The organism is Amphibacillus marinus (assembly GCF_900110345.1).
Classification (GTDB): Bacteria; Bacillota; Bacilli; order Bacillales; family Amphibacillaceae; genus Amphibacillus_D; species Amphibacillus_D marinus.
This window is the reverse complement of the sequence record NZ_FODJ01000009.1, coordinates 57,672-115,342: the sequence shown is the minus strand read 5'-3', so window position 1 is coordinate 115,342 and position 57,671 is coordinate 57,672. Positions and strand designations below refer to the sequence as shown.

Annotated in this window: 49 protein-coding genes and 1 riboswitch (1 of these 50 only partly in view); of the genes, 14 read left to right on the top strand and 35 right to left on the bottom strand. The window is 38.1% G+C overall.

Going from position 1 to position 57,671, the window contains the following annotated elements:
- From BM000_RS12270 to BM000_RS12185, 18 genes are all read right to left on the bottom strand, one after another.
- Nucleotides 1-115, bottom strand: the beginning of a protein-coding gene (locus BM000_RS12270; RefSeq protein WP_177178297.1) for a phosphocholine cytidylyltransferase family protein. Its footprint begins 578 nt before the window's first position; the window shows 115 of its 693 coding nt (coding positions 1-115); its start codon is at nucleotides 113-115; its stop codon lies off the left edge, out of view.
- Between the two features lie 29 nt (nucleotides 116-144).
- A complete protein-coding gene (locus tag BM000_RS12265; RefSeq protein WP_091498841.1) occupies nucleotides 145-1,197 on the bottom strand; it encodes a pyridoxal-phosphate-dependent aminotransferase family protein in 1,053 nt (350 codons plus the stop codon).
- A 5-nt stretch (nucleotides 1,198-1,202) separates the two neighbouring features.
- Nucleotides 1,203-1,964, bottom strand: a complete 762-nt coding sequence (locus BM000_RS12260; RefSeq protein WP_091498839.1) for a LicD family protein — start codon at nucleotides 1,962-1,964, stop codon at nucleotides 1,203-1,205.
- Nucleotides 1,939-4,464, bottom strand: a complete 2,526-nt coding sequence (locus BM000_RS12255) for a YheC/YheD family protein (RefSeq protein WP_091498836.1) — start codon at nucleotides 4,462-4,464, stop codon at nucleotides 1,939-1,941. The genes BM000_RS12260 and BM000_RS12255 overlap by 26 nt, the downstream gene beginning before the upstream one ends.
- Before the next feature lie 208 nt (nucleotides 4,465-4,672).
- Nucleotides 4,673-5,482, bottom strand: coding sequence for a flagellin N-terminal helical domain-containing protein (locus BM000_RS12250; protein WP_091498833.1), 810 nt, complete (start codon nucleotides 5,480-5,482; stop codon nucleotides 4,673-4,675).
- A gap of 152 nt (nucleotides 5,483-5,634) precedes the next feature.
- A complete protein-coding gene (gene csrA / locus BM000_RS12245) occupies nucleotides 5,635-5,847 on the bottom strand; it encodes a carbon storage regulator CsrA (RefSeq protein WP_091498830.1) in 213 nt (70 codons plus the stop codon).
- A 1-nt stretch (nucleotide 5,848) separates the two neighbouring features.
- Nucleotides 5,849-6,295 carry a flagellar assembly protein FliW gene (fliW, locus tag BM000_RS12240; protein ID WP_091498827.1) on the bottom strand — a complete coding sequence of 149 codons (447 nt, stop codon included), beginning with the start codon at nucleotides 6,293-6,295 and terminating at the stop codon, nucleotides 5,849-5,851.
- 12 nt (nucleotides 6,296-6,307) lie between these two features.
- Nucleotides 6,308-6,898 (bottom strand): DUF6470 family protein, encoded by a 591-nt coding sequence (locus BM000_RS12235; RefSeq protein WP_091498826.1) that lies wholly within the window; start codon nucleotides 6,896-6,898, stop codon nucleotides 6,308-6,310.
- A 58-nt stretch (nucleotides 6,899-6,956) separates the two neighbouring features.
- The gene (gene flgL / locus BM000_RS12230) at nucleotides 6,957-7,874 is read right to left on the bottom strand and encodes a flagellar hook-associated protein FlgL (protein WP_091498823.1); all 918 of its coding nucleotides are present in this window, start codon (nucleotides 7,872-7,874) and stop codon (nucleotides 6,957-6,959) included.
- A 10-nt stretch (nucleotides 7,875-7,884) separates the two neighbouring features.
- Nucleotides 7,885-9,450 carry a flagellar hook-associated protein FlgK gene (flgK, locus tag BM000_RS12225; protein ID WP_091498820.1) on the bottom strand — a complete coding sequence of 522 codons (1,566 nt, stop codon included), beginning with the start codon at nucleotides 9,448-9,450 and terminating at the stop codon, nucleotides 7,885-7,887.
- 11 nt (nucleotides 9,451-9,461) lie between these two features.
- Nucleotides 9,462-9,959, bottom strand: a complete 498-nt coding sequence (locus BM000_RS12220; protein WP_091498817.1) for a flagellar protein FlgN — start codon at nucleotides 9,957-9,959, stop codon at nucleotides 9,462-9,464.
- 31 nt (nucleotides 9,960-9,990) lie between these two features.
- Complete coding sequence (flgM, locus tag BM000_RS12215) at nucleotides 9,991-10,254, bottom strand: flagellar biosynthesis anti-sigma factor FlgM (RefSeq protein ID WP_091498815.1); 264 nt, start codon at nucleotides 10,252-10,254, stop codon at nucleotides 9,991-9,993.
- Between the two features lie 70 nt (nucleotides 10,255-10,324).
- On the bottom strand, nucleotides 10,325-10,756 hold the full coding sequence (locus tag BM000_RS12210) for a TIGR03826 family flagellar region protein (protein ID WP_091498812.1): 432 nt from the start codon (nucleotides 10,754-10,756) through the stop codon (nucleotides 10,325-10,327).
- A gap of 85 nt (nucleotides 10,757-10,841) precedes the next feature.
- Nucleotides 10,842-11,516: a ComF family protein gene (locus BM000_RS12205; protein WP_177178296.1), complete on the bottom strand. Its 675-nt coding sequence runs from the start codon at nucleotides 11,514-11,516 to the stop codon at nucleotides 10,842-10,844.
- 14 nt (nucleotides 11,517-11,530) lie between these two features.
- A complete protein-coding gene (locus tag BM000_RS12200; protein ID WP_091498809.1) occupies nucleotides 11,531-12,868 on the bottom strand; it encodes an ATP-dependent helicase ComFA in 1,338 nt (445 codons plus the stop codon).
- Between the two features lie 261 nt (nucleotides 12,869-13,129).
- Complete coding sequence (locus tag BM000_RS12195) at nucleotides 13,130-13,972, bottom strand: DegV family protein (protein ID WP_091498807.1); 843 nt, start codon at nucleotides 13,970-13,972, stop codon at nucleotides 13,130-13,132.
- Between the two features lie 431 nt (nucleotides 13,973-14,403).
- Nucleotides 14,404-15,078 carry a response regulator gene (locus BM000_RS12190; protein WP_091498804.1) on the bottom strand — a complete coding sequence of 225 codons (675 nt, stop codon included), beginning with the start codon at nucleotides 15,076-15,078 and terminating at the stop codon, nucleotides 14,404-14,406.
- Nucleotides 15,079-15,343: 265 nt separating this feature from the next.
- The gene (locus BM000_RS12185; RefSeq protein WP_091498980.1) at nucleotides 15,344-16,477 is read right to left on the bottom strand and encodes a sensor histidine kinase; all 1,134 of its coding nucleotides are present in this window, start codon (nucleotides 16,475-16,477) and stop codon (nucleotides 15,344-15,346) included.
- Between the two features lie 323 nt (nucleotides 16,478-16,800).
- Between BM000_RS12185 and BM000_RS12180 the strand changes: the two genes are divergently transcribed.
- Complete coding sequence (locus tag BM000_RS12180; RefSeq protein WP_091498802.1) at nucleotides 16,801-17,436, top strand: YigZ family protein; 636 nt, start codon at nucleotides 16,801-16,803, stop codon at nucleotides 17,434-17,436.
- Here the strand turns inward: BM000_RS12180 and BM000_RS12175 are convergent.
- Nucleotides 17,433-17,924 (bottom strand): VanZ family protein, encoded by a 492-nt coding sequence (locus BM000_RS12175; protein ID WP_091498799.1) that lies wholly within the window; start codon nucleotides 17,922-17,924, stop codon nucleotides 17,433-17,435. The genes BM000_RS12180 and BM000_RS12175 overlap by 4 nt on opposite strands.
- 112 nt (nucleotides 17,925-18,036) lie before the next feature.
- On the opposite strand from BM000_RS12175, the gene BM000_RS12170 reads away from it, so the two are divergent.
- Both BM000_RS12170 and BM000_RS12165 read left to right on the top strand, forming a co-directional pair.
- The gene (locus BM000_RS12170; RefSeq protein ID WP_091498798.1) at nucleotides 18,037-18,606 is read left to right on the top strand and encodes a class D sortase; all 570 of its coding nucleotides are present in this window, start codon (nucleotides 18,037-18,039) and stop codon (nucleotides 18,604-18,606) included.
- 19 nt (nucleotides 18,607-18,625) lie between these two features.
- The gene (locus BM000_RS12165) at nucleotides 18,626-20,644 is read left to right on the top strand and encodes a penicillin-binding transpeptidase domain-containing protein (protein WP_091498795.1); all 2,019 of its coding nucleotides are present in this window, start codon (nucleotides 18,626-18,628) and stop codon (nucleotides 20,642-20,644) included.
- Between the two features lie 162 nt (nucleotides 20,645-20,806).
- Here the strand turns inward: BM000_RS12165 and BM000_RS12160 are convergent, their stop codons facing one another.
- Together BM000_RS12160 and BM000_RS12155 are read right to left on the bottom strand one after the other, a co-directional pair.
- Nucleotides 20,807-21,541, bottom strand: a complete 735-nt coding sequence (locus BM000_RS12160; RefSeq protein ID WP_091498792.1) for a SurA N-terminal domain-containing protein — start codon at nucleotides 21,539-21,541, stop codon at nucleotides 20,807-20,809.
- Between the two features lie 351 nt (nucleotides 21,542-21,892).
- Nucleotides 21,893-22,075 carry a cold-shock protein gene (locus BM000_RS12155; RefSeq protein WP_091498790.1) on the bottom strand — a complete coding sequence of 61 codons (183 nt, stop codon included), beginning with the start codon at nucleotides 22,073-22,075 and terminating at the stop codon, nucleotides 21,893-21,895.
- 514 nt (nucleotides 22,076-22,589) lie between these two features.
- On the opposite strand from BM000_RS12155, the gene BM000_RS12150 reads away from it, so the two are divergent.
- Nucleotides 22,590-23,519 carry an aldo/keto reductase gene (locus BM000_RS12150; RefSeq protein WP_091498787.1) on the top strand — a complete coding sequence of 310 codons (930 nt, stop codon included), beginning with the start codon at nucleotides 22,590-22,592 and terminating at the stop codon, nucleotides 23,517-23,519.
- 72 nt (nucleotides 23,520-23,591) lie between these two features.
- On the opposite strand, the gene glpK is transcribed toward BM000_RS12150, so the two are convergent.
- Nucleotides 23,592-25,085 (bottom strand): glycerol kinase GlpK, encoded by a 1,494-nt coding sequence (gene glpK, locus BM000_RS12145; RefSeq protein ID WP_091498785.1) that lies wholly within the window; start codon nucleotides 25,083-25,085, stop codon nucleotides 23,592-23,594.
- Between the two features lie 929 nt (nucleotides 25,086-26,014).
- On the opposite strand from glpK, the gene ppc reads away from it, so the two are divergent.
- The 3 genes from ppc to BM000_RS12130 all read left to right on the top strand — a co-directional run bounded on the left by ppc (nucleotide 26,015) and on the right by BM000_RS12130 (nucleotide 31,197).
- Entirely contained in the window at nucleotides 26,015-28,768 is a 2,754-nt protein-coding gene (ppc, locus tag BM000_RS12140) for a phosphoenolpyruvate carboxylase (protein ID WP_091498782.1), read from the top strand.
- Nucleotides 28,769-28,924: 156 nt separating this feature from the next.
- On the top strand, nucleotides 28,925-29,116 hold the full coding sequence (locus tag BM000_RS17205) for a Spo0E family sporulation regulatory protein-aspartic acid phosphatase (protein WP_091498780.1): 192 nt from the start codon (nucleotides 28,925-28,927) through the stop codon (nucleotides 29,114-29,116).
- A gap of 215 nt (nucleotides 29,117-29,331) precedes the next feature.
- Nucleotides 29,332-31,197, top strand: coding sequence for a PTS fructose transporter subunit IIABC (locus tag BM000_RS12130; RefSeq protein WP_091498777.1), 1,866 nt, complete (start codon nucleotides 29,332-29,334; stop codon nucleotides 31,195-31,197).
- A 196-nt stretch (nucleotides 31,198-31,393) separates the two neighbouring features.
- Here BM000_RS12130 and BM000_RS12125 read toward each other — a convergent pair whose 3' ends face one another.
- From BM000_RS12125 to BM000_RS12115, 3 genes are all read right to left on the bottom strand, one after another.
- The gene (locus tag BM000_RS12125; protein ID WP_091498775.1) at nucleotides 31,394-33,934 is read right to left on the bottom strand and encodes a PEP/pyruvate-binding domain-containing protein; all 2,541 of its coding nucleotides are present in this window, start codon (nucleotides 33,932-33,934) and stop codon (nucleotides 31,394-31,396) included.
- 135 nt (nucleotides 33,935-34,069) lie between these two features.
- Nucleotides 34,070-35,806 carry a phospho-sugar mutase gene (locus BM000_RS12120; RefSeq protein WP_091498772.1) on the bottom strand — a complete coding sequence of 579 codons (1,737 nt, stop codon included), beginning with the start codon at nucleotides 35,804-35,806 and terminating at the stop codon, nucleotides 34,070-34,072.
- 415 nt (nucleotides 35,807-36,221) lie between these two features.
- The gene (locus BM000_RS12115) at nucleotides 36,222-37,067 is read right to left on the bottom strand and encodes an AraC family transcriptional regulator (protein ID WP_091498769.1); all 846 of its coding nucleotides are present in this window, start codon (nucleotides 37,065-37,067) and stop codon (nucleotides 36,222-36,224) included.
- Nucleotides 37,068-37,339: 272 nt separating this feature from the next.
- Here BM000_RS12115 and BM000_RS12110 point away from each other — a divergent pair, with 272 nt between their 5' ends.
- Nucleotides 37,340-38,296, top strand: a complete 957-nt coding sequence (locus BM000_RS12110; protein ID WP_091498766.1) for a ribose-phosphate diphosphokinase — start codon at nucleotides 37,340-37,342, stop codon at nucleotides 38,294-38,296.
- Nucleotides 38,297-38,383: 87 nt separating this feature from the next.
- Here BM000_RS12110 and BM000_RS12105 read toward each other — a convergent pair whose 3' ends face one another.
- The 6 genes from BM000_RS12105 to BM000_RS12080 form a co-directional block, all read right to left on the bottom strand.
- Nucleotides 38,384-38,650: an AbrB/MazE/SpoVT family DNA-binding domain-containing protein gene (locus BM000_RS12105; RefSeq protein ID WP_091498763.1), complete on the bottom strand. Its 267-nt coding sequence runs from the start codon at nucleotides 38,648-38,650 to the stop codon at nucleotides 38,384-38,386.
- A 774-nt stretch (nucleotides 38,651-39,424) separates the two neighbouring features.
- On the bottom strand, nucleotides 39,425-40,282 hold the full coding sequence (locus tag BM000_RS12100) for an aldose epimerase family protein (protein WP_091498760.1): 858 nt from the start codon (nucleotides 40,280-40,282) through the stop codon (nucleotides 39,425-39,427).
- A gap of 321 nt (nucleotides 40,283-40,603) precedes the next feature.
- Nucleotides 40,604-41,722, bottom strand: a complete 1,119-nt coding sequence (locus BM000_RS12095) for a 5-methyltetrahydropteroyltriglutamate--homocysteine S-methyltransferase (RefSeq protein WP_091498756.1) — start codon at nucleotides 41,720-41,722, stop codon at nucleotides 40,604-40,606.
- 16 nt (nucleotides 41,723-41,738) lie between these two features.
- Complete coding sequence (locus tag BM000_RS12090) at nucleotides 41,739-42,845, bottom strand: methionine biosynthesis PLP-dependent protein (protein WP_091498754.1); 1,107 nt, start codon at nucleotides 42,843-42,845, stop codon at nucleotides 41,739-41,741.
- Nucleotides 42,846-42,967: 122 nt separating this feature from the next.
- Nucleotides 42,968-43,072, bottom strand: a riboswitch (SAM riboswitch).
- A 138-nt stretch (nucleotides 43,073-43,210) separates the two neighbouring features.
- Nucleotides 43,211-43,915 carry a GTP pyrophosphokinase gene (locus BM000_RS12085; protein ID WP_245751662.1) on the bottom strand — a complete coding sequence of 235 codons (705 nt, stop codon included), beginning with the start codon at nucleotides 43,913-43,915 and terminating at the stop codon, nucleotides 43,211-43,213.
- A 144-nt stretch (nucleotides 43,916-44,059) separates the two neighbouring features.
- Nucleotides 44,060-44,332, bottom strand: a complete 273-nt coding sequence (locus BM000_RS12080; protein ID WP_091498749.1) for a hypothetical protein — start codon at nucleotides 44,330-44,332, stop codon at nucleotides 44,060-44,062.
- 220 nt (nucleotides 44,333-44,552) lie between these two features.
- Between BM000_RS12080 and pfkA the strand changes: the two genes are divergently transcribed.
- A complete protein-coding gene (gene pfkA, locus BM000_RS12075; RefSeq protein WP_091498977.1) occupies nucleotides 44,553-45,509 on the top strand; it encodes a 6-phosphofructokinase in 957 nt (318 codons plus the stop codon).
- 64 nt (nucleotides 45,510-45,573) lie between these two features.
- Here the strand turns inward: pfkA and BM000_RS12070 are convergent, their stop codons facing one another.
- A complete protein-coding gene (locus BM000_RS12070; RefSeq protein ID WP_091498746.1) occupies nucleotides 45,574-48,147 on the bottom strand; it encodes an EAL domain-containing protein in 2,574 nt (857 codons plus the stop codon).
- A gap of 221 nt (nucleotides 48,148-48,368) precedes the next feature.
- Nucleotides 48,369-49,985: a glutathione ABC transporter substrate-binding protein gene (locus tag BM000_RS12065; RefSeq protein WP_091498743.1), complete on the bottom strand. Its 1,617-nt coding sequence runs from the start codon at nucleotides 49,983-49,985 to the stop codon at nucleotides 48,369-48,371.
- A 496-nt stretch (nucleotides 49,986-50,481) separates the two neighbouring features.
- On the opposite strand from BM000_RS12065, the gene nikC reads away from it, so the two are divergent.
- From nikC to BM000_RS12045, 4 genes are read left to right on the top strand one after another with little or no spacing between them, the layout of a single operon-like run.
- On the top strand, nucleotides 50,482-51,378 hold the full coding sequence (gene nikC, locus BM000_RS12060) for a nickel transporter permease (protein WP_091498741.1): 897 nt from the start codon (nucleotides 50,482-50,484) through the stop codon (nucleotides 51,376-51,378).
- Between the two features lie 17 nt (nucleotides 51,379-51,395).
- The gene (locus BM000_RS12055) at nucleotides 51,396-52,337 is read left to right on the top strand and encodes an ABC transporter permease (protein WP_091498738.1); all 942 of its coding nucleotides are present in this window, start codon (nucleotides 51,396-51,398) and stop codon (nucleotides 52,335-52,337) included.
- Between the two features lie 31 nt (nucleotides 52,338-52,368).
- Entirely contained in the window at nucleotides 52,369-53,403 is a 1,035-nt protein-coding gene (locus BM000_RS12050; RefSeq protein ID WP_091498735.1) for an ABC transporter ATP-binding protein, read from the top strand.
- A complete protein-coding gene (locus BM000_RS12045) occupies nucleotides 53,396-54,412 on the top strand; it encodes an ABC transporter ATP-binding protein (protein WP_091498733.1) in 1,017 nt (338 codons plus the stop codon). Before BM000_RS12050 ends, BM000_RS12045 begins: the two co-directional genes overlap by 8 nt.
- Before the next feature lie 54 nt (nucleotides 54,413-54,466).
- On the opposite strand, the gene BM000_RS12040 is transcribed toward BM000_RS12045, so the two are convergent.
- Nucleotides 54,467-55,459 (bottom strand): Gfo/Idh/MocA family protein, encoded by a 993-nt coding sequence (locus BM000_RS12040; RefSeq protein ID WP_091498730.1) that lies wholly within the window; start codon nucleotides 55,457-55,459, stop codon nucleotides 54,467-54,469.
- 649 nt (nucleotides 55,460-56,108) lie between these two features.
- Here BM000_RS12040 and BM000_RS12035 point away from each other — a divergent pair.
- The gene (locus tag BM000_RS12035) at nucleotides 56,109-57,002 is read left to right on the top strand and encodes an ATP-grasp domain-containing protein (RefSeq protein ID WP_091498727.1); all 894 of its coding nucleotides are present in this window, start codon (nucleotides 56,109-56,111) and stop codon (nucleotides 57,000-57,002) included.
- A gap of 190 nt (nucleotides 57,003-57,192) precedes the next feature.
- On the opposite strand, the gene BM000_RS12030 is transcribed toward BM000_RS12035, so the two are convergent.
- Nucleotides 57,193-57,456, bottom strand: coding sequence for a hypothetical protein (locus BM000_RS12030; RefSeq protein ID WP_177178295.1), 264 nt, complete (start codon nucleotides 57,454-57,456; stop codon nucleotides 57,193-57,195).
- Nucleotides 57,457-57,671 lie beyond the last annotated feature (215 nt).

Genomic DNA, 57,671 nt, shown 5'->3' with positions numbered 1-57,671 from the left:
TTTCAAGAAAGAGCTTAATAGTATTACGTATTAATGAATCTTTACCAATCTTTAAAGTGCTCTTTGGAATTTCATTAATATCATTACTAATTCTTGTACCGCAACCTGCTGCCATTATAATTACCCTCATATTTTCTCCAACTTTCAAATTTTGTTCAATATACTAAGTAAGCGATCAATTTCTTCATAAGTAATAGAACCAACATGACCTATTCGCAAAAGTTTATGTTGCAACTCTCCACCGATAGGATTAACCATTATTTGATACTTTTCTTTTAGTGTTTCATATATTTTTTCAGCATTATCTTTTGGACAGATAACTGGTGTCATAATATTTGATAATGGATATTCGGGTATGCTATACCTGTCTAAATCAAGCTTATCTCTAAAGAAAACAGCTCGATCTCTAATCTCATTCAAGTAGTTTTCAAGGCTTATTTTATCTATATATTCTAAGCGTTTATGTGCTTGCAAAATAGTTGATACCGCTGGTGTATAAGGTGTTTGACCTCTTTCAACATCAACAAAATATTTTGACAAATTAAAGTAAAAAGATTTGTTAGCAACACCCTCCATCCTAGTATGCGTCTTTTGATTTACAATTACAAATGAAAGTCCAGGAGCAACAGCTAGACCTTTGTTCGAACTTAGGATGGTTACATCTATTGAATATTTATCCATTTCAAATGGATCAGCTAGATATGAGCTTATCGCATCTACCACAAGAATTAGATTATTTTTCTTACAGAAATTTGATAGAAGTTGAATAGAATATAATTGCCCTGTAGATGTTTCGTGTATATTTACGAGCAATCCAGTAAAATATTTGTTTTGGAATTGTTCTAAATGTCCCTGTGAAAGTGTCTCTCCATAAGGAAGATTTAGCTCTTCAAACGGGATATTGTGCACAGCACATATCTCAGCAAATCTTGCACCAAAGCCACCACCGTTAACAATGAGCAACTTATCTGTATGGTCAAACACATTTATAACAGCAGCTTCCATTGCCCCCGTCCCAGAGCTTGTTAGAATAGCTAGTTTTGAATCACTCACAGTTCCTATTGTTTTTTTGAGAAGTCTATCCAAATCAATTGTAATATTACTAAATTCTGGCGTACGAAAATATGGCACCTGCTGGGACGATAATTCAAGGATATTTTTATCCATCTCTACTGGCCCAACTGTAAATAATGTCATTTTACCTATCCTTTCCAGATGCACTTGGTGAAATGCTTGGCTCGATCCTGTTCGTTGGGAAGGACCATATAATTTTTGTATAGGTCTTTCAAAACAAAATGATAGTTCTTAGGGGCTTTAAATGATTTCCCACAAAAAGTAACCTCCACGAATGGATACACATCCTTCTGCTTATATGTACCTCCTAGGTTTCGATCACTAATTACTAAATACTTTTTAAAACTACAAACTTCTGTTAGCCCATACAATATCTTGAATAAATTAAACAGTGTTTTATATAAAGATTGATTTAAGGGATTATTATTTGTAAATTTTCCATTAAGCTTATGAGTAATCTTTTTTAAAAGCGTATAATTTAAGCGGTTTAGCTTACTAATTTTTTTAATCTTAAAAAAATCAATAAATAATCCATTATTATCCTCATAATCTAATATTTGTGTTTTTTTATCTCTAAGCCTTGCATCAATATCCCATGACAAACTATCCGTTTTTTGATTAGTTACATAATAGTTGTCTTTTAACTTCTCCTTTAAAAGCATCATTGCAGTATCAAAATAGTCTTCTGGAATATGTAAATCGAGATCATCATCCCAAGGGATGAAACCTTTGTGTCTAACTGCACCTAGCAATGTACCAAAGCTTAAAACATATGGAATTTCATGTTCCATAAAAATGGTATCTATTTCTTGTAGTATCGTAAATAATCTTTTCTGTATTTTGCTTAAGCTCATTAACTCTTGATTATTGGACCTCATTGTGCTTTTCATACTCTAGACCTTTTTCCTTTTTAAATATATATTTACAATAAGGTATAACTAACTTTGCAACATCAAATTCATGATAAAGGACTCCCGGCTTGTTTACATTAATCTCTATTAAATGTAGATTTTTATCCCCATCAATCGCAATATCAAAAGCAAGTTCATTAATATTGTGCTCAAACATTTTCTCAAAATTAACAGCAATAGATTTAGTCATCTCTTTTATAGACTTTATAAAATTGTCATATTCCCGATCCGAATATGTTCTTTTAATAAAACCTTTTAAATTACCAATTTGACCACCTTCTGTTAAAGGTGATATTGTAGCAAATTTATAGCCAATCCTTGGATATATTATTGCGTAATCCCATTCTCCTTTTCCATTTTTAATCATATGAGCACGTATATCAAACGGATTACCTTCTTTTGTACGGGTTTTAATATACTTTTGGACAATAAATGTCCCTTTCTTAATTAAGCCTCTAAAATAATTTGTCATTTCACCGTCGCTTAAATGTCTTTTATTTTCTCCTTCAACTACTAAATAATCATCATGATTAATCATTTCAACATAATGAACACCTTTTGCAAAGGACCCAACTTCAGGTTTAATTATGATTGAGCCATACTTATCAATAAAATGATAAACATCTTTAATTCTTTCTATTTTTCGGTAAGGAATAATATAATGATCTATCTCGTTAACTTTAGACAATTTTTCATAGACATCAAGCTTACTTATTGAATTCCCATAGAATTTATTGGTAATAGGAATACCTTCAAGTTCTTCATAAATTTTCTGGTATTTACTTACACCTCTTAATCTTAATCGATCATAGATAACATCAGGGTATTCAACAATTTCACTCTTCCACTCATTATTCTTATAAAAATGCCCACGTATCAACATTGTTTCAAAATCTATATCGGAGGGAGCGAAATAAAACAGATCTGTTCTTTCGTAAGTAGCAACATAGGCACATGCTACGGTCAACTCATCAACTTCATTATCGGGCACTAACATGCCAATTCGCATATCTTCTGTCTTTTGATAATACGGGTACTGAGTAGTTGTTGAATTAAATTGATTCTTTGAGAACGATAGTTTTTGATACTGATTAGTGTTGAGTATCCCATTCTCTGCAACATATTTAGCATATCCAATTGTATTTACGGCACGTTCTTTTTCATGATAAGTGGATTGTGGTCCGTTATTTACCTCATGAAGCCAAAAACGTCCATTTTCGTCAATAGTAATGTCTAGACCAAGCTCATCTAGGGAAAAATTATATAATTTATCTAAATGCTCTGTTAATTCAGTGGATAACTTCAATAAATCATTGTAGTGCTTTTCTCCGTCATCACTAAATTCCTTGTTTAAAAATTCCTTTAAGTCTTCTGTGTAGCCACCTCGACTAATATTACTAAGTATGCTTTCGGAGCTTCCTATTCTTGGATAAATCTTTGTAATTACCCATTTACCTTCTTTATTTTTTTGCATATGAGCTCTTATATCAAAAGGCTTATTTTCTTTAGTCCTTGCCTTAACATACCGTTGAATCATAAACTGCATTTTAGATACAATTTTATTATCATCTACCCATTGATTAAAGGCATCTTTACTTAAGATGAATTCTTTTTTATGATCTTTTATTACATATTTATTTTCTTTTTTGTTAACAAAAAAGATTCTTTGACCTTGTCTTCCTAAAATTGGTTTTATAACTCCGGTATTATTTTCATTAAGAAAATTTAGAAGAATATCTTTATTATTTATTATTTTAAAGGGCACCAGTAACTCAGCAAATTTTCTGTTTTCCAGCATTATTTTAGGTAGAAACAGTTTATTTCCAAGTGAAAAGCTAGTAAACAAAATTTCCCTTCTCAGCTTTCGTTCAGTTAGTGATTGCCTTTGTTTTTGTGTTAACCCAATATTGTGAACAATAGTTGGAAAATTAACTTCTTGATAAGCTCTTTCTTCTTTTGTAACAAAAAGTCCATTTATTTTTTTTGCATCGAAATCAACATCCGATGAAGAAAAGAAGAATATACTTGTATCTTGAATTTCGGCTTCATGTACAAGTGCATTTATTCTATCTTCTGTATATAAATCAACTGGGTTAACCATATCATGATAAACACCTATCGTTAGTTTACTAGTGGGATATTCTATAGTTTCACCTAGCAAGTTTTTTATTTTCTTTAAGTTAGGAGACAAGTTAAATTGAATGACCTCTATCGATTTTGTGAAATTGTACTGTTCAAGAGATTTGGCTATTAATAGTATTGCTTTATTTATTTTTTTATTATAACTAAGTACGTTATTATCCAATGATTTAAGAATTGGTTCTAAGGATTTAAAACCTTCTACAATACTGCTAAAAATAACTACCGAATTTTTAAAGTCTTTAGCTTTAAGTTGCTTCTGTAGATGCTCAACAGCATCGATTACTGTATTGGTAATATTTATCACTTGTTTAATTTGCTGCAGATTCTTACTAGTCATTTCTTGCACCTCAGTTTTAAATTAAAGCTTTACTTTTAAATTAGTTGCATGCTTTTTAATACTAAAAGCTATGTAGGCTTTAATATTAATAATATTTTAATATTTACAAATAATCGCTAAAATAACACTTAATCAGTTTATAATACCAGTCATTTTATTGAATAAAAAAGACTCTAGAAATCTAGAGTCTTTCTTATTAATTAAAATATTAACCTAGTAACTGAAGAACTGATTGTGGCATTTGGTTAGCTTGAGCTAACATTGATTGAGATGCTTGAGAAAGAATGTTAGCTTTTGTCATCTCCATCATTTCTTTCGCCATATCTACGTCACGAATCCGTGATTCAGCAGCTGACAAGTTCTCAGATGAGTTATCTAAGTTAGCAATCGTATGCTCTAAACGGTTTTGAACAGCACCTAATGCAGATCGCTGAGCAGATACTAAATCAATTGCTTCTTGGATAGTTGTAATCGCTGCATCAGCACCTTCTTGTGTTTCAATAGCAATTGCATTAACGCCTAACCCTTCAGCTGTCATATCTTCAATAGATACTTGGATTGCTTGACCTTCATTAGCACCGATATGGAATGTAACTTCCAATTCACCACCTAAAAGGTTCTGAGTATTGAATTCAGTAGTCTCTGCAATTCTTGTGATTTCTTCTTGTAAAGCAGCAACCTCTTTTTGTAACTCAGCACGATCTGCTTCAGTATTTGTATCATTCGAAGACTGTACTGCCAATTCACGCATACGTTGAAGGATTGAGTGCGTTTCGTCAAGTGCACCTTCAGCAGTTTGGATTAAAGAGATACCATCTTGAGCGTTACGGCTCGCTTGGTCTAAACCGCGGATTTGAGCGCGCATTTTTTCAGAGATTGCAAGACCTGCAGCGTCATCACCAGCACGGTTGATACGGAGACCTGAAGATAATTTCTCCATAGATTTTTGTAAGTTTCCTTGGTTAATACCCAATTGACGGTGAGTATTTAACGCAGGGATATTATTGTTAATAATCATAATAAAATTCCTCCTTGAGTTGTGTTTGTCCACATCCTTGTGGGTTTAACCAACCATAGCGCGAGCGGCCGTCCCTCACCATGATCAGTCTGTACTAATTATATCGGATTAGGTCGAGAGATGTTTAATAGTTTTTCGTAAAAAAATAAAAATTATTTGAGGAAGTCACCAAAACTTGATGGAACGCTGGCAGCTTTGGTATTTTCCTCAATGATTGCTTGGTAAATTTCGTGACGATGAACATCAATTTCTTTTGGAGCAGTAATACCAAGCTTAATTTGCTCACCATCAATCGCCAGAACTTCAATTTCAATCTCATCGCCAATTTGAATTTTTTGCTTAAGCTTACGTGTTAAGACAAGCATGTTACACTTCACCCGCCTTGGATAGAGTTGTGAAAATCAGCTCTCTAGTCGAATACTGACTGTCATGAGTAATAAATTGCTTAGCCAGTTGCCTTTTCTGATTCACAACAATCGGCGCTTGTAAGTTAGCTGTACTAGATTTAAGCGCATCATTAAGTGTGACAAATGCAAGCAATAACACATCGGCTTCTTCGTCAATTTGCAACTGCTTAATTAACTGCTCATCTAGTTTGATTTCATAGTCAGTGACAAACTGAAATGGATTAATAACGACGAAAGCAAGCGCCGCTGTTGTGATTGATTGCAGTAGTTGAAAAGCAGGATTTTCATCAAAATTTAATAAAACAAAGTCTGTTTCAGTTTGGAAGCCAGGAATACCAGTTGGGAAGGTAATACGTTGATCATCATGTATGTCAATTTCACCAAAATATTGCGTTTGAATCTTCATTAAATCACCTTTCTATATCATCATTTCGAATTGGTTACCGATAAACTTCAAGTTAGGGAAGTCAACATCAAGCCAGTTTTTTTGTTCTAAATAAACATCCACAGCGCCGGCCTGATAGTCATGAATAACGGGATTTGGTCGAGCCTCAATTATTGGTTTATTTACAACGTTATTAATTTCGACTTCTGCTGGTTCATAGTCAATTTTAACGGAAAAGTGTGATGGAATAAAGCCAATGTTAAATGGTCGCACTTGTCGCGGTGCATTTTGCTTGGCGATACTTGCAATCTGATCGCCACCCTGTTCAATTTTCATCAGTTGATCGCCTTGACGCCGTCTCCGTTGCGATCCTTGGGCGGCTTTTTGCATCCCTTCAGCAGCTGATCGGCGCATTGATTCAGCAACAGGAAATTGCCCAAGATCGGCAAAAGCCTGCGACTGATCAATCGTTAACCGACCCGGACGGGTCCGAATATTAATGTCCGCTTTGGGTTGTTGAATTTGCACATCCGCTTCTTGACTTTCCAATCGTAATTGAGCATTTTGAATATCTAAACCAATTCTAGCATTCTGTGAATTGATCCGTATTTGTGGTAATTGCATGTTGTTAGACTCCCCTCATGAAGGAAACAGCCTTACCGAGCTGGTAAGGCTGTTCAATTTAACGTAAGAAATCAATTAAGCTTGGTTGAATCACTCTTGAACCGGCGCTTAATGCAGCACGGTGCACTGCTTCCTGTGATGTTAATTTTAATAAAACTGCAGCGATATCAGCATCTTCATTATCTGACATCATTCGCTTAGCGGAATTTGCTTGACTTGATAATCGGTCCTTAATTAAATCAACGCGATTCATTCTGGCACCAAGCTCGGCACGCTCGTTTACAACATTATTAATATGTTTGTCAACTACGCTAATATATTGATCAATTTCTGCATCTGGTGCACCCGATTTTAATAATTCAGAAAAAGCTTCTAGTTCATCAAATAGTTCCTGTGCAAACACATTGTCAGGGTTAACATTAGCTTGAATTCGGGTACCAGCTGTTACTTCAATTAAAACTGCATTGTAATCTTCTTCCCCACGGGTCACGATGACATTGCCATCTTCATCGATTTCAACTGGTTTTTGCAATTCACCATTGACTGTATTACCCGTTGTTTTTGTACCGTTGAACAAGTATTTGTTGTTTACCTTTGTGTTAGCGATTTCAGCTAAATGCTGCTTAAGTTGATCGACTTCTTCAGCTATGTTCGTTCGTTGTCCTTCATCATAGACACCATTTGAAGCTTGAACAGCTAGGTCCCGTAAGCGCTTCAGTGCTTCAGTCGCCTCATTTAAGGCATCGTCAGAATTATCCATCCAGTTATACATCTCTGATAAATTCCGATCATATTGTTCAATATTGGAGACCTCGGTTCGATAATTCATCCCTTTCATCGCAATAACAGGATCATCGGACGGACGGTTGATCTTCTTGCCACTAGAGAGTTGGTCCATGTAACGATCGAGTGCTGAATAACTACTGTTAATATTACGGAGCATATTATTTGAAAGCATCCCTTGGGTAATTCGCATTTAACTCACCTTACCTTCCTACTAATCCCATTCCATTTATAATACGATCAAGCATTTCATCGACGGTAGTCATACTTCGAGCTGCCGCATTATAAGCATGCTGGAATTTGATCATATTAGCCATTTCTTCATCTAATGAAACAGCACTAACTGAGTCACGATTTCGTTCAACTTGTTGACGGAGCACCTGGGAATTATCGACCATGCGATAAGACTCCTGTGAGACAACCCCAATCTCACCAATTACACCTTCGTAAAAACTTTTCACAGACGTTTTAGTTCCTAGACTAGATAAATGATTAGTATAGGCTGCGGTCAAGTTAGCAGCATTACCCCCATCACCGGAGTCGCCATTACCACTAGCTGCAATTAAATTGCGATTAGTAAGAATCTCTTCATTTACAGAAATTGTTAAGGCCGATCGTCCCTCTTCATTATCGAACACGAAGAAATCAGCGACGTCAGTGCCAGTATTTCCTTCTAAATCATGACCTTCTGCATGAATTCGATTAAACTCCGTGACAAATTCTAACGCCATTTTATCAAGATCACTTAAAACTTTATTGTAATAGCCCTGTGGCTCCTCACCGGTACCGATGTAGCCATTCATCTCCATCAAGCCGCGCATCGTACCAACTGATTTAAAATCATTAGCCGCCACAACTGTCGCATCCACTAGAATGTCTGGTGTAATTTCAGTGGTTCCGTCAGGAACAAGTTCCGGATTATAAAAATGAAAATCCTCTACATTGTTGTTATCATCATAGGCAACGAACAAATGCTTACGTTCATATGAATTTCCATCTACTAATGTAATTGGTTGACCACCAGTTCCATTTAAGGTGATGGTTGCTTTTCCTTCAGCAATACTACTTGGCATACCTGAACTCTTTTCGTAGCTGACCGAAATATCCGCCATTTCTGACAGGCGATCTATCAAGCGATCACGTTCGTCATAAAGATCATTGGGCACGTGACCGTGTGGTTCAATTTCGCCGATCTCTTGGTTAACGCTATTAATCTGATCTAATAACGAGTTGAACTCAGTTTGATTAACATCTAATTGGTTTTTCAAATCATTTCTGACCGCTTCTAGTGATTGCGAGATATAATTAAACGTATCCACAATGGCCTCTGCTCGTTGCGCGACGACAGAGCGGGCACCCGAGTCCTCAGGGTTAACCGAGAGATCTTGTAATGAATCCCAGAATTTATTCATTACATAAGATAAGCCTAGTTCCGACGGCTCATTCATAATTGCTTCCATTTGTTTCATTGCGTTAGCTCGCTCAATGAAATAACCAACCTTACCATGCTCTTTACGATATTGGACATCAAGGAATTGGTCACGTATACGCTGAATCGAACCTGCTTGGACACCACTACCAACTGTATCAACGACACCGCCAGGCTCGCGACTTGACTTCAAGGTGTTAATCTGTTCAAAGTTAACCCGTTGCCTTGTGTAACCTTCCGTATTAGCATTTGAAATATTATGTGATGTTGTATATAAAGCCGCTTGTTGTGAACTAAGCGCCCGCTTCGCCATCTCTAATCCATGAAAAGTTGAAACCATTTATTAGCCTCCTATGCTTTTGAATCAAAGACGGATCGCTTTACGCTCGGATCGTTTTGACTCTGTTTATGCCCATAATTAACCTGCTCGATTGACGGCGCAGCCATGTCAAGTTGGACTTGAACAAAATGTAGCGATTGTTCAGTTAGCTGCTGGTTAAGAGCTTCCTGTGCTTTCAAATCAACAAGTATGCTAGCTAGTTTGGTTGACAGTCGTTCTACCTGCCGATAATCTTCTGATTCTTGTTCAAGCTGTTCTAATAGAAGGGTGACCGTTATTTGATCGGCAGTAATGTCTTTCTTTACTGCCCAGTCCTTAAGTGCGTTAAGCCGCTTTTTCTCAAAAGTATTGATTGCCTGCACATGCTTATTCTCAGTCTTCAGAACAGCCTGTAAAGAAGTTAGCTCACCTTTTTTCAGATATTCTGTCTTTTGGAGAGAAAGCTTCAACAAGCTATCGTGTAACTGTATTAAGCGTTCAAGCGCGCTTAACATTGGTGCTAACGCCATAGGGCAAATCCTCCTTTAGCATCAATCAGGTTTATTTCCAGTATTGCAGTAGTTTCTTGGCAATTAGATCCGGCTTAATTTGATACCTATCTGCCTCGACTTCCTGTCTTAGTGCTTCGACTCGGGCTTCTCTTGTTGGATGCACCTGATCCGATTCCTGCATTTTTTTTGCTTGTTCCGAAATTTGCAGTTGATCTGCCTTCGCTTTATTATGTGTTTTTAACTGCTTTTGTTTGTCGAATTGGGCTTGATAAGGATTAACCTTATTGGGTTGGTTCGTCCCTTGAATCTTCAAGACCAGTCACCTACTTTCTATTCCGCTTACTCTGTAATTAATTCTTATATCGGCAGAAGGGCGTATATGTTTAATTTCTTTTTTGAACTTTATCAACGGCAAAATAAGTGTGTTGTCGTTCTTTTGTCGATACCTCTTGCTTACCTCTCACCTGGGAAATTGCATCTTCCTTTTGTAAGGTACTGGTTAGTTCAGTCGAACAACTACTGCACAGCACACCTTCATCAATATGGTTACCACAGCGCTCACATGGATAGGTGAGGTTAGGGAATTGCGACGTACGCAAGCGTTTTTCTTTTACAAATTTAATAATTAGGCTTTCCTCAACACCAGTTCCGCTGACAATCTCAGGAATGGTTGCTTTTCGATTAACTCTCTTTTTTAAAAATTCATAGACTTTCTGGAAGCTTTTTTCTTCTTCTTTATAGCAATTTGAGCAGATTGACCGCATTGTTTTAACAAAAAGGTTACCACATTTGCTGCAATTCTCTAATTCACCCATGAGGATCTCTCCTTTAACAAACTTTTAATAGACATATTATATCATATATATCGGCTTAATTCGGTTAAAGCTAAAGTCTCAGTTATTAGCGTGCAAGTGTAAAACTATAGACATTATGGTAGCCATTTTCAAATAATGTACTGGCTGCATGATGGATGGTAGCGCCAGTCGTATAGATGTCATCAATGATCACAATCGCTCTATCTTTGCTTGTTGGTTGAGGAGATAGCATAAACGGATTAGCCATTGCTAATCGGGCTTTTCTGTTCTTTTTCGCTTGTTTTTCCCCTTCCGTCCTTATCAGCAGGTTGCTGATTGACAGAGGCAGGCGCTGGGCAATGGCTTCGGCCTGATTAAAGCAACGTGCTTGTAGCCGAGCATTACTAAGGGGAATTGGGACAGCAAGTGCCGTTGCTTTAAGCTGGTTATAATGACTGTGAAAGGCATGCTTCAATTCTTTGTTAAACATATCAATCAGCTGATAGTCACCTCGATACTTGAAGCGAGCAATGATTTCTTTTAAAAAAGGGTTATAGCGATAGACGGCACGATTCTGCTGCAGCACCACCTTGGTAACCCAGCGTTGACAATCCTGGCAGTCTAGCGTGTCATTACGACCACAATAAGAGCACGTCGGCTGACTAATGCGCGTTAATTGTTGTTCGCACTGTGAACACATTTTCTTTTCTGCTGGTAATAACAAAATATTTTGCCATGACCGTTGTTCAATGATTGGTTGCTGACAAGCCAAACAATTCATTAACCTTCCCTCCCCTATAGGCCTGCTCGTTTATTCATCGTGCGAATTGCAGAAACGGCTTGTTTAATGGCATGCGTTAAGCCATTATGGATAAAAACCACTTGACCAGTTGGATCTTTCGGGCTCCGACCCGCTCGACCAGCAATTTGCACTAAAGCAGCTTGGTCAAACACTCTGTGATCAGCATTTAACACGACTACATCTACTGCTGGAAATGTGACACCCCGCTCTAGTATGGTTGTCGTTACTAAGATATCTAATTGATGGTCACGGAATTGCTGAACCTTCTCAATTCTATCTGGATCGCTGGCATGAACAGCGGCAACACGTTTGTCTTTTAGCTGCTCGGCTACAACCTTAGCTAACTGATCAGCCTGGCTAATGGTCGGGGTGAAGATCAACAACTGCCTTGCCTTACTTGTCCGCTTCTTATACCACTTCCAAAAAACATCTGGTGGCCGATGACTTATTTGCTGCCAAATGGTAACTACGGTTGGAACAGGTAGAGGATGACCGTGAAAACGAATAGGGACAAACACAGTTGGAATTTTCTTCTTTAATAAAGCTGGTCGCGGGGTTGCTGTTAAATAGACGAGGCTACCTGACTGTTTAAGCGCTCGATTAGTTGCGTAGGAAAGATTGGGATCGGCATGGTAGGGAAAGGCATCGACTTCATCGATAATCATCACATCAAATGCCTGTTGATAGCGAAATAGCTGATGGGTTGTTGTTAAGGTCATCTGTGCCGTTCGATGGTTCGCACCACTGCCACCGTATAAACCGACAATCGTTGTCTTGGGAAATGCGGCCTGGAAGCGTGGGACTAGCTCTCGTACGACATCTGCTCTGGGCGTTGCTAGACAGACGCGTCTTTGATCCGCCAACACTTTGGCAATACCATTGAAAAGCATTTCTGTTTTTCCTGCTCCACAAACGGCATGAACTAACAGCTGTTCTTTTTCGGCAGTCATGGCCTGCTCAATTCGTTTTGCTGCGGCTTGTTGCCATACTGTCAGTTGGCCAGACCAATGCAAGGGCTCTTGAATCTTTGGCCAACATGGTGCTTCACCTTGCCATTGGTAAAGCGGTTGACAGCTCATCACTCTACCCATTTGAATGCAGTATCGACAATAATGATGCATCTTCTGGCACCTCACACAATTGAACATACCAAATAGATGCTTAGTCTTGTTACCACAGCGTTGGCATTGGCTAGTCAAGCCTTTTATCACCAGTGAGGGGCGAGGTATTAGCTTCCTAGCAGCGCATAGCCACGCAAATTCTGGTTCAGTTAATTGTAATTCTTCCTTTAATAGAAGTCGTCCTGAAAACCGTTTTGCATACTTGTTCATTTCGTTACACACTCCTCGATAACAGCTTACCATAAGCTGATTAATCAGCAGGAGATCATTATTTAATAATTTATGTAAGTATTTGATACGTTCACTATACTTAACGTTAGATTTACAAAAAAACACGAATTAAATTACGTGATTTGTTAATGTTGTAGAAGCTAAAGCATACAGACTTGATCGTATTCATCTGGAATATCCGAAATGCTAGCTAATTCAAATAAGCAACCCATACTTCATAATTGAAGTATGGGTTATTTATCAAACGTAATACCAGCCTAATCCAATTGAGCCTTCACCAAGATGCGTCCCAATAACTGGGCCGAAATAGCTAATTGACAATTCGATATTGTCAAAACGCTCGTTCAACTCGTTAGCAAGCTCCTCTGCTAAAGGTAAACAATTGCCATGAATCACAGTAACTTTCATCTGTTTACCTGTGCGTGCTTCTTGATCAAATAGTTCTATTAAACGTTTTAAAGCTTTTTTTTGCGTACGAATCTTTTCAAATGGGACGATCTTTGTATCAACAAAATGAAGAATTGGTTTAACTTGGAGCATGCTACCAACTAAGGCTTGGGCTCCGCTTAGGCGTCCACCACGATGCAGATGTGCCAAGTCATCAACCAGAAAGTAAGCTTTCATTGTTTGCTTCATCTCATTTAATCGATCAAGAATGACTTCAGGTGCAGTACCAGCTTGTGCAAGCTTAGCTGCTTCTACTACATAGAATCCCTGAGGTGAACAGCTAATTTCTGAGTCAAACGTATAAACGTCAATCCCCTCGACCATTTTCCCAGCTGTCTGCATCGATTGAAAAGTTCCGCTAATTCCACTTGATAAATGAATAGCAATAACAGCGTCATAATCCTTGGCGAGCTTCTCTAACCTTTCTGTCATATAACCAATTGATGGCTGAGAAGTCTTAGGGAAATCCTTTGAATTGCGAACAAGTTGATAAAATTCTTCCGCATCAACTGCAATCTCTTCTTCATAAGATGCATCATCCAATGTTATGCTCAAAGGAACCATTTCAATTTGATAGGCTTCCCTTGTTTCTTTGGGTAAATATGCGGTACTATCAGTTAATACTGCAATCTTCATAGGTTTATCTAACCTTTCTGTACAAATTATAAAAAAAAATAAATGCATATACTCTATTTTACATAATTCAAACCGAAAATAATAGTATTTCACTAAACTAGTTAGTAGGAAAGACATAGACAGCGGCCAAGCAACAGGGACAAAACCGTTTAGATAAGAAAAATCCGAACACCTATGCTTATAGCGCTTCGGAAAGACACCTAGCGTTCATCTTAAGACATGAACGTGACACCTTCGACTCACTGGATGTGAGCCGAAGATGCTACAAGTGTTTTACCTACGCTTAGCTCAGAATGTTCGGATACTGTAATGACAGATCAGTCTCATCTTATAAATTCGCTTAAAAGGTTTATGTATTAAAGGAATCTTCGACTAGTTTCACAATTATGATTTGAGTTAACGTCTTTCTATAGCGTGACGATTAGCTTACTCTATAACACCTCTACCCAACCATTTCGAATAGCCATGACAACTGCTTGTGTCCGGTCATTAACATTCATTTTCTGTAAAATATTACTCACGTGATTTTTAACTGTTTTCTCACTAATAAATAAGGTTTCCGAAATTCCGCGATTACTTTTCCCATCAGCTAACAATTGGAGAACTTCACATTCACGTCTTGTTAATAAGTGCAATGGTTTGCGATATTCAACCTCTTCTAATCCGCCTGTCTCTACCTTGCTCAAACGTTGAAATTCTTTAACAAGATTGTGCGTGATTTTAGGATGTAAATAGGCGCCACCTTCACTTACGATTTTGATTGCTTCAATAAGTGCTTCTGAGTCCATTTCTTTTAATAAGTACCCTTGTGCACCTGATTTCAATGCATGCGTAACATAGTTCTCGTCATCATGAATTGAAAGAATAATGATCTTAACTTCTGGGTATTTAGCAAATAATTTTTTAGTTGCTTGTACGCCGTTAATATGGGGCATATTAATATCCATCAGTACAACATCGGGCTTGTACTTCTCAACAAGCGCTAACGCTTCGTCTCCGTCATTTCCCTCTGCGACTACTTCAAAGGATTCCTCAAAATCAAGAATTCGCTTAACGCCTTCTCTAAACAAAACATGATCATCAATCAAAACAATTTTCCTGGTCATTAATCTAACCTCCATTTATATAGTAATTTTTATTACCGTTCTAAATTAATTAAAAGTAAACCCTATAAAGCTATTATCGGCCTTTGTGTCGATAGTGTGAAGTTTCAAACGAATTAAATCATTCGTTGGAAAATTCACTTAAAAAAAACTTACCAAGCAACCAATCCTTTATTTTTACAATTAAAATCACTCTTTAATTATACATAAAAAAAACAAAAAAGCACCTATAATGACTATTTGTTAAAAAAACTTTAATCAAATTGTCCTAGTTTTTTAATGGAATTTTAATATAAATTGCTGTTCCCTGATCAATTACTGAATTAATTTTTAATTCTCCATCAAGCATTTCTACGCGTTCCTTCATGCCAATTAAGCCAAAGGATTTATCTTTTTGTAAGTTAATATCAAACCCAACACCGTCGTCACGAATAGTTACACTGACATATTTAATATTGTAGTGAATATTAACTTGAATACTGTTAGCAGAAGCATGTTTAACCGCATTTTGGACTGATTCTTGAACAAGTCGAAAGATCGCTACCTCATACTTAGAAGACAGCCGTTCAAATCCACCGCTATCATTTAACTCAATTGAAAGTTGATGATACTCCTCCATATTAGCTAAATATTTTCTTATAGTTGGAATCATCCCTAAATCGTCTAATGCCATTGGTCTAAGATCATAGATAATCCGGCGTACTTCATAAAGAGAAGACCGAACCATCACCCGCATGCTTTTCATCTCTTTTAACGCTTCTTCCTGACTACGTTCACGAAAAATACGATCAACCAAATCTGCTCGTAAAAGAATATTAGCGAGCATCTGGGCTGGCCCATCATGGATTTCCCTCGAGATACGGCGTCGCTCTTCCTCTTGTGCTTCAATTATCTGTAAACCAAATAACTGCTTTTGGTTGGCGTTCTCAATTAGATTACCCACTTCTTTAAAGTCATTCGCTAGATAATTGGAAACAACTGAGACTTTACTAACTAAATTAGTTCCCCGCTCAATCATTTGGTCCAAGGCTTTAAGCCTGCGTTCAACATAATCACGCCTTTGCCTCAGAGCCATTTCCCGCTCATTTAGCATTTTTAAATCAGTTTGTAACGTATGGGCGAGCTCATAAACCTCACGAATTTCATCTTCTGAATAGACATTGAAGTTAGCACTTACTTTAGCTAATCGATTTCTAGCAAGCCGTTCTTTCTTTTCTAGCTTTTCACTTTCAATAATATTTTCTTTAACTTTTTCTCTAATATCATGCAGTTGTTCAGAGAGTGTTTTATGTTCATTCCGAGATTCCTCGGTAATTTGATAGATTTCCCCCTGACTCTGCTCAACTACCTCAATCATTTCATTAATTATCTTGTCTAAATCATTTCTGTTTTTTTTCACCATCTTAATAGCTCCAATTTGTTTAAAGATTCCCTTTATCATAGCATATTCATAATCCAAAGAAGGTTTTATAATCACCTCATACCCAAAAATACAGGAGTTAAAACCAAATTTTTTGGTTTATTTTTAAAGATCTTATTATTAACGTTTTTGTAGTAAATTTATTTTTGAACATAATCGCTTAAACAGTCCTCAGAAAGAAACGATTAATCTGCGTTAATGTATTAATTACTTGATCAAGCCAATCAGTGTATACAAAGTAACATCTTTACTTTACCCTAAAGCTAGAGCACCTTATAATAAAGATAGAACAAGGGGGATTTATGATGCTCAAGTCATATTTGACTGTAGCGCCTGAAGGCACTGCTGAAGTAGAAATACAGAAATCACGATTTATTGGTCACGTTAAGCGCTGTGAAAGTGAAGAAGAGGCCGTTGCGTTTATTCAACTGATTAAAAAGCAACATCATCAAGCCAATCATAATTGCTCATGTTATTTAATTGGGGAACATGATCACATCCAAAAAGCAAATGATGATGGTGAACCGTCTGGAACAGCAGGTGTACCAATGCTTGATGTCTTGAAAAAACGCGGGTTAAAAGATGTCTGTGTCGTGATAACCCGTTATTTTGGTGGAATAAAACTCGGGGCTGGTGGCCTTATTCGTGCATATGCCGGAACAACATCAGAAGCATTAAATCAAACGGGGATTGTTGAGCGTAAGTTAATGAAGCAACTTAAATTAACCGTTGCTTACACCTTACTCGGTAAGGTGGAGAACGCTTTACGACAGCAGCAATACCGCATCCACTCAATTAATTATCTTGATTTGGTTCATCTTCATGTTTATGTTGAAGTTGATCAGGTGGCTACCTTTACTGCTTGGGTCATTGATTTAACGAGTGACCAAGCACAAATTGAGTTTGTTGACGAACTTTATCTTGAGCAACCAATCAGCTAATTCAATTTGCGTTGGCGCAACTTATGTATAAATAAAATAACGAGCATGGCGATGAGTGCACCGATGCCGTCAATCACAACATCCCCCCAGAACGCGGTACGGTTAGGGGTGAAGCTTTGATGCCATTCATCAAGAACAGCATAGCCAATCGTTAGTAGCACTGACAGGCTAAGATTTCGACCAAACGTAGCTGGTGCGTTTTTACTTAGCGCTAGGTAAAATAAGCAAGTTAACATAAAAAAGACAAAGACGTGGGCGCCTTTTCTAATAAAGAACTCAACAAAGCCATTCAAACCAAGTGCCGCAACACTAACCTCAGATTGGTTATACATAAATTGGACGCTAGCAACATAAGGTTCAATAATCTGGAGATTAAGATAACGGTCAAGCGCTGGGCGAACATCTTGATTTTGGTAGGGCTGAGCAGATGAGTAGAAAATAAACAGCATCCAACTAATTGGAGCGCACCAGTATATTTTTTTTCGCATAGAAACACGCCTTTCTCTATTAGATGTGCGTTTGTTTATGATATGATTTGGAGATAGTATAGATTTTACCATAATTAAACGGATACGGGAATGAACATAGGAGGAGACTAGAATGAGGAAGATAGCAGTATTGTTTATCTTAATAGGATTAGTGTTTATCGGAATTGGAGGCTATCAGTATTTTAAAATTCAAGCTGCTGAAAGGCAGGCACTTGAAAGTGTCGAAGTCTTATTAGATGAACACCGCACTAATAAGATGCCAATGGAGTTATTTGAACCTAATCACGGTGATGAAGTAGGCTTACTAATCATTGATAAGATTGATGCCCGGTTACCCATTGTAGAGGGAACCGACCCTGATGACTTAGAGAAAGGGGTTGGACATCACGCTGCTACTGCCTATCCAGGTCAGCAAGATCAAATTTTATTATCTGGTCATCGCGATACAGTGTTTACTAAATTAGGCGATGTTGAGGTTGGTGATATTATTACCATTTCTCTCCCTTATGGTGATTTTAACTATAAGATGGTTGATTCTAAAATTGTTGATGCTGATGATCGGACAATTATTGGCTCCACTGCTCCAGATGAAGAATTAATTATTTCAACTTGTTACCCATTTGGCTATGTGGGTAATGCCCCAGACCGCTATCTAATTTATGCAGTTCCTTATGAGGAATAAATTTATTAAGGAGAATGGTATGAAAAAATTCTTATTTAGTTACTTTCTAATGATTGTGATTGTTCTAGCAGGCTGTGCAGACGAAGAGGTAATACTTCCTGAGGATCGTTTAGCAACCTATCTCACACATTGGCAAGCTGAGGAATTTCCGATTATGTATGACATGCTCGCTGACCAAGTGAAAGAGGAAGTTGCAACGGAAGCTTTTATTGAGCGTTATGAAAAAATCTATCAGGATATTGAAGCAAGTAACCTCGTTATTACCTTCGATGTTCCTATGACAGATGGCGAGGATGAAGAACCCGCTTCCGTTTTCCCAATTCAAGTTAGCCTTGATTCGATTGCTGGTGAAATTAGTTTCACTGCTGAAATCACTATGATTGAGCAATTAGATGAAGATGAGCAAAGTAATTGGTTTGTCGATTGGCACCCGGGTTTAATCTTCCCCGAGTTAGAAGCTGGCGGCACTCTTCAAGTGATCACTACTGAAACAGTTAGAGGCGAGCTTTTTGACCGCTTTGGCAATGGCTTAGCTCTAAATGATGATGTCTATGAAATTGGGGTTGATCCTGGACTCTTCAGTAATGATCGGAATAATGAAATCGAACAAATTGCCGATTTACTAAGTTTATCTGTTTCCGCAATTGAATCGGCACTTGAACAAGGCTGGGTTACTGAGGGCGTATTCGTCCCTTTAAAAACTATCCCATCGACAGATCAAGATTTACGAGAGGCGCTTAATGCCATTCCACCTGTATTGCAGCGAACGATCACGGGACGAGCTTATCCTTACAGCGAGGCAATGGCACACTTAATCGGCTATGTCGGTAACATTACAGCTGAAGAGTTAGAGGAAGCAGAGCCTGGTCGATATCGGGAGCATGACCAGCTAGGCAAGCGTGGCCTAGAACAACTATTTGAAGCTAGGCTACGTGGTGAACGTGGTATCCGTATTGTTGCTGAGCATAACAATAATCGAACAGGAATTGCCGAGATTGCCCCTCAACCAGGAGAGGATATTATGCTGACGATAGATGCTAATATTCAAACGGCTTTATTTGAAAGCTATCAGGATGAGGCAGGGACAGCCGCTGCAATTAATCCAGTAACTGGTGAGACACTTGCATTGGTATCAAGTCCCGCTTTCGATCCTCACCTTTTCACCTATGGCATTAGTCAGAGTGAATATGATGCACTTATTGACGATCCTGATCAACCAACCTTAAATAGGTTCGCATCAACCTATTCACCTGGCTCTGCCTTTAAACCGCTAACAGCAGCAATTGGGCTAAATGAAGGTGTGATTACTCATGATGAGCGCATTGAAATTAATGGCTTAACCTGGAGTAAAGATGGCTGGGGCAATTATCGAGTCCGGCGGGTCTCTGAATCGTCTGGACCAGTTGATTTGCATGATGCATTAGTGCGTTCTGATAATATTTTCTTTGCTCAAAAAGCGCTTGCAATTGGAAATGAAGCATTTGTTAGTCAACTTGAGCGATTTGGTTTTGGAGAAGAGCAATTGCCTTATAAGTACCCAATCCGTTCTAGTAGAGTAGCTAATGATTCGAGCATAGATCGCGAAACACTTCTGGCAGATTCAGGTTATGGTCAAGGTGAAGTACTAATGAGCGCCCTTCATCTCGCAACTACCTATAGTACACTTCTAAATGACGGCAGTATGATTCAGCCTATTCTAGAGGATCAAGAAGAAAGCGGAGTCTTCCTAGCTAAAGATCTTATTAGTCCTGAGGATGCAGCATATATAAGAACAGCTCTTCGGGATGTTGTGAGTGCTACAAATGGTACTGCACGATCAGCCAATATTGATATCGTTACCCTGTCTGGGAAAACAGGAACTGCTGAGCTAAAACAATCTTTAGATGATGAAGATGGTGCTGAAAATGGTTGGTTTGTTGCTTATCCTGAGGAAGAAGACATTATTATTGCCATGATGGTGGAGAATGTTCAAGAACTAGGTGGTAGTGGGTATACCGTCAACCAGCTTCGTGACGTTTTTCAACAGTTGTATGAATAAAGTGAACCTTCAATCTGTAGGGACTTACAGTCAATTTACCTGCGATCAAGGCGCATACAGGACCAGACAGCATCTGTCTGGTCCTGCTTAGCATTAGCAAGAAATCATGATTAACACGTAGAATAGCCCTCATCGTTGGCATAACGCTACCTATCGTGTTTATTACTCTTCTATTTCTGCTACTTCCATTAGCGTTTCAACCCGCTCTTCTAAAGCAGCCTGAATTTTACTTTGCAAGATTTGATTTTCTATTTCTGTTGCTAACTCAGCAAGTGGCGGTGCTTCGTCCATCTGGTTTTCTAATATTGCATAGAACTCCTCCACTTCATATTCAGTTACCGTTAAATGCGTAAATTCTTGTTCAATATAAAGCTGTTGAATAAGCTGAACTTGGATCGTTTCTCGAAAGCTTTCTTCGGTAAAAGCGAGTTGAGCAAGTACATTGTTAAAATCCTCTTCCGAATCAAATTGCGCTTTCGTTTCAAAAAAGACATCATCAAGTTCTTCATTGCTTACCGTTATCCCTCTTGCCTCAGCATCCTGCATAAGCACAAGACGACGTGCTAACATATCGACCGTTTCGTCATGAATAACCGATAACGTTTCAATATCATCGCCATTTTCAAACATTGCTAATTTAATATCCTGATATACTGCATTATATGCCTCCCCATAGACATACTCACCGTTTACCGTGAGGACGACCTGATCCGAATCTAATTGCTCTTCAGCCGATATTAATGCTTCAAGATCAACCTCTGGATCACCATCAAGTTCTAAATTTGGCTTAATTTGATTTATTGTTTGTTCAGCCTCTTCTTGGTCGCTTGTGCAGGCAATCAAGAAAAACAGAATACTACTGATTAATAATAGTATGCGTAAATAAGACTTAGCCATCAAAAAACCCCATTCTATAGTTGCTTACCTATACGGCATCGTTAACCATACACTATATTTATATTAAAGCACCGATTTTCTGTTCTATTAAGACGATAAGTATTAGCATATTAACAGAGAAATCATCTGCAATGAAAAAATATTATCATTTATATCTTTTCTCTTAATCAAATTATAATAAACAGTTGAGACATAACAGTAGCTAACTACTATCATGTCTCATCATTTTTTTGTTTGTCTTTCATCTATATGAGTTAGACGAAATGTCATTGCTGTACAACTGTTTACTGTAAAAACCCTACTAAAAGGTAGAACTACTCATGAACTGAGCTTCAAGACTACTAAGTGATACTAAGATAATTTCGGTAACACCTTACTATCCTTTTCCATTTCTGATTGACAAAGTGGGCAAGTTGGTTCCTGCTCAAAGGAATAATCTTCTCGCATCCACCCTGAACACTCATCATTCAAACATGACCAGATTGGCGTTTCGACCTCTTCAACAGGTTCTTTTCTATTATTATAATAAGCCATTATGCCTCCCCTTTCTTGGGTTCACTTATTATTATACGCTTTATTGGATCATAACACAAAGTCAGTTTTACAAAAGGAAAATATGGGATAAAAATAGTACTAATGAATGATTCAAAGTTATAGTGAATTGTTTTATAATGAAAACGGTTACAATTTTGAAATGTATATCTCCTCTGACTTGAATCACTCGTATTCATGCTTTCAGCAGAGATAGTGTATTTTTCAAATTAGATTGTCCCCCTTATTGGCATCCAACTAACGTTGGGTGCATTTTTTTTAATCATTCCCTTTCAAGTCCTTCCTTCTTTGTGCTATGCTAATTATGGCATAACCTAATTGCCTTGACTTTGCTTAGCAAATAGACATTTGTAAAAATAATTGCTAATCCTCTTTTTAGAAAACGATCTGTACCTTTATGAAACTAAGCAGAATGATCAGCTTATTTATTAGTTCACACGAATAATTAACTGACAAATGTGATAAAACGACTTAACATACAGAGAGGTGAATGTACATGCATTATCGAAAAATTGGACAAACAGACTTAGATGTATCTGTAGTAGGACTTGGGACGTGGCAATTTGGTGGTGAATGGGGAATTGATTTCACCCAACATCAGGTTGATGCAATCCTTGATCATGCTACCGAAGAAGGTATTAACTTAATTGATACGGCAGAATGTTATGGTGATCATTTATCTGAAAAACTACTTGGAAATTATTTAAGCAGGCACAGCCGAAATGATTGGATAGTTGCAACAAAGTTTGGTCATCATTATCATGGACCATTTAATCGAACACGGCAACTTGATCCAGACGATGTGCTTAAGCAGCTTGACCGTTCATTAAAGGCATTACAGACCGATTATATTGATCTATACCAATCCCACTCGCTATCTGATCAAGAATTTAATAACGATACACTTTGGACGATGCTTGATAAGCAGAAACAGGCTGGAAAAATTCGTTACATTGGACTTTCACTTCAGAATAAACCAAGTCTCATGCAAACGAAAGTTGCTAAAGAGCTTGGCGTATCTGCTTTACAGCTTGTCTACAACCGGTTAACAAGGGAAGCTGAGCAGGAGATCTTTCCTCTTTCTGAGGAGAATCAATTAGGTATCTTGGCGCGTGTACCATTAGCAAGCGGTTATCTTAGTGGTAAATACAACGAGGGTGACCGTTTTCAATCAAATGACGTTCGTTCCCGTCATGATCGTGATGAGCAACGTCGCAAGCTAGCGTTAGTTAAGGAGATAGCTCAATCAGAAGTGCCTGAAGGAATGTCAATGGCAACATGGGCATTAGCTTGGTGTTTACAGCATCCTGCTGTTACAACAGTTATTCCAGGATGTAAAAGTGTTGACCAAGTTAAGAAGAATGCCTCAGCTGCACGGCAAGCGGGAGTTTGTGAAAATCATCCTCAATTTATTAAATCAACCTAAATTCGCGTTATAAATAAAGCATATATTAGCCCCAGCTCACTTTGAACGCTGGGGTTATTATCTGCTTCAAGATTACTTAAATACTCGTGCTGCTTGGACAGCTTTCTTCCAGCCTTGATATAATCTATCACTATCTGAAGCGTTCATTTCTGGATTAAACAAGTGATCACTTTGCCAATATCCCTCAAGTTCATCCCTGTTTTGCCAAAAACCGATGGCTAGCCCAGCCAAATAAGCAGCGCCTAATGCAGTTGTCTCATTAACGCTTGGGCGTTCAACCGGAACATTAAGAAGATCGCTTTGAAATTGCATGAGAAAATCATTTTTTACTACGCCACCATCAACGCGCAGTGCCTTTATTTCTATACCAGCCTCTTCGACCATGATATCCAATACATCTTTAGTTTGATAAGCGATCGATTCTAACGTAGCGCGGATAAAGTGCTCCTTAGTTGTTCCCCTTGTTATACCAAACATTGCCCCCCGTGCATCACTATCCCAATAAGGTGTTCCTAGCCCAACAAAGGCAGGCACAAAGTACACCCCTTCTGTTGAAAGAATCCGGTTCGCATACTGCTCTGAGTCTGAAGTTGCTTTGATCATTCTCAAACCATCTCTTAACCACTGAACAGCAGAGCCTGCAACAAACACACTACCCTCAAGCGCATAGGTTACCTGTCCATCAAGTCCCCATGCAATAGTAGTCAATAAACCGTGCGAGGAAGATATCGCTCTTTCCCCAGTCGGCATCAACATAAAGCACCCCGTTCCATATGTATTCTTCACCATGCCTTCGCGATAACATGCTTGTCCAAATAAAGCAGCTTGCTGATCCCCTGCTGCCGCTGAAATTGAAACCTGTTCTCCAAAGAAATGATGAGGAACGGTATGACCATAAACCTCTGAAGAGGAACGCACTTCAGGCAATAAAGATTTTGGTATGTCCATAAGTCTTAATAATTCCTCGTCCCATTCTAAATCATGAATATTATAGAGCATTGTTCGAGAAGCATTTGAATAATCTGTAACATGTGTTTTTCCACCTGTAAACTTATAGATAAGCCATGTCTCAATTGTCCCAAATTGCAAGTCTCCCTGCACAGCTAGTTGCCAAGCACCAACAACGTTGTCTAGAACCCACTTAATTTTAGTTCCAGAGAAATAAGGATCAATAAGTAAACCAGTCTTCTCCTTAATTATTGTTCCATATCCAGCTTGTCTCAATTGCTCACAAATAGGTTCAGTCTGTCTTGATTGCCAGACAATTGCATGATGGACTGGCTTACCCGTTTTTCGATTCCATAGTACAGTTGTCTCGCGCTGATTGGCAATGCCAATACTTGCAACCTGACTAGCAACTACGTCTGCTTTTCTAAGTACATCAGCAATACAGGCAAGAACTGAAGTCCATATTTCATTGGCATCATGTTCAACCCAACCCGGCTTAGGAAAAAATTGCTCAAATTCACGCTGTGCTTGGGCAACAATCTTGCCTTGATTGTTTACTAGAAATGCCCGTGAACTCGTCGTTCCTTGATCAATTGTCAGAATATATGACTTTCTCAAATGAATTCCCTCCAAACTCTTTTCTTTAAATAATCCGCTATCATTGTGTTTATGTGGGTAGATTTTAAAATAGCTCTTAAATAGATTCAACTTTGGCACACTGAAAATAGTCAGGAAGTCTTAAACGTGTTTGGAAAAGTCGTGTGCACTAGCTAAACTTACATCATTATCCAATAAGCGTGCTATATCGTTCCGAAAAACAATGGATTCGCTTTCCGCGTGGCTGGCTTCGGACATACAGGATGTAGGTCAGTTAGCCGTTGTCACAAGTGTTTTTGGTGGTACGAGTAATCGCAAATCACTTCGCTGGGGCGAGTAATCGCAATCCCAGTCCCAGGACGTAACGGGTTTAGTCTAACATCCCCCACTTTGTGAAGGAAGACACTTCACCAAAGTGGATCTTCAGCTCATTCTATTCCCGCAGGAGTCTCATCCATTGCTTATCTCCACTTGGTTGGGTACTCATAATGAAATCAATCCGTCCAGCCAGCTATACTTTAAACTGAAAAATGACAAAAAAATACCTATACCATCATTATTGCGCAAATTAAAAATTTGTCCAACAATAACGGTACAGGCCAAAACTTGCGAAGGGATGCAGCTCGCTTGCTACGTTTATATCATAACTAATTATGTAAGCGTTATCAACCTTTTTTTATAAAATTTTGCAGATTTTTTTCAACTCTTAAATTCAATCACTTATTGATATATTTAAGTCACCCATTTCAATGCAACATTGCTTTTTCGGTATAGATGTGACTATTTTACATTGTAATTAGTAATTTTTAAATTATCTATCCTACGGCATTCGTGTTATGATACTATAAAGACCTGCATGGGATATAGAAAAGAGTTATCATAAGCCAATCCCCACCATTGTAAACACTACTCATTTTTTTCATTTACAATTCTCGAAAGGAAGTGATTCAATGCAACATAAAGCACATCGAGCTAGTAACATTACACTTAATCAAGATGTTGAGTATTTAAACAGACTGCTAGACAAGGTATTACGACATGAAGGTGGCGAAGAGCTACTCGAGACTGTTAAGCACTTTCGAACATTGTCTAAAGCGATTCGCGCTGAAAATCAGGCTAGCAATTTTACAACTTTCAATCAGGAGATTAATAAGCTTGATTCCTCATTACGTGAAAAGGTAATTCGTGCATTCTCAGTTAACCTTCAGCTGTATAACATTGCTGAACAAAACTATCGAAGCCGCAGACGTCGCGAATATCAAATGCAAGATGATAGTATTATACAATCCCGATCACTAGAGCATGGCGTCAACCAATTATTTGAAAACAATATATCAATTGAACAGGTCGAGAAAGTCCTTGGGGATTTGTCATTAGAGTTAGTTATTACCGCTCATCCAACTGAAGCAACAAGGCGTAGTATGCTTCGTATCCACCAGCGAATCGCTGACCTACTAAAGGATTGGGAGTTCTCATACTTACGTTATGACAAAAAAGTTATTCAAGAAATGATTGAAAATGAAATTACTATTTTATGGCAAACGGCCGAGATTAGAGAGAAGAAACCCTCTGTAATGAAGGAAGTCTCAAACGGTCTATACTTCTTCGATAAAGTTCTTTTTAATGTGTTACCACAATTACACCAAGATTTAGAGGATTTATTAGAAGAAAAGTACAGCCATCGCTTTCAAGTACCAGCCTTCCTACGCTTTGGTTCATGGATTGGCGGGGACCGTGATGGTAACCCAAATGTTAAAGCAAAGACAACCTTTAATACATTAAAAGAACACCGCAACCTTGTGCTATCAAAATATATGGAATCAATTGACTCGCTAAAAGAAAAGCTAAGTCAATCGAATAAAAAAGTAGCTGTTAGTGATAAGCTTGTTGAATCAATTGCCAATGATCAAAAAGAACTAAAGTATAATGGCTGGCATAAAATTGACGAAGTATATCGGGTTAAACTTGGCTTAATTTTACGCCGACTTAAGCTGACTGCGCAGGATACCAAGGGGGGCTATTCTGATGCTCATGCTTTAAAGGACGACCTTTTACTTATTCAGGATAGTCTTACGATTCACCACCCTGCCCAAAATCCAATTAAGTTGTTGCGTCATGTTATTCGACAAGTTGAGATCTTTGGCTTTCATTTGGCAACGTTGGATATCAGAAATCATAGTGGGGAGCATGAGAATACAATTGCTGAGATTTTAAGACAGGTCGGTATTGCTCCCGACTATAAGGCGCTAGATGAAACGGATAAAACGGCAACATTGATTAAAGTTCTGGAAGATCCACGACCGCTCATTTCGATTTATGATGAGTTCTCTAAAGAATCTCAAGAAATGATTGAAACATTTAGAACGATTAAGCAAGTTAAAGATACATTTGGGGAACGCGCGATTGAGGTTTATTTAATTAGCATGACTACGGCAGTAAGTGATATTCTTGAAGTTCTCGTTCTAGCGAAAGAAGTCGGACTATATCGGGTTTATCCAGACGGGAAAGTTCGCAGTAGGCTCCATGTAGCCCCATTACTTGAAACCATCGATGACTTAAAATTTGGTCCAGAAATGATTAAGCAACTCTTTTCTATTCCACTTTACCGCAAGCACTTGGAAGCGCGTGGGGATCTTCAGGAAATTATGCTAGGCTACTCAGACAGTAGTAAAGATGGTGGCAACGTAACGGCTAACTGGGAACTTTACAAAACTCAGGATGAAATTCATCTAATAGCCTCTTCATACGGCGTGAAGCTTAAATATTTCCACGGCCGTGGCGGTTCACTCGGTCGTGGTGGTGGTCCGCTTTACTCTAGTCTACTTTCACAGCCACCAATCACACATGGAGATGGTGTCAAGATAACAGAACAGGGTGAGGTGTTATCATCACGTTACTTATTATCTGATATTGCATACCGGAGCTTAGAACAAGCAACAAGTACTCTGCTTACGTCAGTGGCAGGCATTCCCCAGAGCGAAGTGCAGGAAGAGATGCCGACTAAACAAGAACGTGAGGCAATGACCTTTATTTCCGAAGCTGCACTAAAGAAATATCAAGATCTCGTATTTGGCGATAAAGATTTTCTTACCTACTTTAATCAAGGTACACCATTAAACGAGTTAGGTGCTTTGAATATTGGCTCTCGACCGATGAAGCGAAAGGGCAGTGATCGCTTTGAGGATCTACGCGCCATTCCATGGGTTTTTGCATGGACTCAGTCACGCCAGCTTCTTCCAGCTTGGTATGCTGCTGGTACGGGTTTACAAGCCTATCTAGACCAGACAGATGATCTTGCTTTATTACAAGACATGTATCAGCATTGGCCATTCTTCCAAGCAATCATTAATAATCTACAAATGGCACTGACAAAAACAGATTTAGAAATAGCCTCAAATTATACAAAAATGATTAAAGACGACACAATAAGTGAGCGGATATTCGGCCAAATTAAGAAAGAACATAAGCTTACTAAAGACATCGTCCTAAGTATTTCGCAACAAAGTGAATTAATGGATCACCAGCCTAATATTAAAGAATCGGTTAGACTGCGTAATCCACTAGTAGATCCATTAAACATTATTCAGGTACAATTAATTAATCAACTAAGAGCTATTGATGATGAAGCAGCAGCTTCAGACCTTCTAGAAGATGTATTATTAACGATTAACGGGATAGCAGCCGGCATGCGTAATACCGGTTGACCGAGAAATAGCCCTAAAGCAAATGCTTTAGGGCTATTTACTTGTCCAATCGAGCAATTATCTTTTATTTTTACAAAACAAGACAATAACATACAATATACACCCATTTACATATGCATTTGGCACTATTAAACTGTAATAAGGTTGCTTTAGGAGGTGAAAAAAATTAAAAATATTTACAGTAAACCTCGACCTTTTTCTGAAAAGTCGAGCAAATTAGAGCAAATTAGAGATGAGATGTATTGTCAATTTAAGAAAACTAGAGACCTCCAAGGACTGATTGACCTCTCACAAGAACTTGATAAACTAATTAACCAATTTTATTATTCAGAAAAGCAACCCAAATAAAACCTAAAGGCAATTTTTTAAAACATACATAAATTCACACAAATCCCTCTCGTATTATCGTATACGGGAGGGATTACACATATCTATTGATTGAAAATGAAAAAAAATGATTAATTTTGATTGAAAATGATTGATTTTTGAAAGCGCTTCTTATATGATTGCTATATAGTGAATTACAGTGGACTTATCTTATAACCATTTAGGAGGAATAAATCATGAAAATTACCGAGCTACTCAGTGAACAATTAATTGAGCTTGATATTCATGCTGATTCAAAGCAAGATCTGCTGCAACAAATGGCAGCCATTTTAGACAACGAAAACATATTGTCAAATCGGCAAAACTTCCTGTCAGCTTTACTAGAGAGAGAAGCACATACATCAACAGGAATTGGAGATGGCATTGCCATCCCCCATGCTAAAACAACAGCGGTAAAAAAACCGGCAATCGCTTTTGCCCGCTCTAAGGCAGGCATTGATTACCAATCGTTAGATGGCAAACCTGCTCATTTATTCTTTATGATCGCCGCCTCAGAAGGAGCAAATCAGGAACACTTGGATACACTAGCACGTCTATCAGGAATGCTAATGGACCAAACATTCAGAACCCATTTACTAAATGCTAAAGATTCTAAAGAAATCATTTCAATTATTAACGAACAAGAACTACAAGCTGAAACAACTAAGAAAGCAGCTACTACTGGAAAAACCGTTCTTGCTGTTACTGCCTGTCCAACTGGCATCGCCCATACCTTTATGGCAGCTGATGCATTAAAAGCTAAAGCAAAAGAAATGGGTATTACAATTAAAGTAGAAACACGTGGCTCAGGTGGAGCAAAAAATGTGCTGACAGAGGAAGACATTGCTCAAGCAGACGCTATTATTATTGCTGCTGATACAAACGTCAATAAAGACCGCTTCAATGGTAAAGTTCTTATTGAAGCCGGGGTTACTGATGGTATTCGGCAACCTGAGACACTGCTTAAAAGAGCACTTAGTCCCGATGCACCCATACATCAAGGCGATAATAAATCACAGTCAGATTCAGCTAACCACGCACGATCTGGCTCAGCCTTCTATCGTCATTTAATGAACGGTGTCTCACATATGCTCCCATTTGTTGTTGGTGGTGGGATTTTAATCGCCTTAGGATTTTTATTTGGAATTGAATCACACATCCCCGGTGATGTCGATTATCATCGGTTTGCCGAAGCGCTCAATACCATTGGTGGTGGGAATGCATTCGGCTTAATGATTCCTGTCCTAGCAGGGTTCATTGCTATGAGCATCGCCGATCGCCCTGGACTAGCACCAGGGATGGTTGGTGGCTTTATTGCAGCACAAGGCGATTCAGGCTTTCTAGGCGGTCTTATCGCTGGCTTCCTTGCTGGTTACCTTGTTGTTGGAATGAGGGAACTGCTTAAGGGCATCCCGACATCACTTGATGGCATTAAAACCATTTTAATTTATCCGGTGTTAGGGATATTTGCGACTGGTATGTTGATGTATTTTGTAATCGAGGTTCCCGTCGGTGTATTTAACACAGGACTCGGCAACTGGCTCCAGGGCATGGGGACGACTAATGCTATCCTACTTGGTTTAATCTTAGGTGGAATGATGGCGATTGATATGGGCGGACCTGTTAATAAAGCAGCGTATACATTTGGCATTGCCATGATTGCTGACGGTTTCCTTACACCACATGCAGCCATTATGGCTGGTGGCATGGTACCACCATTAGGGATTGCTTTGGCGACCTTCTTATTTAAGGATAAATTCTCACAAGAAGAACGTGATGCTGGGAAGACCAATATCATTATGGGTGCTAGCTTTATCACTGAAGGAGCTATCCCATTTGCAGCGGCTGATCCTGGTCGTGTCATCCCTTCCTTAGTGGTGGGATCGGCAATTTCTGGAGCGCTGTCGATGTTATTTGGCATCGGTTTACCCGCACCACATGGGGGAATTTTTGTAATTGGGTTGGTTGAAGGTAGCTCATTGCTCTATCTGCTAGCCATAGTCATTGGCTCTCTCGTTACAGCTTTCATGCTTGGACTTCTGAAGAAAACAAAAAATAACTAGTAAATAATAGCATTGGCGCACAGTTGTGCACCAATGCTATTTTTTTCTTAACTCAACTTTCGCACACTGACAATAGTCATCAAGCCTTGATCATGTTTGGGAGCATCGGAATTTAATACTTATGCTGATGCGAAAGTTGCGTTAATTAACAAGTTGTAATTTTAAAAAAAACAATGGTTGATGTTAAATAATAATTTTATCGACAAACTAATCGTTGTTCTATAATATCTGCCTGCACGGTCATACCTGTGGTGTGGTAACATTTTATAATCTTGGCTATCTGTGGATCAGCCGCCAAATACTGCTCAGAAACATCATTAAACTTCGATAAATAACTTGGTGTAAAGCTTACATTCGGCTGCCCTTCAAAGATAGCGATGTAAAAAATATTCGCCTCAACAATATCCTGAAAAAAATGACTACCATAGGACAATTCAGGCTCAAACCCCTTATGAGCGGAGGCAACTTCACACAGGACATCAACATGCTGTATTTCACTGAAATGAACGGGTACACCGAGTGATGTTGTTGACGTTCCCCACCGTCCTGGGCCAATTAACATGATACGACTTTGCTTTAATTTGCGCGTTAACCTACCAATATATCGAGCCACTGCATATTTATCCTGTTCAGGTAAGCTTAAATAATCATCCATTTCAACATAAATAATATAATCAAGTGGCAGATTAAGATTGCCACCCATGAAGTGGCTTGTTGTATCAATAAAGCTATCCGCTCCAATTGGAATTAGTTCCATTGACGCGGACTTTCCTAGCCCGCGTGTTTGTAAGGGGCGACACTGGACAAGATTTATCTTAAAGTTGCTTTTCGAATCGAAATTAGCAGTAAATTCAATATCTACTGGATAGTCATAGATTTCGGCTAAACGATTAAGCATCTCTTTAAGCACATGAGGGAAATTGGTCTCTGTCAGTAATCGCTTAAAATCTAGCGTATGCGGATCAGGTATATTCTTATAACCAAGTTCTCGTAACCGGATACCAGCAAAATGGTCAATGGTTGCGAAAAGTCGTCTATCTACTTGCGTTTGCTGTCCGATCACATCATCCAATCTCTCCTCGGATAATTTGTTGGCCAATAAATCAAGCAAATCAACTTTTTTTTGGGCAAACTTCTTTCCATCGTTATGATCCATTAACGGCGTTCTCTCTGGTTGATCTAAAGTAACTAATCGCGCATAATCATCAACAGTCCGGTCAACCGCCCTCGTCCCAAGACCAAATACCATCCTGAGCATACCCGCATTACTATCAATTGACTGATCGAATACATATAAATTAGCTGAATGTCCGACCCCAGCTACATGTGGATAAAACCATTTTCCATAATGATCACCTGAAACCCGTTGGACTAAAATTGCCATCTGCTCATCCTTTTGAGCCAACCCTCTATTTAAACGATACTCGAGTGCCTCTGGATTCATTGTACTTGCATAGACCTCACGGATTGCAGCTTCTAGTGCCTGATAGCGCTCATCAGGACTACCTTGATTCACACAAAAAACACTCTCATATTTTCCAGCAAATGCATTACCAAAGTTATCCTCAAGCAAAGAACTTGAACGAACAATGATTGGTGATTGACCATAATATTCGAGCATCTGCATAAATTGTTCACGAATATGATTTGGGAAATGACCAGTTAGTAGTTTTTTTCTTAATTTTTCAGCTGACTTATAGTAGCCTTGCTTTGTTTTTTGGTCCATTCGCTCCTTCCACCAGCCATTTTGGACAATATAGGTGTAAAAAATATCTGATCCAATATAAAAAGAATCATGTGCTTCAAGGAGGTGATTAAACCGTTGCTCTGGGTCTGTCGCAAGAATTTTTCTAGCGATCAGCATCCCCACACTTTTACCACCAATAAACCCAGTCCCAATTTCTCTTTGTGCAATAGCAATAATATCTTCTAGGGTGAAGAAACGCTCACACAAATCATACATACGCGATTTCTCACCAATAAGCAGCAGCATTAAGCGTTGCTTCATATCTACAGATTGATCGCTTTCTAATTCAACCAACTGTCGCGCTTCAGTTAGTAGTCGATTCCAATAATCCATTCTTTCTTCAATTCGATTGACATGACTAAATAGGGCAGTAGATTCAGCGCTTGATGTGATACTCTTTACCTGATTGTGATTGATAAGATGTGGGAAAAACATCGTTGGCGAATAGCGCTCCCAAACCTTTAAAGGATGAATATAATGGAGCTGATTAACGGCATAGAGATCGAGTAATACTTGTGTTGTTTCCCGAATTCTCGCAATTGTTTCATAGGTATGAACATTTCTGGTTAGTGCAAAATAGGCAACCGTATTAAGCTCATACAGGTACGGACAGCATACTTTGAAGAAATTGCCGATCATTAAATCAGAACTCCAGCTGTTAAGTAAATCAGTCAGGCAATCAAACACATAGAAGACCTCTCGCCCCTCCTGTTCAATTAAACGATGAATTTGGGTGGCAAACTGCTCAAAGCCATTTGCTGCCTTAACCTGATAGGTTTTCACATTCATATCTGTACTAATTAGTTGTTGGTGCTTACCAAAACGAATGTAGATAATACGTCTTTGGGTTACTAATGCTTGTTTGACAAAAGCAGTTACGACTTTTTGATAGCTTTCAATATCATCAACCTGCCAGACGACATTATCACCGAGCCTAAGGCTATCAATCGTTTCGTCAAAGCCTTGAATACCCGTCGATACTTTATTCACGTTTTATCAGCTCCTTCTCAAAAGTCAATTTGGCACATAACTAGATTATCTCAGCACCACATTACTATCCAGATTCCACAGAAAAAAACACCATTGATCAGCAGATGTGCAATCAATGGTGCTTCCTCATTACAGTTAACTTACAAATGCGTTAACACGTGCCATAACATCGGCTTCAATAGCTGTTAATTTCGCTTTGGATTCTTGCTCTTCTTTACCATTGACACCAAAATAAAACTTAACTTTAGGCTCTGTTCCCGACGGTCTAACACAGAACCATGATCCATCAGCTAAAAAGTACTTTAGTACGTTCGATTGAGGCAATTCGATTGCTGTTTTTATGCCAGTTGTTGCTTCAAAGCGTTCTGATAATTGATAATCCTCAATAAAGCTAACTGTTTGCTCAGCTACTGTCACTGGTGGTTGTTCACGGAAATCTAACAGTAACGCTTGGATTTGATCTGCCCCATCCTTACCTTTTAAGGTTAATGAACGAAGTGACTCGTAGTAATAACCATATTTCTTAAAAACAGCCTGTAAGCCTTGATAAAGGGTCTTTCCCTGAGCTTTATAAAAAGCTGCGACCTCTGCTGCTAGCATACAGGCTTGCACAGCATCCTTGTCACGAACAAAATCGCCAACCAAATACCCGTAGCTCTCTTCATAGCCAAACAGAAATTCAAATTCACCAGATTGCTCATACTCCTTAATTTTCTCACCAATAAACTTAAAGCCAGTTAATGTATCAATAGTCTTAATACCATGAAAAGCTGCAATATCGCGCCCAATTTCACTTGTCACAATTGTTTTTAACACAATTGCATTTTCTGCAAGCTTTCCTTGTGTTTTCTTCGACTCTATTAAGTAATCAAGCATTAGTGCTCCTACCTGATTGCCTGTTAGAACAACAAAGTCACCGTCTTCGTTCTTCGTAGCTACACCAACTCGGTCAGCATCTGGATCAGTCCCAATTAAAAGATCAGCGCCTGATGCTAGTCCTTGTGCAATTGCTAGTTCAAAAGCGTCATGCTCCTCTGGATTAGGAGATGTCACAGTATGGAAGGTTGGATCTGGTTTCTCCTGCTCGGCCACAACAGCAACCTGGGTAAAACCCATTGCTCGCAAAGCTTGACGGACAGGAATGTTCCCAGTCCCGTGCAGTGGTGTATAAATGATCTTCAGGTTTTCAGCAACAGCATCGATGACAGCAGGCTGTTGGATAATTGACTTTAAGGACTCCTGGTAGGCCTTGTCAACCTCAGCTCCAACCATTTCAATTAAGCCATTAGCCTTTAACTCTCCTTCACTTCCGACAAGAACAGCTAATTCATTCTCTACCTGATTAACCTTGGCAATAATAGCTGCTGCTGTTTCAAGAGGGACTTGGCCACCATCATCATTGTAAACCTTAAAGCCATTATATTCAGGTGGATTATGGCTTGCTGTAACCATAATGCCACTAAACGCATTTAGATGGCGCACAGCGAAGGACAGTTCTGGTGTGGAGCGTAATGATTCAAATACATAGGCTTTAATGCCGTTGGTAGCCAAAGTCCTAGCCGCCTCCATTGCAAATAAAGGTGACTTAAAGCGGGAATCATAAGCAATGGCAACGCCTTGTTTCATAGCAGCCTCTCCCTGCTCTAGTATATAATGTGCTAAACCTTCCGCCGCTTTCCGGATCGTATAAATATTCATTCGATTTGTACCAGGACCAAGTTCTCCACGCATACCACCTGTTCCGAATTCCAAATCTTTATAGAAGCTATCCTCTAGTTTTGTTTCATCGGATGCATATTCTGCTAATTGCAATTTAAGTTCTTGATCCAATTGATTAAAGTTCTTCCACTTATCATATGTATGCTGCCACATTAATTTCTTCCTCCTTGAAGCTAAGTTTACTTTGTAATTGTCTACTAATTATCTATTATAGCAAAAGAATAGCTTAAATTGTTGATCTTTTGGCAGTAAAAATGAAACAAGTGTCTCTGTATTATGGACTTCATTCTTAGCTGTTTACTGCCAATAATTTCAACTAGTGACTAGCGGATATTTATATATTTATTTTGTACGTGTTAAACTCAACTTTCGCACACCGAAAGCCGTCACGAGGCCTTGAATGTGTTTGGGAAGTGGGCATGCACTACCCATAGTGACTTTCATATCAGTTCGGCGCGCTATGTCGTTCCGAAAAGCAATGGGATCGCTTTCCACGAGGCTGACTTAACTGAACATGAATATGTTGATGCGAAAGATGAGTTAATAAGCCATATACTTATTGGCGTCGTTACTTACAATGCAAATCTTTATATTGTTTTGGGGTAATGCCCTCTCTATTTTTAAAAGTTGTTACAAAATGACTAACCGCATTAAACCCAACTCTCTCAGCTACATCCTTTAAGGTTAATTCTGTATCTGTTAACAATAGTCGCTTTGCCTCTCTAATTCGCAGTTGGACTAGGAAAGCATACGGACTTAGATTAAACGTATCATGAAATAACTTGTTCAAGTGTTGAGAGCTAATGTTTGCTTGCTCCGAGATTTCCAATAAACCGATATTCTCTTGATAAACGCGCTCCATCCACTCAACAATTGGTCTAATCTTATCATATGACTGAATGGTAGACAGTTTATCATCTACTCTACCATACTTCTTTATTTCCAGTATGAAATGATAAAGCAGGCTAGACATATTATAGTCAATAATTGGACTACTATCCTGACTTGCTGCTAGCTCATTAAATATATTCTGAATACAGCTATAGAACACATTATCCTGAGTCTCACGATAAATTGCTGAATAATCCATTTGCAGTGAGTCGAGAATACTAGTGACTGAAGCACCGCTGAAGGTAAGGTACACGGTTGACCAACTAGCTGTTTTTTCATAATTAGGGTGGTATTTATGGGGTGTATAAGGAGCTAATAATACACCCCTTCCTTTTTCTAAGATGTGTTGGTGATCAGAGAAAGCTAACACACCTTCTCCTTCAACCGTTAAGAGCCAGTGGTAATAAGGATAACCCTCTGGACGGTCAAAATCCAATTCTTGTGGATTAAAACCGATACTATCAATGTATATTGGGATTGATCTTTCCGGAGGTGAGAAAGTATAGCGAATTTTTTTATCCAAATTGATCCCAACCTTTTTTTAATTTGTCTCTATTATAGCATCTGATTACCAGAAATGCTTAGCACTTCAGCTCGCTTTCAGCAAAACATTGAGCCTTGAAAGCTAAGCCAGCGACAGCTTCAATGTCAACATGCACATTATTCAAGTAAACGACAAAGATTAAAATAGTACGGATCCAAAAAACAACGTAAGACGAACTAGTAAAAAAAAGATAATTACTATACAATAGAATAAGATTATAACTGTTTAACAAGTTAAAAGGAGCGAATATGGTGTCAACGAATAATTTAAATGAAGAAATGAAGCTTTTTAGTTTAAGTTCTAATCAACCATTATCACAGGAAATTGCTGCACACTTAGGTGTCCAATTAGGTGATTGTACAATTAAGACCTTCAGTGATGGTGAAATACAAATTAATGTCGAGGAAAGTGTACGTGGCTTTGATACATTTATTATCCAATCTACTAATGACCCATCTGACCAACACATTATGGAACTACTTATTTTATTAGATGCATTTAAGCGCGCGTCAGCAAAGTCTGTTAATATCGTTATTCCATACTACGGCTATGCACGACAGGATAGAAAAACGAAAGCACGTGAACCGATTACCGCAAAGTTGATCGCTGATCTGATTGAGAAAGCTGGGGCCACACGCGTCATGTTTATGGATTTACACGCCACTCAAACACAAGGTTTCTTTAATATTCCTGTTGACAACTTAAATAGCATTCCAATTATATTGGATTATTTTAATAAAAAGCAATTAGAGAACTTAGTTGTCGTTGCTCCTGATCACGGCAGTGTGAAGCGTGCTAGACTCTTTGCCGATCGGATAAATGCTCCTATTGCCATCCTTGACCGTAGAGGTCCTCGTGACGTTGACCATTCTCAATTATCAGTGGTCGGTGAAATAGCTGGGAAGACAGCTATTTTAATTGACGATATTATTGATACTGGTAGACGTGTATCAACAGGTGCAACAGCTTTAATTGAAGGTGGAGCAAAAGAGGTTTATGCCGCTTGTACACACCCTGTCCTTTCAGGAATTGCAACAGAATATATTGATCAATCACCAATTAAAGAATTAATTGTAACAAATACTGTTGCTATCCCTTCGGAGAAAAAATCCAGCAAAATAACACAGCTAAGTACAGCACCATTATTTAGTGAAGCGATATTACGGGTTCATCGTATGGAGCCAGTCAGTACATTGTTTACTTACTAAAAAATCAATACAAAAAGCTTGTCCGCATTCAGATGACGGACAAGCTTTCTTTGTAAACGATCAAAACACGTTGCAACTAAAGTAAGTTTAGCTACCTAACTCTGCTAATAAAATCTTCATTCCTTCTTTACTTAAAATTACCTTACCATCGCTTAACACATAATTATCATCACTAATTATTCCTGTAACCATACATTGCTTAATCGGTTTATATTTTGATAAAACAACACGCTCTCCGTCAATAAAAATCTCTAATGGGTCTTTAGTATTAATATCAAGCGATCGACGTAATTCTTTTGGTAATACAATTCTACCTAAGTGATCCGTTTTTCTCACAATTCCTGTACTTTTCATACATATAGTCCCCCTAACATTAAAGTCATTACGTATATCATACCATAAATGGTATGATTTGAAATTGTTTTACCGTCAAAAAGATAGTTTTTTTGACATTTTCTTTGCTAAACAAGCTTATTTTCCGATAAATAAAGTCATTTAAAATGAAGTAAATGTATTTTATAATAAAAAGTAGCATTTCTATTAGCCTAATTATTTTTTATACTTAGATAATTATTGGGTTTAAATACCTAGATTTCATAAAATTAAATTATGATAATATGAAAATAATATTAATGAATAAACATTAAATAGAACTTACCTAATCTTTTCTAACTAATTCTTTTCGTTTATTTCCGGAATAACAAAAAAGCCCAAAGCATTCTAAGCTCTGGACTTAATAAATTTATATTTTAAAAAATAGAAACAGCATATTTATTATCAAGCATTCAGCAGTCCCGTAGACTCCTATGGGAACAAATCACTTCGATGGGGTGAGTAATAGCAACCCCAGCGCGATCCGAAGATCCACTTTGTCAAGCGTTCTGTGCTTGACAAAGTTAGCTGAGGCCGTGCCCATGGCTAGCGAGACACTGAGGAAACGAAGATGTCTCGTTTGTGCCAGTGGGTGAAAGCGAAGGGACTGCTGAATGAGACACGCTATGCTAGTTAGTGGATTTTTTCATGTGTTTATTTTTAGCTAACTACGTTTAAAAACTCAATAATAAGTTTTAATGTTCGTTTTTTCCTATGGTAATATGAATTTTGAAATTGACTCATTTATATAAGAATTTAAACAACTTGGAAGCTTACCCAAGTCTCAAATGCTTCTTTAGGTTCAACTAATATTAATTCTTCTTTTTGGTTTAACTCGCCAGTCTTAGCTGTCCACGGCTCAACGCAGACAAAATCTTTTCCTTCTTCTGTCCAAAGAACAGTATAATGAAAATCTTTAGCTAACTTAATTTGAATATCAAGATTGTCAATATTAGCTGCAATTTCTTCACGCTTATTTTCTAACACAACAGCTTCATTTAACTTCTCCAAATTAATCTTGCCACTAAATGCTTTCGTTTCACCATCATTATAATCGAAATAAGTTTGTGCACCTGTTTCAATTGAGACAAGCTTAGACTTTGCTTTAAAATACGGGTGTAGCCCTGGATATATCGGCATTGGCTGTTGGCCAACATTTCGATAGGTTTGATAAATGTACAGTTGATCACCTTTCAATGTATAGGTGAATACCACCTCAAAATCAAACGGGTAAGCCTCTTTTGTTCCAATGCTACTTTCAAATAAAATTGAAATAAATGCTTTTTCCTCATCTGCATAAGTTTCAATAACTTCCCATGGATGAATTCGTGCAAGCCCATGATTGGGCATTTGAAATGTTTTACCATCCCAAACGTATTGCTTATTCTCCAGCTGGCCAGAAATCGGGAACAAAATTGGAATGCCACCACGGATATTCTGCTTCCGATCATAAAAAGTTTCTTCATTTAAATACAGCTTTTCCTTACCATTTGTGCCATATCCAATAATAATACCGCCACGCTCAGGACAGACCTTAATCCAAGATGTTCCAGCTTCATTAGATAACTGATACATCGAAAACATTTGCTTTTCAAAGCTTTCAATTTTGTACATATGTTAGATATCCCCTTAACGATTTTTTTCATCTCTATCTGTAATATGTAACTCAAGCAACACCTTAACGGCGTGCAAGTACAATTATACTAAAAATCGTCAAAAAAGAACATCCTTTTTTTATTTTGTCAATCTATGTAAACACACCATATTACAATAAAGGAATAACAATTACATAACAGCGATAAAGAATTAAGTTAATCGGTGGTAAAGCAAAATAATACCTATCCATGCTACCTAGCTATATATCTTGATTTAACCAAAAAAAGCCCAAGCGAGGCAATGAAATTACCTCGCTTGGGCAGTCAAGTTCTTATGGTATCATTGGCGATTTGTTGCAGTTTCTGGCTGCCAGACCTCATTGGCTATCTCAACAACATGCTTCAGCTTGTTCCACTGATCCTCTTCAGTAATTAAATTCCCATGATGAGTAGAGGCAAATCCACACTGTGGACTTAAACAAAGTTGTTCTAGTGGAACGTATTTGGCAGCTTCTGTTATCCGTGCTTTTATTTCCTCTTTATCCTCTAGCTCCGCGAATTTAGAAGTGACTAGTCCAAGTACAACCTTTGCCCCACCATCTGGAATATACTTTAATGGCTCGAAGTTACCTGAGCGCTTATCATCATACTCTAAGAAGAAGCCATCTACCTGTTCCTTGGCAAAAATTGTTGGCGCAATTTTTGCATAGCTACCACTAAATGCGTAGGTAGATTGATAGTTCCCGCGACAGACATGAGTCGTCACAATCAAGTCATCTGGTTTATCAACAAGCACTTCATTAATGACACGTAATGCTAGTTGAATTAGCTCATCACGTTGATATGGCCCACTATCGAAGTCTACCTCATTGGAAGTCAACACAGCTATATATACATCATCAATTTGTAAATAGCGTACACCTGCCTCATAAAATGCCTTAATAGCATCACGATAGGCTTGAATCACATCCTTAGCATACGACTCATAGTCAGGGTAGAACGCTGAGTTGATAATATCAGCATGAAACAACTGATTTGGGCTAGGAATCGTTTGCTTTGCTACCGCCCTACCATCAACAATTGCATTAAATTCTTTAAAATCTTTAATAAAGGGATGATCGGCATTAAAGCTAATCTTGCCAATATTCCGGACATCATACGGCTCTGTTTCAACACCTTCAAAGAAATAGCCATGGTCTGGCACATAGCCTTCAAACCCATTTAAGTTTTCTAAGAAATCAATATGCCACCAATCACGTCGGAATTCCCCATCTGTGACAACATCCAAACCAACTTCAATCTGCTTGTCTACAATACGATTAATTTCCTCTGTTTCAATTTCTCTACGCTCCACTAAACTGATTTTACCATCCTTGTAATCCTTGCGTGCTTGTTTTAAACGCTCTGGTCTTAATAAGCTCCCAACATGGTCTGCAAAAAACGGTCCTGATTTTGTCATTTCTCATCCATCCCTTTTAATTTATTTTTTTAAAACTTTGACTCAAGTCTCTTGTTAAATCTGCAATCGTTTCAATTCCAACTGAAAAGCGTAACAGCGTCTCATCAATTCCCCTAGCGATGCGTTCAGACTCAGGAATATCAGCATGAGTCTGTGTTAATGGATAGGTAATAAAGCTCTCCACCCCGCCTAAACTTTCTGCAAAGGTAATTAACGAGATGTTGTTTAAGAATGTTTCAACGGCTTCGCGATTTTCAAGCCGAAACGATAGCATACCCCCTCTGCCGGGATAAATCACTTCTTTTACCTTGGGATGTGAACCTAAATAATGCACAAGCTTTATTGCATTATCTTGTTGTTGTCGCATCCGAATAGGTAAAGTCTTCATCCCCCTAATCACAAGCCAACAATCAAATGGCGATAGGGTTGCGCCAATATTATTATGCAGCACCGCTAATTGTTCAGAAAGTTGTTTGGTTTTTGCCACAACTAAGCCCGCTAGCACATCGTTGTGTCCAGCCAAGTATTTCGTTGCACTATGGATGACCAGATCTGCACCTAATGATATTGGTTGCTGAAGATAAGGCGTATAAAAGGTATTATCGACAATGAGTAAACTATTACTCTCTTTAGCAAGCTGACTAATCGCTTTAAGATCAACCTCTTCTAATAACGGATTTGTCGGTGTTTCGATAAAAAAAGCTTTTGTATTACTTTGAATGACGTCTCTTACTGCTTCTGTTACCTTGCAATCCACATAAGTAAATGACAATTGATAATGTTGCTCAAAATGCTCAAACAAACGATAAGTACCACCATAAATATCGGTCGTGACAATAATATGGTCGCCTGCCTTTAGTAATGACAAGACAAGTTGAATAGCAGCCATTCCAGAGCTGCAAGCAAAACCACAGGCTCCCCCCTCTAATTGCGCAATCCCCTCCTCTAAAACTGTTCTAGTCGGATTCTTCGTTCTCGTATAATCATAACCAGTTGATTCCCCTAAAGCGTGATGCCGGTAGGCTGTTGACATATAGATTGGTGTACTAATAGCTCCTGCTATTTGCTCTTTCTCATTTCCAATTTGAACAAATTTAGTTTCTTGATCATGTTGCGTAGTCACTTCCTTCACCTCTGCTCTTCACTACATCATTCTAATAAAGCTGTTGCTTAACCAATTTGTTTTTCTAAGTTAACACAAAAAAAGACCTTCTAAGAAGAAAGTCTTTAATAAACAAAACATTCCTCTTATCTTTTAAGCGTAAGCTTAATGGAATTAGCACCGTACCTACTCAAAAGGTGGTTGCTGAGACTTCATCGGGCCATTCCCTCAGTCTCTCTGGATAAGATCTACTTATTAAATTTTTAGAAAAATCTGACTTGTGAGTATTTTAATACATATTTGTAACTTACGCAATAGTTTTTTTAAAAAAATAATTTGTTTACTAAGCGTTAAGCTTTACAGATATGATTTAAGCAGCCCTAATTTTAGTTGTTGTCACTATTTAAGCGCTCATTAAACAAACTATTTAAAAATGGAAATGGCAGATGAAAGCGTTCGTTTTCTAACTGAAGTTCTTCTAAATCTTCATCGGCGCTTATGCTCGCCTTGATTTCGTTCATTTCAGTATGAAGAGCCTCCATCTTCAAATCAAGCTGATTGGCAACAGTAGCAGCCTCACTCAATTCGATTCTAATTCGCTCTGGAATCTCCTTATGGTACTTATAGTAAATTTTGTGCTCTAAGCTAGCCCAGAAATCCATTGCAATTGTTCTAATTTGCACCTCAACAAAAACATGCTCTTCTCGATCAGACATATAGATAGGCACTGAGATAATCAAATGAAGGCTCCGATAGCCATTTCCTTTCGGTGCTTTAATATAATCCTTCTCCTCAATGATAACAATATCTTTACGATTTACGAGTAAATCTCTTATTTCATAGATATCCGACTCAAACGAACAGGTAATTCTAAGACCAGCAATATCTCTAATTTGATCTTTGATAGACAGTATGTTTAAATCACAACCTTTTTTCTGTGCCTTCTTCATAATGCTGTCTGGTGATTTAATCCGAGAGCTAACATTCTCAATTGGATTATAATCGTGAATATACTGGAATTCTTGTTTTAAAATATCTAATGTTGTATTTATTTTACTAAGTGCAAATTTATACCCCATGAGAAATCGCATGAAGTTATCTTTCTTCTCTTTTAAATCGGCTTGGGTAAGGTTTTGGTCACTCATTGTACGAAATTGTCGCTCCTTCAAGGTAGTCACTACTCAATGCCATATTAGCACAGTGACTAAGCAATTAGCTAGCAATAACGTTTTAATCTACCTGCGCTTTAGGTATAGTTTATGCTTAATGGCATAGCTCAACCAACAGGTACCAACAACTAGATAGACATACACCATTACACCTAGAGCTTGCCAACCACCCGCCACAATTAACGACCAGAAATGGACCACTATTGCTACATTTGCAAGTATGAGAACCATACTAACTTGTCTCCTTTTTCTAAACTGGCGAATGAGAAGATACGTGCCTGCGTAGAATAGGAGCAACGGTAAAGCAAGACCAACTATAATCGCAAGCATAAAACCCATTTTTTCGGAACCTCCTTTCTCCTTTAAACTAACATAAATTTGAAATTAATTAAAGTATATACGCGTGCTATTATGGCGTTATCAACAGGTAATCACTCGGTTTTGAGCTCATTTTTTTCTGACTTGTTCTTATGTCAACAGAAGTTTTTTATGATATACTAAAAAAAATAAAGCAAGACAACAAATTAAAGATAAACATTTAAAGGGGAAGGTGATGACCTTGAAGAAAATAGCTGTCTTAACATCAGGCGGGGACTCTCAAGGAATGAATAGTGCAATTAGAGCCGTCGTCAGAACTGGCTTAGCTAATGGTTATGATATGTATGGAATTAAGAGAGGCTTTAAAGGGCTCATGGCTAATGATTTTATCTCACTTGGTTCAAAAGAGGTTAGTGATATCTTGTATCGAGGCGGAACGTTCCTACAGTCAGCAAGATCGGAAGCCTTTAAGACTCCAGAGGGACAAGCTAAAGCGATTGCACATTTAAAAGAGCGTGAAATTGATTATGTTGTCGTCATTGGTGGCGATGGCAGTTATCAAGGCGCTCGTGCGTTGATGCACCATGGAATTAAAACATACGGTTTACCAGGAACTATTGATAACGACATTCCTTTAACTGACTACACGATTGGCTTTGATACAACCTTAAATGTTGTAACTGACGCAATTGGAAACCTGAGAGACACAATGAGTAGTCATGAACGTGTTAGTGTAATTGAAGCAATGGGAAGAAACTGTGGTGACATTGCCTTACAGGCTGGTATTGCAAGTGGTGTAGACGCAATTTTAATCCCTGAGGTTGATTCTGATATTGAAGCAATTGCGCGTAGTATTAAAGCAGGCTTTGATCGTGGTAAATCGCATAGCATCATCATTGTCGCTGAAGGAGCTGGCACTGCAGAGGATGTCGCTAAACGAATTAAAGATTTAACCGGACTTGATACCCGTCCAACCGTACTCGGACATATTCAGCGTGGTGGTACACCAAGTGCCTTTGATCGTGTGTTTACGAGTAGAATGGGACACAAAGTCATTGAGCTTGTTAAGCAAGATATTCACGGTGTTGCACTTGGGATTGAGAACAATCAGATTACTTACCATCCATTTGACGATATTTTTGCCGCGCAAAATAACATTAATGATCACCTTTATCAAATTTTTCAAGATCTTATTTAAGCGTAAAACAGACAAGCAAATACAATGCTTGTCTGTTTTTATGTACTACCTATAACATAATATGTCAGTTATTATTTTGCAAATAGTCATGGGGGTTCTCGGTTATAAAGCTATCCATATTAATTATCTCGTCTTTGTACAATTGGCTTGTTAACTTATGTAAGGTCACAGCTAATCGTTCCTTTAACTGTTCCTCGCTCTGGGTAAACTCAACCCCATAGTAAATAGTGTCAAATAACGTTTCTGTCCGCCAAATAATTCTGCCTATAAAGTAAAAGCTCTTACCCAGCAAAGTAAATTGGAAAGCTAACTTCAAATCACTCTGGACCGGCAAGTTAAGTGTTGATAAAAACTTCAAGCCCGCTATACTAATATTCTCAATTAAAACATTGGATACCCCTAAGTTTACCCTGCGCTGATTGAGCTCGATAATGGTTAGCTCTCCTTTTAAAAACTGTGGAAGTTGACATCGAAAGAACGATCGCTGCTCTTGAGTAGGGATTTGCTGTTCTGATATGTTTGGAATGTCAAAATAGCCTTTATTCATAATTAAGTTAATTTCATTAACTGGAACAGGCTTTGAAAAGAGGTAGCCTTGAATTAGACCACAGTTCATCTCATGTAGGAATTGATACTGCTCTGCAGTTTCAACTCCCTCAGCGACAACCTTCATTTCCATTGATTTAGCTAAATGAATAATACTTGAAATAATAGCCGCATCCTTCTGATTGGCTTGTCCAATATTACGAATAAATAATTGATCAATTTTTAATACATCTATTTGAAAAGTCCGCAAATATTTTAGTGAAGAGTACCCCGTCCCAAAATCATCTAACGCAATGGTGACACCAATTTGCTTAAGCTTTTTAATTGTCTCCCGTACAGCATGAACATCCTTAATTAATGTTCGTTCAGTGATTTCTAACTCAATGTATTTCGCAGGAATATGATAGCTGTCTAATTGCTGTACGATAACTTCAACAATTTTAGGACTCAAAAACCGTGATGGCGGAATATTAATAGATACTGGGTATAATGTGAGGCCATCCTTCTTCCAGAGATAGAGTTGGTATACAACTTGCGCAATTACCCAATCGGTAATATCATTAATCAAATGATTCTCTTCCGCTAAGGGGATAAATTCAGCAGGAGAGACAACTCCCCAACTGCTATGCTGCCATCTTATTAATGCCTCCATTGAATCAAGTTCACCCGTTTTTACATTTACTTTAGGCTGATAGAAGAGCATAAATTCATTTTTTCTAATTGCTTGTTGTAAATCTTGTTCTAGCGTATACGTTTTAAAAGAACTGATATTATGAGACTGGTAAAAGACTTGAAAACGATTTTTTCCAAGTTTCTTGGCTTCATTTAAAGCATAATGTGCGTTATCTAACAGTTGGATAACGGTCTTGCCATGCTTAGGATAGGATGCGACACCGATAAATGAACTCATATTTATGTGATGCCCTTCAATTAATATCGGTCGACTAATGAGCTCGATTATCTGTTTAGCATACTTGTTAATGATCTCATCTTCATGCCCACCGATACTTACTAATACGAATTCATTGCTGGCTAAGCGTGCATTAAATATCGTATGTTTGACCTTATTTATTCTTTCGGTAACCTTGATTAACACAGCATCACCAATCTGGTATCCAAGTGAGTCGTTTATAACTGCTAATCGGTTTAACTTAATATGAAAAAGATTAAATTTCTCTTGTTGGATAATTAATTGATTAAGTTTTTCATTAAGTTTTTTTTGATTAGGAAGTTTTGTTAGCCAATCATGATAATGTAAGAAATACTTTTGCTGCTTCAACTCCCGTTCGTTTGTAATGTCTACGATTACACCATATAGGCGTAACAGCTTCTCTTTCTCTAAGTAAGGGATAATGATGTGTCGGACCCATCTCTGCTTATTATGACTACCTATGTTATGTTCTTTACTAACTGTAACACCCTGTTGAAAGTTTATGTAATCTTTTTTTGAACAATGATTTAACAACAGCTCTGGATTCTGGTAAATATAATGAACTTTATATGGTAGAAGATCTTCAATTGCTTCTGATAGGAATTGAAATTTATCTTCTTCAATGTCGTAGATCCAAAATGTATTGTCTGAAAAGGCATGCAAAGGAACTGTTTTAGCAATGCCATTATGAATGAACTGTTGGTGATTAAAAAGCTGATCTTCTTTATTTAGGATAAAACCCATTACACTTCCTTTATGTGGTCCTTCACATATGTGCTTTGCGCTTATTTGGATAAGTGTTATTCTCTTAGAATGATGTATTCTTAAAGAGTTGTGATAGGTCAATTGATTATTAGAATTTAAGAAAGCCCTAAATTCATCTACGTCCTCGGGGATAACCATGGCGAAAAAATCAGATAACTTAATTGGTTTGTTTATTGCAATACCACAGATCCGTTTAAATTGATCAGATACAAGAAATGTTTCTTCAATTAAGTTATAGGACCATATCCCAAGCTTGTGATCATATAATGAATATTCATTTAGGCTCGGCTCTACTCTATCATCATTACGCAACAAATTAGAATATAAACGATCGATATTTAATTGGTTGTGCATCACCTTCCTTAAAAAGGGCTTTCTATCATTAATTCCCTTCATAACATTACAATCCTCCTATTGTTATTAGTGACTTTTGTATCACTATACTACTAAATCATAGTAACTGCAATCAAATTATTCTGATAATATGTAAACTATTGTCTAAATTTGTTTTACTATGTAGATAGAAACAATGAACCAGAGCATCCCACTATTTTAAATCATCTCAAAATACAAAAAAACTTATCCCAACATTGCGGGATAAGTTTTTTCATTATAAATTATTGAGCTAAGGTAACATCTTTAAGGATGTGGATACCAGTTGGTGATTGCCATAAACCTTGAACAGCATCACTAACAGCAAGTAAATAACTCGTATGGTTAATATAAAGCATCGGTGCTTCATCAACTAGGATTTCTTGAACATCACGATATAAACCAAGACGTGTTTCTTCGTCAGCTTCACGACGCGCTTGAACTAAAACATCATCTAATTCGTCAGTAGCGAAGAACGTACGGTTACCAGCTTGACCGAAGTTTTCTGAGTGGAACAATGGATATAATCCATAATCCGCATCACCAGTTACTGTTGTCCAGCCAAGAATGAACATTTCATGCTCACCAGCAGCTGTGTTCTCTAAGAACGCACCCCACTCAACTTCTTCTACCGTTACGTCAATACCAATTGCTTCAAGTTCATTTTGAACGTAGACAGCCATATCAACACGATCTGGGTTATCATTTGTCCAAATAGTTGTGCTGAATCCGTCTGGATAGCCAGCTTCTTCTAGAAGAGCTATCGCTTCATCAACATCATAACCTAAACCTTCAACATCATCTGCATAGCCATAAACTTCAGGAGCAACTGGGCTAATTGCCGGACGTCCAGTTCCTTCATAAATACCGTCAATAATACCTTCTTTATTAATTGCCATCGAAATCGCTTGACGTACTAGCTTGTTATCAAAAGGTTCTTTCTGTGCATTAAAGCCAATATAGTTAATTGCTACAGAAGGCTCATCATTTACATGGAAGCCATCCATATTTTCAATACGAGAGATTGAAGATGGACGTAATTGATCAGAGATGTGGATTGCACCAGTCTCTAAATCAGCAAGACGAGTAGACTCCTCAGGAACAACTCTGAATGTAACTGTATCAAGCTTGGCAGGCTCACCCCAGTAGTTGTCATTTCTTGCAAGACCAATTGAATCACCAGAATTCCAGTAATCAAATGTAAATGGACCAGTTCCAACTGGGTTAGCACTAATTACTGAACCAGGGTTTTCACCAGCTTCCATTGCCGCATAATCTTCATCAATTAAATCACTAGAAATGATTCCACCACCGTTATGCGCTAAGTGAGCAGCTAATGGTGCAAACGGATACTCTGTTACAAACTGAACAGTGTATTCATCAACAACAATGATTTCTGTAATCATATCGTATAAGAATGAACGTGGTGATGCAACAGCTTCATCTAAAATACGTTCGAAGTTTTTCTGTACTACATCTGCATTAAACTCAGTACCATCATGGAAAGTTACGCCTTCACGAAGTGTGAATTCCCAAGTTGTATCGTCAACTCGATCCCACTCAGTAGCTAGACCTGGTTGAAGTTCTAAATTCTCATCTTGCATAACAAGTGCTTCATAAATGTTATAAGCAACAGTACTTGATGGTGTATCATTAGATCCTTGAGGATCAAGTGATACTGCTTCAGATGGAATAGCAATAATTAAATCGCCACCCTCACTTCCTGTTGTTTCTTCTCCAGCTTCTTCTTCAGGTGTTGTCTCATCAGTCGGCTCATCATCAGAACCACCACATGCTGCGATAAAAAGAACTGACGCAACAAGCATAAGCAACAGTAAAAATGATCTCTTTAATTGTTTCATTTTCTTACACTCCCCTTTTGTTTTATCAATTGCTTGTGAAAAACTCTTTTAAATATACAATAGTTTATTTAATAAAACAAGTCTAAATTATCTAAAAACTTCATAAATCTTCTTTTTCTAATCTAGAAGTTCTATATATTTAGTAGAGATAATTAATTACGCTAAAAGTTCTAGATTAAATTATTATAATATTTTAACTAATTTTAAAATTTAGATATTTCGTTCTATTGTTGCTTTCTGTCGAGTTTTATGGGAAAATAGTCGACTGTACCTAGATCAGTTTCTTTTAATTAATCGCAATCTGGTATTTTTTTGTTTCTTGTTAAATGCTCTGACCACATGCTTTCTTAATGGTCATTTTTCCATATAATATAACTTGCTTCTATTAAAAACCGTGTTATAATTACTTGTTAGCATGTATAATTATAAGTGGAAATTAATTTTATGAGCACTGTAATTAAAAAAACTTATATTTCACAGAGAAAGGACTTTCGATATGAGGGAAGAAATTAACAATGGCGCTGCGATAGCTAAAGCAGCACCTAATCCTAGCTTCGTCAAGCTAGCAAGTGTTTGGAAGAAATTAAGGAGAAGTTACTCTGCCATGATTGGTGGGGGCCTGGTTCTCATTTTTATTTTAATTGCATACGTTGGGCCGTACTTTACGCCCTATGGACCTAGAGAACAAAATGTTATAAATAAACTTGCTTTACCATCCTCTGAGCATTTACTTGGAACAGACCACCTTGGTCGGGATATCTTTAGTCGAATTATTCATGGTATGAGTATCACCTTAGAAGTAGGTTTTGTATCAGTTGTTATTGGTCTGATCATTGGTGTTTTTCTTGGCATTATTGCCGGTTACTACGGTGGTAGAATTGATACGATTATTATGCGGTTTATGGATATATTATTAGCTTTCCCAGGAATTCTGTTGGCAATGGCGATTGTCTCTGTGCTTGGACCAGCAATTGTGAATGTTATTATTGCAGTAGGGATTTTCTCTGTTCCTGTTTTTGCTAGAATTGTGCGTGGTTCTACCCTTGCTGTGCGAAAATTGGAGTATATTGACGCCATTCGTTCGTTAGGTGCTTCAGATGCACGAATAATCTTTAAGCACATTTTACCAAACGTCACATCACCATTAATTGTTCAAGCAACCTTAAGTGTTGCCACTTCAATCTTAACTGCCAGTGGCTTATCATTCCTTGGATTAGGTGCACAACCACCAACGCCTGAATGGGGTGCCATGCTAAGTGACGGACGTGCCTATATGTATGATTCAGCACATGTGGCGACTATTCCGGGTGTAGCTATTGTTATCGTCGTACTTGCCTTTAACTTATTTGGTGATGGCTTACGTGATGCACTAGATCCAAAAATGAAAAACTAGAAAAGAGGGACTTAACATTGTTTACTTTTATTATACGTCGACTCGTTCAGACGATTCCTGTATTAATCGGGGTGACCATTTTAACCTTTAGTATGATTCACCTTGTGCCTGGTGATCCAGCGCAGATTATGGCTGGGGAGAGTGCTTCACCACAGCAAGTAGAATTAATGAGAGAACGTCTTGGTTTAAATGATCCGATTCCAGTCCAATATTTTGATTATGTCTCAGGAGTATTACAAGGTGATTTAGGCAACTCTGTCAGGAGCGGACGTGCTGTCTCAGACGAGATTGCCATTCGAATCCGCCCTACTGTTGAACTAGCTACAATGAGCACCGCTCTTTCTGTTTTTATCGGATTAATTGCTGGCGTCTTAGCAGCGGTTCGTCGCAATACGTTTGGTGATACTTTCATCATGTTAGTAGCCTTATTCGGACTCTCAATGCCTAATTTTTGGTTAGGGATTATGCTCATTCAATACCTTGCTATTGGAGTAGATATATTCGGTTTTAATACTGGCATTTTCGCAGCATCAGGCTGGGGAACATGGCAACAGCAAGTACTTCCCGTCATTACACTTGGGGTTGCTGGTGCAGCTATTATTGCCAGAATGACCCGTTCTAGCATGCTCGAAGTTATTGATCAAGACTACATTCGGACAGCCCGAGCAAAAGGTGTTAAAGAGCGTGTCGTCGTTTATCGTCACGCACTGAAAAATGCAATGATTCCTGTTGTTACTGTTGTAGGCTTACAATTTGGCTCACTATTAGGTGGTGCTGTTCTGACTGAGTCAGTTTTTGCGATTAATGGTTTAGGTCGGTTTATGATTGATGCCATACGCGCACGAGATTTCCCAATTATGCAAGGTGGCGTTTTAGTGCTCGCCTTCATGTTCGTTTCTGTCAATATTGTTGTTGATATTTTATATCGCTTCTTAAATAAACGTATCGATTTAAATTAATAATCTTCTTAATAGAAAAGGTGTGAAACCAATGGTTAAACCAACTGATATTCTCAAAGAAGAGCCGATTTTAGAAGTTAGAAATTTACAAACATCATTTTTCACTGAAAAGTTCGAGGTTAAAGCTGTCGATGGTGTTAACTTCGCTGTTCCAAAAGGAAAGACACTTGGAATAGTCGGGGAGTCTGGCTCTGGTAAAAGTATTACGTCACTGTCTATTTTACGTCTGATTCAGAATCCAGGTAAAATTATCGGTGGAGAAATTTTATTTAAAGGTGAGAATCTTCTCGACAAGTCTGAAGCACAAATGAGACGCGTTCGTGGAAATGAAATCTCAATGATTTTCCAAGAGCCAATGACTTCTTTAAATCCTGTTTATACTGTCGGACAACAAATTAGTGAGTCCTATCGTATTCACCAGAACATTGGCAAGAAGGAAGCGATGCTTCGCTCAATTGATATGCTTAAGTTGGTGGGAATTCCCTCACCAGAACAACGGGTAAAACAATACCCTCATGAATTATCAGGCGGAATGAGACAGCGGGTAATGATCGCAATGGCCTTAGCGTGTGATCCTGAGCTACTCATTGCCGATGAACCTACTACTGCGTTAGATGTGACTATTCAAGCACAAATACTTGAATTAATGAAGGAACTTCAACAGCGCTTAGGTATGTCCATTGTCATGATTACACACGATCTTGGCGTTGTCGCTGAGACATGTGATTATGTTGCTGTTATGTATATGGGTAAGGTTGTTGAATATGCTAAGGTTGCTGACCTATTCAAAAACCCTAAGCACCCCTATACGGTCGGTTTATTAAATTCATTACCACGTCACGATATCGATTTAGGTGATGAAGAGCTTACTGTTATTAAAGGTTCTGTTCCAAGTCCTGATAATATGCCTAAGGGCTGTCGCTTTGCACCAAGATGTCCATTTGCAAGTGAGATCTGTGTCGAGCAATTACCGGACTTAGAACAAAGTGAAGATGGAAATCAAATTCGTTGTTGGATATACACAGATGAATGGGATGGCGATCCGGAGGTGAAGGTAAATGGCTAAAGAGCTGTTAAAAGTAACTGATCTTAAACAGTACTTTCCTATTAAAGGCGGAATGCTTGGACGTACTGTTAATAACGTTCAAGCGGTAGATGGTGTAACCTTTACTGTTCATGAAGGTGAAACCGTTAGTATCGTAGGTGAGTCTGGTTGTGGTAAATCAACCACCGGGCGTGCTATATTACGTTTAGATGAACCGACGGGTGGTCAAGTTGAATTTGACGGTGAAGACCTACTTGCATTAAATAATCGTCAAATGAGAAAAAAAAGAAAGGATCTGCAAATCATTTTTCAAGATCCTTATGCATCAATTAACCCTCGCCAAACGGTTCGACAAGTATTAGAAGAAGCATTAGAAATTCAAAATGTAGTTCCTAAAGCTGAGCGTGCGGCTAAGATTGCTGAGTTAATGGAAACAGTTGGATTAGGCGCACACCAGGCGGATCGTTTTCCGCACGAATTTAGTGGTGGACAGCGTCAGCGTATTGGTATTGCTCGGGCACTATCAGTTGATCCTAAGTTAATTATTGCAGATGAAGCTGTTTCGGCGTTAGATGTATCGATCCAAGCACAAGTTATTAACTTAATGAAGAAGCTACAACGGGATTTTAGCTTAACCTATTTATTTATTTCGCACGACTTAGGTGTCGTTCGACATATTTCTGACCGTGTTATTGTCATGTATTTAGGGAAAATTGTTGAAATTGGTGACAAGACAAGTATCTTTGATAACCCACAACACCCTTATACCAAAGCATTACTATCAGCTATCCCAGTACCAGATCCTGATATAGAAACAAAGAAAGAACGTATTATTCTTCAGGGCGATGTACCTTCACCAATTAATCCTCCAGCAGGGTGTCGTTTTCATACAAGGTGCCCATTTGCAACTGATCGTTGTAAAACAGAGGTGCCTGAATTAAGAACAGAAGAGCACATGAAGGAAGGCCATCAAGGTGCTTGCCATTATATCAAAGAGATCCAAGCAGGTACACATGAGGCAAAATACTAAGTTAAACAGAGCCAGCTCCGTATTTTTAGGAGCTGGCTTCTATTTAATTCAGTCCTAAATTTGCTCACGCTTCCTCGAACTAATTGAACGATAGCATGCATCAATCGCTTTCATGTTTGCATGCGTATCTTCTACAGTAATAATCGGTTCGCTCTCCGTTAAGATAGCATGTGATATATGCTCAACCTCATCTAAGTATAAATCATTACGATAGTATTCTTCTGTTTTACAGCCTGCTTTTTCTACAATAACAACACCTTCTCCACCACGGGTATCTGGTCGAAAGGCTCTCGGCACATAAATTCGTCCCTCTGTACCAATCACTTCATATTCAGAGCGGCCAACCGTATCAAAGCTTGATTCCACTGTACCAAGCACTTTACTAGTAAACTTAAATACAGAAATGGTTGTCACATCTACATCAGTTAATTCATCAATTACTGCTTCACTATATACCGAACTCGGTTCGAGTCCAAGTATATTACGCATAGCATGAATTGGGTAACAGCCGACATCATATAAGCTTCCGCCCCCCATTTCCTTTGTCATTCTAATATTTGTATCCCGATCATGTAATTTATAAGAAAAGGTACCTCTAAAAGCTTTTACCTCACCAATAGCACGGTCATTGATAAGCTGTTTAACGCGTTGATGCTGAGGATGTAGATAATACATAAATGCTTCCATAAAAATGACACCATTCGCTTTACAAGCTTGCTCTATTTCGGAAATCTCAATCGCTGTCAATCCTGCTGGCTTTTCACAGAGAATATGCTTCTTTTTTTCAGCAGCCATAATGGCCCATTGTTTATGCAAATGATTCGGTAAAGGGATATAGACTGCATCAATGTCAGGATCATCTAATACTTCGTGATAGCTTTCATAAGCTTTCTCAATACCTAATAGGTCTGCAACCTCTTGAGCACGTCCACTTAAACTAGAGATTGCCACTACTTCAGCATTGCTTGCTCTTTTAAAAGCTGGAATAACTTCATATTGTGCAATACTAGCCGTACTTAAGATACCCCATTTTACAACTTTATTCATTGCAAGTTCATCTCCTTTTTTTTATAAAAATTAATAGTAATCGTTTTCATTTTACTATAGACATTAGTATTCGTCACTTTTTTAAAAAATCATTCAGGTCGCTTCCGAGCAAAGGCTATGAAACTAGCAAGTTATAACCTCCAGCTGGTGTTCTGTCAATAATGAAGCAGGTTTATTAGCCGCCTTGATCAGTTTTTAAATATATTGTTTCTTCAGCCAAAGTCACTAATTGCTGTGAAACAGGTTCCCTGCTATCAGTTGCATGCTTAATTTTCATAGTTTAAAACATTTCATGATAACCACCCAAATGCTATTAGTTCTTCTGCGATAGTTGCACGTCCAATAACGCTGGTGTTAAGATAAGATACATGAACTAGAATAGCAATTAGCATATACTTATTCAATTAATAGCCCAACTTTCGTATACTGAAAATAGCCCTTAAGCATTGACCGTGTTTGGGAGAGTATGTATAATGTTGTGCGCTATTTCGTTCTGAAAAGCAATGGATCAATCTTGTTAAATAACGTATGAGCATCTTCCATATCCCTATATGCTAATCCTCGCATATTCTTGCAAGTAATTATTAACAATAATTTATTTAAAATTAAAACTAACATAGGTATACGAATGAAAATGAGGTGGATAAAAATGAACAAAAAAGGATGGCTGATCTACAATAGTGGACTGATATCAAATAAATTTTCTGAAATTCATCAATGGTACATAAAAACGGCAAAAAAACATGCAATAGATCTAGTAGGTATACCGAACCAAGCGCTCATTCCCTCAGTCCTTAATAACCGATTAACAATACAACATAATGGCTTAACACCTGATTTCGTTTTGTATTTAGACAAGGATATCAGCCTTGCCAACCAACTCGAATCTATTGGCATTCCCTTATTTAATTCAGCTCAAACAATTGAACTATGTGATAATAAAATAAGCATGCACCAACAATTAGCAATGAGCAAATTACCTCAACCTGATACAATCTTTGCCCCAATGCTTTTTCAGGATATGAAGAATCCTAGTGAACATTTTCTAACTGAAGTTGAGCAGCAGCTTGACTATCCATTAGTCATTAAAGAAGCATTCGGTTCATTTGGGCAACAAGTTTATTTAATTAAGAATAGAGATGAACTGGAGCAAATGGCAAAAAAACTCATCCGTATCCCACATTTATTTCAAAGATATCTTCCTTCTAGCCATGGTAAAGATGTTCGTATCCATGTCGTGGGTGATCAGGTTGTTGCAGCCATGCAACGCCAGTCCAGCACAGACTTTAGAGCGAATATAACAAGTGGTGGGCAAATGTTTCATTTCAAACCTGACGAAAGCTTTTGCCAGGTTGCGATTAATGCTTCCAAAGCAGTTGGTGCTGATTTTTCTGGTGTTGATCTCCTTTTCGGTGAAAACGGAGAGCCAATTATTTGCGAAGTAAATTCAAATGCGCATATTAAGAATATCCATGATTGTACCGGCATTGACGTTACTGAGACAATTTTTACCTATATTTTAAACCAACTCGCAGAGAAATAGCAGACTTTTAGACTATTTAAAATCGCACGGAAAACTAATCATTAGTTAATTAGTTTTGTTCTCATACCACCAACATACGTACGGTTCTCATATACGGCGATTCAATAGCTTCCGTAAAAAGACTTCATCAATTAGTTTAGCGTAGAAAGGACACCAACAATTAAGTTGATGTCCTACCTTATACTGGTTATTATTCTGAATCTTCATCCATCTCTTCTTCATCAGTAGCTGGATCTTCTATACCTTCACTGTCCATATCATCATCTGCTTCTGGGTCTTCACCCATATCATCATCAATTACAGGATCATCGGCTGGATCTTCTACACCAGGCTCTTCAATAGCTGGATCATCAATTCCTGGTTCTTCTACTGGATCATCACCATCACCATTACACGCCGCCAAAATTCCTACTGACATTACAGACACACCTAACAATTTCAATAGCTTATTCATTTTCATTTCCTCCGTTCAATTTTTTAAAATCTAATGGTTAACGTTTATCCAAAGCGTGAGACTTAAACGCAAGTCTCAATTGTATGCGATCAGAATTTATCTAATCTATCATTCTTCTCACATTCAACTTTCCTCCTTTGTTAAAGACTTACTTAGCTATTCCACGCAAAATCAATTATTAATCATTAATTTACCCTTTTTAATCTCTTTGTAAT

What these genes read in the sequence shown, in the direction of transcription:
- BM000_RS12100 (WP_091498760.1), bottom strand. Translation starts at nt 40,282, where the DNA reads ATGTACAAAATTGAAAGCTTTGAAAAGCAAATGTTTTCGATGTATCAG.
- BM000_RS12095 (WP_091498756.1), bottom strand. Translation starts at nt 41,722, where the DNA reads ATGACAAAATCAGGACCGTTTTTTGCAGACCATGTTGGGAGCTTATTA.
- BM000_RS12160 (WP_091498792.1), bottom strand. Translation starts at nt 21,541, where the DNA reads ATGGCTAAGTCTTATTTACGCATACTATTATTAATCAGTAGTATTCTG.
- nikC (WP_091498741.1), top strand. Translation starts at nt 50,482, where the DNA reads ATGAGGGAAGAAATTAACAATGGCGCTGCGATAGCTAAAGCAGCACCT.
- BM000_RS12035 (WP_091498727.1), top strand. Translation starts at nt 56,109, where the DNA reads ATGAACAAAAAAGGATGGCTGATCTACAATAGTGGACTGATATCAAAT.
- BM000_RS12190 (WP_091498804.1), bottom strand. Translation starts at nt 15,078, where the DNA reads ATGACCAGGAAAATTGTTTTGATTGATGATCATGTTTTGTTTAGAGAA.
- BM000_RS12195 (WP_091498807.1), bottom strand. Translation starts at nt 13,972, where the DNA reads ATGAAGATTGCAGTATTAACTGATAGTACCGCATATTTACCCAAAGAA.
- BM000_RS12260 (WP_091498839.1), bottom strand. Translation starts at nt 1,964, where the DNA reads ATGAAAAGCACAATGAGGTCCAATAATCAAGAGTTAATGAGCTTAAGC.
- BM000_RS12120 (WP_091498772.1), bottom strand. Translation starts at nt 35,806, where the DNA reads ATGTGGCAGCATACATATGATAAGTGGAAGAACTTTAATCAATTGGAT.
- BM000_RS12130 (WP_091498777.1), top strand. Translation starts at nt 29,332, where the DNA reads ATGAAAATTACCGAGCTACTCAGTGAACAATTAATTGAGCTTGATATT.
- BM000_RS12165 (WP_091498795.1), top strand. Translation starts at nt 18,626, where the DNA reads ATGAAAAAATTCTTATTTAGTTACTTTCTAATGATTGTGATTGTTCTA.
- BM000_RS12050 (WP_091498735.1), top strand. Translation starts at nt 52,369, where the DNA reads ATGGTTAAACCAACTGATATTCTCAAAGAAGAGCCGATTTTAGAAGTT.
- BM000_RS12205 (WP_177178296.1), bottom strand. Translation starts at nt 11,516, where the DNA reads ATGAATTGTTTGGCTTGTCAGCAACCAATCATTGAACAACGGTCATGG.
- flgK (WP_091498820.1), bottom strand. Translation starts at nt 9,450, where the DNA reads ATGGTTTCAACTTTTCATGGATTAGAGATGGCGAAGCGGGCGCTTAGT.
- BM000_RS12200 (WP_091498809.1), bottom strand. Translation starts at nt 12,868, where the DNA reads ATGAACAAGTATGCAAAACGGTTTTCAGGACGACTTCTATTAAAGGAA.
- BM000_RS12185 (WP_091498980.1), bottom strand. Translation starts at nt 16,477, where the DNA reads ATGGTGAAAAAAAACAGAAATGATTTAGACAAGATAATTAATGAAATG.
- BM000_RS12210 (WP_091498812.1), bottom strand. Translation starts at nt 10,756, where the DNA reads ATGGGTGAATTAGAGAATTGCAGCAAATGTGGTAACCTTTTTGTTAAA.
- BM000_RS12155 (WP_091498790.1), bottom strand. Translation starts at nt 22,075, where the DNA reads ATGGCTTATTATAATAATAGAAAAGAACCTGTTGAAGAGGTCGAAACG.
- BM000_RS12045 (WP_091498733.1), top strand. Translation starts at nt 53,396, where the DNA reads ATGGCTAAAGAGCTGTTAAAAGTAACTGATCTTAAACAGTACTTTCCT.
- BM000_RS12030 (WP_177178295.1), bottom strand. Translation starts at nt 57,456, where the DNA reads ATGAATAAGCTATTGAAATTGTTAGGTGTGTCTGTAATGTCAGTAGGA.
- BM000_RS12150 (WP_091498787.1), top strand. Translation starts at nt 22,590, where the DNA reads ATGCATTATCGAAAAATTGGACAAACAGACTTAGATGTATCTGTAGTA.
- BM000_RS12070 (WP_091498746.1), bottom strand. Translation starts at nt 48,147, where the DNA reads ATGAAGGGAATTAATGATAGAAAGCCCTTTTTAAGGAAGGTGATGCAC.
- BM000_RS12235 (WP_091498826.1), bottom strand. Translation starts at nt 6,898, where the DNA reads ATGCAATTACCACAAATACGGATCAATTCACAGAATGCTAGAATTGGT.
- csrA (WP_091498830.1), bottom strand. Translation starts at nt 5,847, where the DNA reads ATGCTTGTCTTAACACGTAAGCTTAAGCAAAAAATTCAAATTGGCGAT.
- fliW (WP_091498827.1), bottom strand. Translation starts at nt 6,295, where the DNA reads ATGAAGATTCAAACGCAATATTTTGGTGAAATTGACATACATGATGAT.
- BM000_RS12170 (WP_091498798.1), top strand. Translation starts at nt 18,037, where the DNA reads ATGAGGAAGATAGCAGTATTGTTTATCTTAATAGGATTAGTGTTTATC.
- BM000_RS12175 (WP_091498799.1), bottom strand. Translation starts at nt 17,924, where the DNA reads ATGCGAAAAAAAATATACTGGTGCGCTCCAATTAGTTGGATGCTGTTT.
- BM000_RS12220 (WP_091498817.1), bottom strand. Translation starts at nt 9,959, where the DNA reads ATGGCGTTAGCACCAATGTTAAGCGCGCTTGAACGCTTAATACAGTTA.
- flgL (WP_091498823.1), bottom strand. Translation starts at nt 7,874, where the DNA reads ATGCGAATTACCCAAGGGATGCTTTCAAATAATATGCTCCGTAATATT.
- BM000_RS12105 (WP_091498763.1), bottom strand. Translation starts at nt 38,650, where the DNA reads ATGAAAAGTACAGGAATTGTGAGAAAAACGGATCACTTAGGTAGAATT.
- BM000_RS12065 (WP_091498743.1), bottom strand. Translation starts at nt 49,985, where the DNA reads ATGAAACAATTAAAGAGATCATTTTTACTGTTGCTTATGCTTGTTGCG.
- BM000_RS12085 (WP_245751662.1), bottom strand. Translation starts at nt 43,915, where the DNA reads ATGCGATTTCTCATGGGGTATAAATTTGCACTTAGTAAAATAAATACA.
- BM000_RS12265 (WP_091498841.1), bottom strand. Translation starts at nt 1,197, where the DNA reads ATGACATTATTTACAGTTGGGCCAGTAGAGATGGATAAAAATATCCTT.
- BM000_RS12180 (WP_091498802.1), top strand. Translation starts at nt 16,801, where the DNA reads ATGCTCAAGTCATATTTGACTGTAGCGCCTGAAGGCACTGCTGAAGTA.
- BM000_RS12040 (WP_091498730.1), bottom strand. Translation starts at nt 55,459, where the DNA reads ATGAATAAAGTTGTAAAATGGGGTATCTTAAGTACGGCTAGTATTGCA.
- ppc (WP_091498782.1), top strand. Translation starts at nt 26,015, where the DNA reads ATGCAACATAAAGCACATCGAGCTAGTAACATTACACTTAATCAAGAT.
- BM000_RS12080 (WP_091498749.1), bottom strand. Translation starts at nt 44,332, where the DNA reads ATGGGTTTTATGCTTGCGATTATAGTTGGTCTTGCTTTACCGTTGCTC.
- BM000_RS12250 (WP_091498833.1), bottom strand. Translation starts at nt 5,482, where the DNA reads ATGATTATTAACAATAATATCCCTGCGTTAAATACTCACCGTCAATTG.
- BM000_RS12255 (WP_091498836.1), bottom strand. Translation starts at nt 4,464, where the DNA reads ATGACTAGTAAGAATCTGCAGCAAATTAAACAAGTGATAAATATTACC.